The sequence below is a fragment of the Virgibacillus halodenitrificans JCM 12304 genome (assembly GCF_001310895.1).
GTDB classification, from domain to species: Bacteria; Bacillota; Bacilli; order Bacillales; family Amphibacillaceae; genus Virgibacillus_Q; species Virgibacillus_Q halodenitrificans.
The window spans coordinates 1-57,671 of sequence record NZ_BAZS01000006.1 but is presented as its reverse complement, the minus strand read 5'-3'; the positions used below and the strand labels follow the sequence as shown (position 1 = coordinate 57,671).

Here is a 57,671-nt window from a genome sequence, read left to right as displayed (position 1 = left end):
AAATGATTACATCTGCTTCATCAATAGCTATTTCTGCTTGGTGACGCATTTGGACAAGAAGCGGTTCATCACCTATTTCAATACCACCTGTATCAATCAGACTAAAGGTAGTTGTCAGCCACTCAGCTTGGGCATATATACGATCTCTAGTCACTCCAGGTATATCTTCTACAATAGAAATTCTTTCACCAACTAATCTATTAAAAATGGTTGATTTACCTACATTCGGTCTACCTACAATTGCTACTACAGATTTCCTCATGAAAAGGAACATCCTTTCTCTATACGTTCTATTTGCCTAACTTTATACATTTTAGCAAATGTAGCACGTATTAACAATTCTTTTTAATGCTTAACAATAATAAATAAGTCATCACTAAGAGAATGTGCAATACCATCAGTTATTGCTTCAAGATTTGCAGCAAGAGCTTCCGATTCATTTCTATTATCACAAATAAAGATGGGGGCGCCTCCAGATATTCTTGTTTTATCCGTTGTAACCACCGCTAAGATTGCTTTTTCAAGCTTCATTCAAATTCCTCCTTAGCAATCGGTTTTGATTCAGAAGGCATTCGTATGGCACTTTCAAGCACAGGTACAGAACCGATCACTTTTATTGCTTTTTCAACATCTCTTAATTGAGGAAGAATAAACACACCGATTCTTCCGTCATCCAAATCTCTTTTTATTAAAGGAGTTAATGCAGGGGTTCCAGAATCTCTAAATACTCCGAGGGATACTGCTGTATCATGCAAGATAGCTTGGCGTTGTCCTAAATTACCGATTGTTGTAATCACATTCATATTTTTTGGTGTTAGAATAAAGCCCATACCATATTTTAATATCTCTTCTTGTCTTTCTTTTAAACCGATATTCATGATGTAGATAGTATCTACATAAAGACCAGCACCATCGAAATGAAGGTCATGCTGCTTGATGTCGACAATATCCTTAATTATAGAGCCACTCATCAAACCTTTCCCTAAAACTAGCGCAACAACTCCGCCCAAAATTGCCAAATACGGATTAAAAACTATATATAACAAGGTACCTATTAAGGCGGTAAAAATAACAAGATAATTTCTACCTTCAAAAGATATAGCGATTCCTTCAATATAAGTTTTTCCACGGGGTACCAATTCTAACTGATCTAATTCATTTAATGTATTTCTTTCCATGTTTCTTACTTCTCTGAATTGAGTAGCTGCAAGAGTCAAAAAAGTAACGGCAGTAAACTCAAGTTCCATAATTGCTGGGACAGCGACTGCACCAAGTGATGCTGCAATAAAACCTAACGAAATATGTATAATTTTCCCATGCAAATAAGTGGGATATTGGCGATAATCCGTTCGTAACATAATCATTCTTGCTATTACCCCAAGCATAATCCCAAAAACAATTGGATAGGTATATTCATTCATTTTGCCACCTCGTTAAATGATGATTAAATATTATTGAAACTATCTTATTTCTAATCCTTACTAGTATGTGTAATAAAGATATTAATACTATAGTTAAAAGCAATTCGTCCAAAAACTCCATTCCACCAATATCAACAGACAAGCCATACCCATATAAAATATATTGAAAAAGAATATCCCCGAACGTCATACCGATAATACCTATTATTAGTTGACCTTGTATCTGTTTAGTTAGAAAAAAAATTATTATCACTAGAACAAATGGTGTAATTTTAAATATTGGATTTATATATAGAATCGGTAAATTTGCTTCCCATAGTTGCGCAGATGCAAAAGCAATCATTACAACGAAAGAATACAAAGAATGAGCAAAGGTTCTTTTTAATTTTACCATCCAAATGCCTCCACCCATCAATAAAACAAATACAACCACTGTTAACGTTATACCTGAAAAGCTAAAGTATAAGTTGGAAGTTATAATTATTAGCAAAAGCCAGCAAGAGAGTTCCGTTCGATATTCATTCTTTGGCATAATGAACGTTAAAATCACCCAAGCCATCCAACTAAACCAAAAAAATAATAGTCCACTCATCACGACCTCCTCCCAGTAGCAGTATAACTATTCTTATTTCTTAATATACCTCTAGGTGTTCAGATCTCACTACTTCTAAAAGTTGCTCTTTTGCTTCCATAACAACCTATAGAATGAATTACAAAATAAAAAGACCGTCGAGAATATCGACAGTCTTTTGACCACACAACTCAAGAACTTGAGTCAAATGGTTTATTTATACTTATTTAATTTATCACCGATGAAGTCACCAAGTTGGAAACCTGATTGGTCTTCATCTTTTTCATATTGTTTATATTCTTTTGTTTCTTGCTCCTGTTCTAATTCTTTAATACTTAAAGAAATACGTTCTTCTTTTGCATTAACATCAAGAACTTTCACTTTAACTTGTTGCCCTGACTCTAATACTTCTTGAGGTGTACCAATATGACGATTGGCAATTTGGGAAATGTGTACAAGCCCCTCAACTCCAGGTTGTATTTCAACAAACGCACCAAAGTTTACAAGACGGCGTACAACTCCATCTACTACATCCCCACGCTGGATACGATCTTCGATGTCAGACCATGGCCCAGGAATTGTATTTTTATGGGATAAAGAAATACGTTCATTATCACGATCAACCGACAACACTTCTACACTTATTTTATCTCCTTCTGAGACAACATCAGATGCATTATCCACGTGCTCATGAGCTAATTGGGAAATGTGTACAAGACCATCAACTCCACCAAGATCAACAAATACACCAAAGCTTGTAATGCGTTGCACAGTACCTTCCAAAACTTGACCTTCTTCTAAATTATTTAAGATTTCATTTTTCTTCTCTTCTTTCTCTTCTTCAGCAATAGCCCGATGAGAAAGAATCACACGATTTTGTTCTCTATCCAGATCTGCAACTTTAACTTCCAGTGTTTTATTTAGGTAATCAGAAAAATCTTCTACGAAATAGGTTTCAACTAAAGAAGCTGGAATGAAGCCACGAACTCCTACATCAACAACTAAGCCGCCTTTAACAACTTCTTTTACCTCTGTTTCAAATTTTTCCTTATTGTCATATTTGCGTTCAAGCTCTTCCCAAGCTTTATCAGCTTCAACTGCTTTCTTTGATAAAACAACTTCATCATCTTCTTCGTTTACCTTTTTCACCATAAGTGTAAGTTGATCACCTTCTTGAACAACATCCCCTGCAGTTTCCACATGTAGGTTTGAAAGTTCACTAATTGGAACAATTCCTTCGGTTTTATAACCTATGTCAACAAGCACCTGCTTGTCCTCCACTTTTATAACAGTTCCCGTCAATGTTTCTCCTTCTCTTACTTCTGTTAATTCATTCTTTTGTTCACTCATATTCTTAGCCCTCCTAATTACAATTAAAACTGCATAACTACAATAACAACCTGAAAATTCATCCTATAAATCCAGGTAACTGTTGTTATCGCCTTTTTTATAATTTCTAATAATTATAATTAATTGTCAAGTAAAGCAAATCATTTTTGGTGAGTTTCTATCAGTTTGCTGATTTCTTCCATTATTCCATCAGCAGCTTCCTTTGCAGATGCCTTTGATTGCCTATAATGCTCCATGTCTACAGGGGAGCCATACACTACTTTTAGTCTTTTAAAAGGTTTATATGGGCCGATAATTGCACATGGAATAATTACTGCTTGCGATCTTAATGCAAAAAAGCCTGCTCCAGCTAGAGGCTTACCCAACTCTCCTGATTTACTTCTTGTACCTTCGGGAAATAAGCCTAAAGTTTCTTGATTATCGAGAATTTTTAAACCCTTCCTAAGCGCATTTCGGTCACTTAGACCCCTTTTCACCGGAAATGCATGTATCCCTAATAATAATTTCCCTAAAATGGGTTTTTCAAACAATTCTCCTTTAGCCATAAAGTAAATATCCCTTGGAGAAGTAATCCCTACCACAGGCGGATCTAAATTAGATATGTGATTGGAACATATTATTACAGGCCCTTGCTTTGGTACATTTTCTTTTCCAATAACTTTAATTCTATAAAGTGGGAAAAGAATTATAGCAACTATCGTTCTTGCAAATTTGTATAAATTCATATAAAAACTCCTCGTAACCCATTATAACAAGTTATATGCTATTAGTTTCCGTTATTGCTTTTTGGAAACCTCTTCCATTATTTTATTGGCAACGTCTTTAATAGACAATGATGTTGTATCTATTTCTATTGCATCATCGGCTTTTATAAGTGGTGCCGCTTCCCGTTTTGAATCAATTTCATCTCTTTTTTCAATTTCTTTTTTTAATTCTTCCATGGAAGGAGTATGGCCTTTTAAAACATTTTCTTCGTAACGACGTTTTGCTCTTTCTTCCACCGTTGCAATTAAAAATATTTTAATCTCTGCTTCGGGCAAAACATGCGTACCAATATCTCTACCGTCCATAACTACACTTCGCTTTTCAGCTAACTGTCTTTGTCTATTTACCATTTCATGTCTAATTGCAGGATGTTTGGCGACATAGGATACAGAATTCGTGACCTTTTGACTACGAATAGCATCCGTGACATCCTGACCATTTAAATAAACTAGTTGGCCTTGTTCACTTTGCAACAATTCAATCTCCGTATGAAGTAACAGATTTAACAGACTTTTTTCATCATTGATATCCGTATTATTTTCAATTGCATTTAATGTTAACGCTCGATACATCGCTCCTGTGTCAACATAAATACAAGAAAGTTTTTCTGCTACTATTTTTGCCACTGTACTTTTCCCTGCTGCCGCTGGTCCGTCAATGGCAATTGCTAACGATTTTTTTAACATGATTCTACCTCATTTCCTCATTAACCATAGTGTCTTTTGGAAGTAATTTAAAATAGTCAAACCTCTCCCAACTTAGTCCAATATAAATAATAACATAGCAACAGAAAAATGGTCTATTTGAATGAAGAGAAGATTAAACGGATATTTCTTTCTTTCTGCGTTCTCTTTGCTTTTCAAAACAATAACGAATAATATGCTGCTGATCATGTTTTGTAATAGTGGTAAACTGAAACGAGCCTATCTTTACTGTGCTTTTCTCTTTTTTTACAAATACTGTTTTTGCTTTCATGTTAAGATATCGCATTTTTCCTGTATGCTCACCAAAAGCCAACCACACATCTACCTCTTTATCCTCACCCCATGTAATATGATCCGGCAGAATAATTGAAATACCCCCACCACTTATGTCCCGCGTCACAGTAGTAAATGGTATAAAAGAGTTGTCTAATGGATGAATAGCAACATCTATTGCTGTTTCAATTCGCACAAATTGCCTGCGTTGTATTTTTTCGTGACTTTTGTCCGGTTTTCTAATTGCCAAAGCAGGTACATTCATTTTCACTCTATCAATAAGCTCAGATTTAAAGTGATAAATTGTTTCATCTTTAGTCATATATGTAATAGAGAAAATTGCACCGATTGGCAAAAAAGCAGTCTTATTTGTCTTTTTATTTACCGGATAATCAATATATATAAACTCTTCGTTATCTTCTATTACTTTACTATAATATTCAGTAGGCTGCCTTTCACCAGGTCGGGTATGTTCTATATTTAGTAATGTTCCGATAATCATAATTAACCCCCATTTCTTACGGCTAATCGCTTACAATTTAATTATTACAGAAAAGTCTAAAAAGGGAAAGACATTTGTCCTTCCCTAAAAGCTTCCTGCGTAGTTTATTTCTGTCCCATCTAATTTTTCTATCTTCTCTTCCTTCCCATCCATTGCATTAATAAAAATACGGTAGGTCTCCTGTCCCATCACACCTAAAAATTCATACGTTAATACCTCTTCTCCCAGATCGTTATCGATAATTGAAAGGAAATCTTCTTGAATTTTCACATTCGGATTCACCATTTCTTTTGCCTCGGATTTAGTAATAGACGGCTTAGGAATATTTCTTTCTTGATGATTCATAAAATAATTTCTTGCCGTTAATCCTAAGATGTCTCCATTATCCAATCCTATTTTTACTTCTATAGCATCAGAGAATACACGCACTCCATTATCGGTATACAAGAAGGAGTAAAACCCAATATTATTATATTCACTACTTTGGTAGAGCTGCATATCATCAAAACCAGCGTTTTCCAAGTACTTTTCAGCCTTATTCAATCCTTCATTTAGGCTTATTTTTTTATCATCTATTGGTCTTTCTACCAAGAGGGTTAATGGATGTCCACCTTGTACTGACATATCCATATAAGCATTAGTATTTCCCTTTTCGTAAGAGATACTGTAGAAAGGTATATCAGCACCTTTTCCGCTTTTTGTTATTTTCATATCTTCTGTATTATTTACATTAAAATAATCCTTACTCTTCAATAATGCTTTTTGTTCATTAAGCTTATCTCCCTGCAAATTTTGATATTGATGTTCTTTAGATGAAGTACCAATTATCGAAGAATCTACATTACTTTCTGAGTAACCTTTCACCGTTTTTTCTACTGTCTTAAAACCATCAATTATTGTGTTATCTGCCTGTTCATCTGCATTTACTAATGCCAGTTGCACATCCATCCAACGAAGGTTATTATCCAGTGCTACATGTTGTACTTGTCGAAGTTCATCACGTATGTCACCCGATTGCTTATATAAATTTTGTAATGCTTTGGTTTCCTTTTCAGATAACGGATCTTTTTCAAGATTCCTAACAGCTGTCTTGTAGGTGAAATCACCTATATCAGCTAAAAATTCCTCTGTTTTGTTAAATGGTAATAACCCAAGTGGTAGCTGACCTACGTTCGATAGAGCTTCTGAGGATAGCCGCCAAATTTCAACTAGTTGTGGGGATAAGCTCTTATTAGAATTCATTGCCAGTGCCGTTCCTATTTTATCATTCAAAAGATCCATATGATAGGATAGTTCATGAAAAGAACGTTGATATGTGTTCTCCGCTTGAATTAGTATGGCGTTTTTTTCCTGATGCTCCTGATATCCCCAAAAAGCAGTTCCAGCTATCCCCAATGTGAGTACAGTAATAATTATCCAGCGAATCATCAAATCACACCTTTCTATTTACAGAATATATGTTTCCCAATTTGCTTAATTTGTGGCCGAGACCATATCCATGCAGAAGTAGCTGTATCCGGATTGAAATAATATTGGGCACTGCCCGTCGGGTCCCACCCATTTATAGCATCCAAAACTGCCTGTCTTGCAGTGTCATTTGGGGTCAGCCATATTTGTCCATCAGCAACTGCTGTAAAGGCTCGAGGTTCAAAAATTACACCTGAGGCAGTATTAGGAAAAGTAGGGCTTTCTATTCGGTTCAATATTACTGCAGCTACAGCGACCTGCCCTACATACGGTTCACCCCTTGCTTCTCCATAAACAGCATTCGCCATTAATTGAATATCGTTTTGAGAGTACCCTTGGGGCACATTAACAGCTGTATTAGCTGTGTTTGCCGGTTTACCATCTTTGTCTTTTTGAGGGGCAGATTGTTTATCTTTATCAACACCACCGTAATGAGTAAATTTTTTACCTTGATTTAATTGGCTTTTTACATATTTCTCATCGTATTCACTTGCTTTTGCTAATTTTTGCTTGGTTGTTTGCCCAGCTAGCCCGTCTATTTCCATACCAAATTCATATTGAAAATTTCTAAGTGCCCAGTACGTACCCCATCCAAAAACACCATCAATCTTTCCGTTATAAAAACCTAAATATTGTAATCTTGCTTGCAATTCAATCACATCATCCCCAACTGCTCCCTGCTGAATTACCTGGGAACTGAAGGCATCTGTTGTTTTTACAGGTAGTATCGTTACAACACCTATAAACACCAAGACTATTAACAAAAATATTGGGGAAAGTTTTTTATATGCCATGTTTTTTTCCTCCTGATGAAACCTTGTATTATATGAGCTATTTTTTGAGTAAATCTTTCTTTTTATTCATCAAGAATTAAATCATGGACAAAACAGCATTTGAAGATTAATAAAGTAAAACAAAAAATCCTTTGTATTTTAAATACAAAGGATTTTACACTTGTTGTTTCTTAGTATGCAAGATAGTATGAGGTATAGAGGCATTTGCAGACTTAACACGACGCATTCCAATTATCCACAATGCAATCATAAAAGGGATAAGTAGTAACAGCCAGTCACTTGCTATTGTTTTTAATATATAATTATATATTCCGTGTAAAAGAAATGGAATTAAAAATGCAAATAAGATATTTCTTTTTTTATTGGTAGTGTGAACCTTAGCTTTACCAAAATAATAACCCATTATCACTCCAAATAAAGCATGGGATGAGACAGGAAACAAAGCCCTGCTAACTGCATATCCTATCCCGTTAGTAAGCAAAAACAAGATATTTTCAACTGTCGCAAATCCTAAACTAACGGCAACTGCGTATACAATTCCATCATAGTGAGCGTCGAATTCCGAATGATGATAAATGGTATACATGATGATAAACCATTTAAAAAATTCTTCTATTAATGCAATAGCGAAGAAAGACTGAAGAAATGCATCATTACTAATACCCTCCGAGCTAAGTATGTGTTGGATAAACATGATTGGAAATACAAGTAATGCGCCAAGGATGAAGGTTCTGATTATTAAACCCATCGGCTCAGCGAAGCGATCTTTTAAGTAAAAAAAGGACATTAATGCCAAAGCAGGAGCCACTCCGGCAGAGAGAACAGCAAACATAACCAAAACCTCTTTTCAATCCCGATAACATCATCCTATCATTAAGTTAACTTATTGGGAATAACAAATTTCAAAGTAGGTGAGTATATGAAAAAAATACTAATAATACATACTGGTGGAACAATCTCTATGTTAGAGAACAAAGAAACAGGAGAAGTTGCGGAAACAAATACACATCCCTTAACTGACCTTTCCTATCATTTTAGCAAATATGCACAAACAGAAGAGATGGTAATATTTTCGTTACCATCTCCCCATATTACACCTGAGCATATGTTAAAGCTATCTGAAGAAATAAAGAAGAAGTTATCTGATTATGATGGAATTGTGGTAACTCATGGCACTGATACATTGGAAGAAACAGCTTACTTCCTTGACTTGGTAATCCAGTCCTCCAAGCCAGTCATATTAACGGGTGCCATGCGATCTAGTAATGAAATAGGATCAGATGCTTTATATAATTTAATTAGTTCAATAAGGGTGACTGTTGAAGAGCATGCTAGAAATAAGGGCGTCCTTGTTGTGATGAACGATGAAATACACACGGCAAAGAATGTAACAAAGACTTCAACAAGTAATGTTGCAACATTTCAAAGCCCCCAATATGGTCCTTTAGGAATTATAACTAAAGATGCAATTATATTTCATCACACACCAATTGCGCATTACTCTTATCCTATAGATAAAATAGATAAAAAGGTCTTTTTATTAAAAGCTTATGCAGGTATGGACCTATCCTTGTTGGAAGCGATCATACAAGCAAAACCAGATGGCTTGGTAATCGAAGCATTAGGCCAAGGAAATTTACCAAAAGAAACGATAACTCCATTACGCGATCTAATTCAAAATCAAATTCCAGTTATTCTTGTTTCCAGATGTTATCAGGGGATAGTGCAGGCAACCTATGGATATGAAGCTGGTGGAAAACAATTGAAAGAAATGGGAGTTATTTTCGCCAATGGACTAACAGGTCCTAAAGCAAGAATAAAATTACTTATTGCTCTGCAAAATGAATATAATCTCGAATCACTTCAGAAGATGTTTGAACGTGAATTTTAATTTTTTAAAAAAACTTGTAGAAAGTCATTAGATTTTCTACAAGTTTTTTATTGCTATATTTATCTATAGTTCAAAGAAATATGGTTTGCGATAGCCTCTCCGTGAAAACGACCATTTTCAATGAAAATCTCATTATTATTATAACCTGAAGCAACTACCCCAGCAATATAGATACCGGGAATATTTGTTTCATAAGTATTTTCATTATAGTTAGGGCGACCATTATCTTTGTTGATTTCAACACCAGACTGTCTTAAAAAAGAAAGATCAGGATGATACCCAGTCATTGCAAACACATAATCATTTTCAATTGAGTAATCTTTGTCATCTACTGAATAGTGGACCTTTTCTTCTGTAATCTCCGTCACGCATGCATTAAAATACATGCTTATTTTTTTATTTCTCACCAAAGAATCAAATTCCGGAAGAATCCATGGCTTTATACTTTTTGAATATTCGCTTCCACGGTATAAAACAGTGACGCGCGCGCCTGCTTTGTGAAGTTCAAGAGTTGCATCTACGGCGGAATTCTTTCCGCCTATTACTAAGACATTCGCATCAAAGTAAGGATGAGCCTCTTTAAAATAATGCATTACTTTTGCCTTATCTTCACCAGGTATTCCCATATAATTGTTGATCATAATAACCAGAAGCTATAATTACGTGGTCAGCGAGATATTTATTTTCTCCACCAGCTTTGTATTCTGTATTAACTTCGAACAACTTATTCTTTTTATTTATTGATACCACTTTTTCAAATGGTTGGATTCGAAGGTTTTCACGTTCGGCTACTGTTCTATAGTAGGCTAAAGCTTGATTGCGGACAGGTTTTTGTTTTTCCGTAATAAAAGGAATCCCTCCAATTTCCAACTTTTCACTGGAACTAAAGAAGGTTTGATGTGTTGGGAAATTATAAATTGTATTTACTATATTTTCTTTTTCAATGATGAGCGAGCTTATACCTTTTCGTTGTAATTCTATAGCACAAGACATCCCACATGGCCCACCGCCAATAATTATTACCTTTTCTCTATTCAATTCTATGCACTTCCTTTAATTAAACGATAACTTAACTAATGAAAAAACTCTTATCCAACTATACATGATAAGAGTTTTTTCGTCATATGATTTGTTTTATACCCAACCGCGGAATCTGGATGCTTCTGCCATTTTTCTAACTCCAACCATGTATGCTGCCAAGCGCATATCTACACGTCTTGTTTCAGCTACATTATAAATGGAATTAAATCCTTTAATCATAATTTCATGAAGCTTTTCCTCAATCTCTTCTTCAGACCAATAATAGCCTTGATTATTTTGAACCCACTCAAAATAAGAGACTGTTACACCACCAGCTGAGGCAAGCACATCTGGAACAAGTAAAATACCTCTATCAGTTAAAATCTTTGTTCCTTCAATGGTTGTTGGACCATTTGCCGCTTCTACTACAATACTGGCTTTAATATTATGAGCATTCTCTTCTGTAATTTGGTTTTCAACTGCAGCTGGAACTAATATATCACAATCTAACTCTAACAATTCTTTATTTGAAATTGTGTTATTAAAAAGTTTTGTAACAGTTCCAAAACTATCTCTTCTGTCAAGTAGATAATCAATATCCAGTCCTTCAGGATCATGCAAGGCCCCATAAGCGTCGGATATGCCTACAACTTTTGCCCCTGCATCATGTAAAAACTTAGATAAGAAGCTACCAGCATTACCAAATCCTTGCACTACAACTCTAGCGCCTTTTACATCAATGCCCTTTTTCTTAGCAGCTTCATTAATGCAAATTGTAACACCTTTTGCAGTTGCAGATTCTCTTCCATGGGAGCCACCGAGTACAATCGGTTTACCTGTAATAAAACCTGGACTATTAAATTCATCAATGCGACTGTATTCATCCATCATCCATGCCATAATTTGTGAGTTTGTAAAGACATCCGGTGCCGGAATATCTTTAGTTGGCCCAACAATTTGACTAATAGCACGAACATAACCTCTACTTAAGCCTTCAAGTTCACGGAATGACATTTCGCGGGGGTCACAAATAATCCCGCCTTTACCACCGCCATAAGGCAAGTCAACAATACCAGCTTTCAGACTCATCCAGATTGAGAGCGCTTTAACTTCTTTCTCAGTTACATCCGGATGGAATCTCACGCCTCCCTTTGTTGGTCCAACCGCATCATTATGCTGTGCACGATACCCAGTAAATATTTTAATTGACCCGTCATCCATGCGTACTGGAATTCTGACAGTCATCATACGGATTGGTTCTTTTAGTAATTCAAAAACCTCGTCTGGGTAACCCAGTTTTTCCAATGCTGTTTTAACAACAGTTCGTGTTGAACTTAATACATCCATTTTATTACTTCCCTTGGTAGAATCTGCTGCTTTATCGGCTACCATTAATTTACCTCCTAGAATATCTATAAATATTTTATAAATAGCTGTACTCAGAGATTAGTATACACTTTCATCATAATTATGCAATAAAATAAAATGATTTTATACAATTATTTTATTTTTGATTCTATAAGTAGTGTTTCTATTCCTGGTACTGCGGAATAGTTAGTTAAAAATCATCAATTTTTATTATGTGGAGATAAACAATTCACATATCCTATTACTTATCATCCTTGCTCATTAAAAAATACTGTACTACCTGTTGAATAGCTTGGGAAGAGAATATTATCTTTCCATATTCTTTTAAGCGTATGGACGTAATAATACTAGGAAAAGCATATTCTGACATAATAGCAATGATATCTTCTTTATGTTGACCGTTTAGATCTTCCTCATTTAACAACACATAATATGAATCGCTCATATAATATATCTCTCCACCATTAACTCCTAATGGAGATAAATAGGAACAAACTTGGATAATATTCTCAAAATCGTTAAATGAGAAAATCAATTCATTGCTTTCATCAAGAGTGACCTTCATTTCAATAAAATCCTCATCGTACTCCATCTCTTCTTTCTGTGTCACAATAACATGCATCCCTTGAGCTTGCATTAATTGTACTTGTACAAGTAGCATTCCTTCCAATTCAAAGCCAAGCTCTGAACTTGCCTCATACATCATATCACTAAAAAGCGTCCGGACACTTGATGCATCATGCCACAAATCTTCTTTCGTAAAACCACGTTCGATCAAATCATCAAACGTTAAGAAAATCGTAAACTGATCGTCAGACATTCTTTCAATGCGCATACAGTATCCTCCTTTGTATTGCAAAATACAGAATCCTTATTTCTTTAAATGTGCTGTAAAATACAGCGTTAATTTAATCCTTTATATACTATATGCAAATTTTAAGATTGTTGAACACGGCAACTTCTTTAGATTAGCATTAATTTCTCTTCAATTGAAGAATATGGCACTCTGCGTTTGTTCCCAGACGCAAAGGAAAGGTAGTATAACCGTATCCCTCACTAATTAACACATTCGTATCTCTGATCTTTCTAAGCTTACCTCTTTCATATGGCCCTTTGCCAAAAATCCGTATTTGCCCACCGTGTGTATGTCCAGCTAATACAATATGAAACATATCTTTTTCGTTGTTATTTAACTCCATGTAAGTGCTTGGATCATGTGTGATAAGTAGTTTATATCTACCCTTGGATTCGTTCATAGCTGCTTCAAGATTGACGCTTCCATACCTATAACAATCAAGTCCTACTAAGCTAATAATATGATCTCCTCTTTTTAAATCTTTACTAGCATTCAACAGTATATTGACATCTTCCTGTTCAAGCATACGTTTTATTTTTTCAGGAGAGGCTTCATAGTCATTGTTCCCCCAAACAAAATAAATGGGTGCGTGCATGTTTTGTAATTTCTTAATGTTATTTCTAATCCTATCAAGCGGAACTCCTTTCTCCGTTAAATCTCCTCCAATAACGATAATATCAATTTGGCTCAATATGGTTTTCAGTGTTGTTGTCCTAATCGACCTTCTATGTATATCAGAAATAAAGAAAATCTTAAAGCCATTAAATTTAGCGGGTAACCTTTCATCTCTGATTGTCTGATATCGTACATGATCATGATGTGCCAAAAATAACATATAGCAAAAAAGTATAGCACCAATACCAAACAGTGTAGCTATGAATAACAATACTTTTCCTCCTATCCATATCACCAGAATGTTATATATTTTAGATCAATACCACAGGTAATATGCTATGAGGACAAGAAAAGTCAGAGCAAGAAATACAATGATAAATCGGATGAATGCACTACTGACTTTAACCTTGGTTGATTTTTTTGTCGTATGTACTTGTTTTCTGGGTGGCAAATTTAATAAATCTATTTTAGTAGTTTCATCATCCTCAATGTTTCCTTCTTCTGCTATATCTATGCTTTTTTCATCATCTGTAACTAATTTTCTTAGTTCGGCTGCTTGATCTTTAGATTGATTAGAATCCATTGTTTACACCTCTTTTTTTAAGCGGATGAGTAACGCAAGTACAAAGTCTGTTATAAAATGAGCTGTGATGGTTACAACTAAATTTCCAGTCAGCTCAAATATGTACCCTATCAAAAAACTGACAAACAAAACAGAGATCAATAAGACTGGTTTCTTCAAATAACGAAGGTGTACCAAAGCAAATGTTATACTTGCAACTATATACCCGAAAGAACTCTGTATTACTCCTCTAAATAGCATCTCTTCCGCAATAGCAACAAACATCGTAATTAACAATAAAGATGAAAAAGTTATGTTATTAAATAAGCGCTTATTTACCCCACCATCATCATAATATTCTGGTGGAAAAATTAACATTATAAGCAAGTCTATCAGCACAATAATTAAAGCTGTTCCTATACCAAACCAAACTATTTCTCCAGGGTCTATCTCGAATAAGTCGAACCACCTCGAGGGTGGATCAAACAAGAAGAAACTCAAAAGTAAACTTCCCACAAAAAATACAGTCTGGGTTAATACTACTTGTTGTCTTAATTCTTTATCAGTTAGTCGTTTAATTAATTCAGATTGTTTCATCGGGTGCCTCTATCAAAAGTAATTTTCTTAATTTTGTCTTCCAAGTATCATCCATCCCTTTTTTTTCTATATTAGTTTGTGGGGGATTCCATTGAGACCATTGGAAGTCACAATTACTACAGCATTGAAAAAGGGGTGATTTAACAGTGTTTTGAAATGCACTATACAGCCTCTTTCTCAGGCAACTTTTCTCCTCTGTCCATCTTAGAATTTCGGTAAGATTTTTTTCTTTTAAGCCAGACCTCTGATTCCTTAGTTTTATTATTTCTTCCTGTGCAGTTTTCCATTTCACCGGCTCGAAATAAATTGCTCTTCTTTTAATTATCCCTCTCTTTTCAAATTGAAAGAGTAAGAACCTCCACTGAATTTCACTTAATTGAAAGTAATTCTCTATTTCAATGTTATCAGTTGGCAGGGATTGATTCGCTATAACTAATTTTTCAAGTTGATGAAAAGTATATTCGATCTGATTATTAGTAGGGAGTTCTCCTTGAATCATAGATTGGGGAATATAAATATCACCAGGAGAAGACAAAAGTAAACTAACACATGTGTCTCCATCCCTTCCTCCCCTTCCCACTTCTTGAATAAAGCTTTCCAAATTCGGAGGCATATGAAAATGTATAATTAGCCGAATATTACTTTTGTTAATTCCCATCCCGAATGCACTTGTGCAACATATTACATCCAACTGATCATTCATAAACTGTTGTTGGATTGTAACACGGTCATATTGATCCATACCACCATGATAAAAAGCAATTCGAGCTTCTGTATTGCTTTTTAACTGTTCGGAAACCTTTTCTGTAGCTTCTCTGCTAGAAAAGTAAATAATGGTAGGTACCCTGTATTTATTAAGTAAGGGCGTTATTACCTGTAATTTTTCATTTTCGTCTACTACTTGCTGCACACTAAAAGTGATATTGTCTTTGTCCATGGGGTGTACATGGCGTGCGAATTCTTTTCTTCCAAGCGTTTTCACAATATCTGATTGTACCTGCAACGTCGCTGTTGCTGTCAACGCTAGTATTGGTGGATTATTTAATAATTCTATAGTAGATGCAAGTCTAAGATAATCTGGACGAAATTCATGCCCCCATTGAGAGATACAATGTGCTTCATCAATTACAAACAAACTGACGTGAAGTTCTTTTAGTAACCTCTGCAATCTATCCTGCTGTAAAATTTCTGGAGAAACATATACTAATTTATAGTAGTGTATATTTTTGTAGATGTGGTTTCTCTCTGATCTGGAAATAAAGCTATTAATTGCAGCTACTTTCTTGAAATGCGAGGCCTTCAATTGCCGCACTTGATCAACCATCAGTGAGATCAATGGGGATACAACAATGGTTACTCCTTCCAGAAGCTTTGCAGGTAACTGATAGCATATGGACTTACCTGAACCGGTAGGTAAAATGCCTAATACATCTTTCCCTTTCATTACATCCAGGATTATTTCTTCCTGACCTGTACGAAAAGCAGAATAGCCAAAATGTTTTTGTAAATTTTCTCTTAATATACGTTTATTTATCACGTTTATCACCTGAATGGGTTGTGTTCTTAATTAATGACAATACTAACCTGATCTCAAAGTAGCTTACTTCGTGATTAATATTCTCTTTAATATCTTTTAACATATACGATTTTGTTTGTTGGATCGCTTGCATTATGGATTGTTGAGTTTCTTTATTAACATACTTTTCAATTGGGAATGTTCGATCATGGATGGCGATTTCTACAATATGATCATATATTGTATTATATTTTAATTTTCTAATCTGGGCAATTGCAGGAATATCATGTCCCTTTTGTAAAAGTCGGTTTGTGATTAAAGCTGAATTCGTTAATAGAGTATTTTCGGTTTGGAGGTCAGCTGCAATAAAGGTGAGAAAAGGGAATCGCTTTTTATTTGTAATTACAACCTGCAACATATTTTGTGTCATTGCTGTAATTAATAATTGTACTTCCAAATATGACTTACCATATTTATTTGCCAGCTGATCTAAGCTTAATCCATATTGGTCAAAACCAGTTAAACGGTCAATAAATAGATGAGCTTCTTCATCGGTAAAATAAAGAAATAATTTTTTAAGTTCCTCATACAATTGGTTGAGTATTTCTCTGGGTTGATAAACAGAGCTGCTATAAATTTTCTTCACCCACCTTTCTGTCTCTGGATCATTGACGATCGGTAGAAAAGAGTAATTATTCAATGATGTATTCGTAAATGTTTGAATGAGGAGTACTAATCGCGAGTAAAACTTTAGTGAAGTGTTAGCATATGTTAGACCATTAAAGTAATGAATGGAGGAGCTACCAATATTTTTGCCCAACCATTCATTTCCTAATTCTGTCAACAAATAGGTCGCTATTTTTGGTTCTACATCTGTTTTTTTTATTAAATTTTGTCTAAGTAATTTCTGCATTTCTTTATTAAAATCAGCTTTTCTAATATCTTTAGCGCTATAATAAAATTCTGTAAGTCGATACATATGAATATCCTGTATGGTTTGTATCGAGCGCTTTCCTTTAAGAATATGAAAGATAGCTGAGCTGGAACGTTCCCCATTTAGTCTCTTTATACTTGTGAGTAGCAGTGCTTCTAATATCAATCTATTTCTTCCTTTACTTATAAAATTATTGAATTACGGCACGATCAGATTTAAACTATAGTAAAGGTTTTGAACAAAAACGAAAATGCCTTAAAATAAAAGGTACAAGATAAAATCAAACACTTGTGACTTTACTATTAAGGTCTGTCTGTCGGAAGTTAGACATAGCCAGAAAGAAAATCAAAACCTTTATACTTTTTTTAAAAAGCTCCCTTTAGACGAAGGAGGTTCTAAAATGTCTAAATTCACAGCTGTTGATCAAGAAACATGTATAGCCTGCGGTGCCTGTGGCATTAACGCTCCTGATATATTTGATTATGATGATGAAGGAATAGCATTTTCCTTACTTGATAGTAATTCGGGCACAGTGATCGTTCCGGAACATTTGGAAGAGGATCTAATAGATGCTTGGCAAGGCTGTCCGACTGACTCCGTAAAAGTGTCAGAAGCTCCATTTAAAAATAATCTTAAATGTGTTAAGTAAATATTTAAATACCAGTTTTATTGTAAACTGGTATTTAAATAAATAACACTTACCTATATTTACTTAGAAGAATGAAAATCAAATACAATTTTATCCCCAGGCTTTAGCTCGTAATTCTTTGGGTTTTCAGTAGTTGCCTCTCCGTTAACAGTATAGTACCACTGCTTTCCCTTATTCTCTTCTATTGACAATCGTTCAATCGAGGTAATTTCATCATTGTGGGAATTTGTTTCTACATAAAAATTATTCATCATTACATCAAGTAGATTATTCCCTTTTACTACTGATATTTCTTTTTCATGTAGATATTCACTCCCATTGTCCTTTGAAATTGTAATTAATACAGTATTTTCTTTCTTACTCATTTCATCTCCGCATCCAGCCAGCAAACAAATTATAATTAATATTATTCCCAGCTGAAGTGGTTTTTTAATCATCTCCAAACCCTCCACAATTTCACAAGTAGGTTACTTGATAACGAAAAAAATCAGCTTAGATTTTGATCAAGATGGTGTAGCTTAAACATAAAAGTAGTTCCTTGATCCAGCTTACTTTTTACCGTAATCAACCCATTATGAGTATCAATAATATTCTTTGCTATAGATAAACCCAGGCCTGTACCTTTTTGTTTATGAACTCTTGTCCTAGATTTGTCTGCCTTATAAAACCTTTCAAAAACAAACGGCAGATCTTCCTCAGAAATTCCACTGCCATTGTCAACTACCTTAACTTGAAGGGCTTCACTATCAGAAAAAACTTCAACATTTACATAGCCATTTTCTGCCGTATGACGGATAGCGTTATCAATTAAATTTGTAAAAACCTGATCAATTCGGTCAGGATCAAAATAAGCTGTAGGAACTTCAAGTTTTTTGGAAAGAGTTAGAGATACATTATTATCGTTTGCCAGTCCACTGAATTTCTTCATTATACGATCTACATATGGACCTATCTCAACTTCTTCGATATTTAATTGAATATTTCCTGCTTCCATTCTAGCAAGATCTAATAATTCATTTACTAATCTTCCAAGCCGGAGTGATTCATCATGAATAATTTGTGCCAATTCATTTTTTTCCTCTTTAGAATCTGCAATATCATCTACAATTGCCTCACTATAGCCTTGAAGCATAGAGATAGGTGTTCTTAGCTCATGTGACACATTTGCTATGAAATCCTTCCTGAGCTTATCCAAGCGTCGCTCGTCTGTCATATCCCGAACCACAGCAACCGCTCCGCGCACGTAGGATTGGTCATATAAAGGTGTCATAAGCATTACCCAGTTTCTTCCTTGTAGACTGAATTCATGTAAGACTTCTGGTTTCCCTTCAATGACTTCCCTTAACAACTCTTTTAACTCATCAGGAATTTTTCTTTCTTCATTGTTGACAGTTATGTTATTTTCAAAATACCAATCTTCAATAAACTGCTTTGCAGGTCCATTCGTTACAATCATATCGCCATTCCGATTCATTGTAATTACACCATCAGCCATTGAGCTAACGATGCTTGAAAGCTGTTCCTTTTCTTGTCTTAATGCGTTTATATGAAACTTTAACTGTCTTCCCATACGATTAAATGCCAAAGCCAATTCCCCTATTTCATCATGAGTTAATATCGGCACTTTCGTATTAAATTCTCCACGAGTTAGATCAAAAGCAGCTTCACGCATTTTAATTAAAGGCGAAGTTATTCTTGTTGATAGGAAAAAAGCAAATATTGTTGTAAGTACAATAGCAATTCCAGCAGCTAAAAAAATTATTTTAGTAGTTTCTGCTTTAGTTTGTTCTATAACATCCAAGGATTGGTAGACAAATATCGCACCATTTCCAGGAATAGGCATTCCAACAATCATTACTTCGGTTTCTTCATTTGGCAGTGTAATTTGTTTCCTAATTTCTCTCTTTTCAGTCAGTACATTTCTTAAATCAGGTTCATGATTGATTAGTTGTCTGTTTAGTTCCATTAACTCTTTATTTTTACTATCAGAAACCCAGCTTTCTCCATCTCCAAAGAAAATTGCAATTCTACTGGCGGGGTTTTTCACTCGTTCAGTAGTTTCCTCAATTAACGATGCATTTTGATGCTGTTCCACAAGGACTGAAACCTTTGTAGCTGTTTGTATCATTGCTTTTTCAGCCTCTTGGATGTGGAAGTTTTCGAAAAACTGGAGCAACAAGATTGTTAAAATAAAAAGTACAAATGAAACAAGTAGCAAGATTGTAATTGCCAGCTTCCCTACTACACTACGCCAGAACATTAAACATCATCAACTTCGAATTTATAACCTACACCCCATACAGTCACAATCATTTTTGCAGCATCCTTGGAAACATTATTAAGCTTTTCTCTAAGACGTTTCACATGGGTATCTACTGTACGTAAATCACCAAAAAATTCATACTGCCAAACTTCTTTCAATAAATGTTCACGATTGAAAACCTTGTCTGGTGACTTTGCTAGAAAGCATAATAATTCGTATTCTTTTGGCGTTAAGCTAACTTCCGCGCCATCTGCTGTAACCCGATGTGCATCATGGTCAATTGTGATATGTGGGAAAACGAGGATATTGGTAGAAGTTGATTCAGTCTGATTAAAAGCACCTGTGGTTACTCTTTTAAGTATAGCCTTAATCCGTAAAACAACTTCGCGAGGGCTAAAGGGCTTGACAATGTAGTCATCCGCACCAATTTCAAAACCCTGTACTCGGTTGGCCTCTTCTCCTTTAGCAGTGAGCATAATTACCGGTGTTGATTTTTCTTTTCTTAGCTCTTTACAGACTTCTATCCCATCCATTTCCGGCATCATAATATCAAGTAAGATAACATCATAATCATTATTTAACGAAAGTTCTAAAGCGTCTGTACCATTATCTGCCTCTTCTACTGTGAAATCTTCACGTTCCAAATACATTCGAATCAGTCTTCTTATTCTTTCTTCATCGTCTACAACTAAGATTTTCGGTGATGTTTCCATCAGTGTTCCCCCTTTGCAATTACGGAAAAATAAAAAATATTAAACAATTAACTAATAATGACTCGCCTTATCTAACATAGTAATAGTAGGCTAATAATATTATCTCTTTACATAGAGTATAAACTATAAACTATAAAAAGTATAAGAAAAAACAAGGCATCTCTTTTTCAAAAGATGCCTTGTTGGAAGAATTAAGCGTATGAATGTAAACCTGCCAACACAAGATTTACTGCAACTAGATTAAACATAATTATAGCGAAACCTACAGTTGCGAGCCAGGCAGATTTTTCTCCATGCCATCCTCTGGAAAGTCTTAGGTGAAGAAAAGCAGCATAGAAGAACCAAGTAATTAGCGCCCATACTTCTTTCGGATCCCAGCCCCAGAAACGTCCCCACGCTTCCTGTGCCCAAATTGCAGCGAATATTAAACCACCTAAAGTAAATACAGGGAAACCAATTGCTACAGCTCTATACGTGATTTCATCAAGTAAATCAGGTTTAGTATTTTTCAACAATGGTTGAATAACTGCACCAATTCGTTTACGAAGTACAACTCGTAAAAGTACGTATAATACAGTTCCGGTTATAAACGACCAGATTAGTGTATTAAACTTTCTGCCTGCATCTGCCCCGTGCATCCAAGCAGGAGTTTCAAATAAAGGTTGATTTGCATCTTTCGTTAGCAATTCCCCATCATTTGGACCTGCTATAGGAGGTAAATGATAATTAGACTCCAAAGTTTGTCCGCCTGTTGGATAAGTAAAGGTAGCATTATAATTCATCATATTAAAGGTTACTGTAATAACAATAAAACCAACAAACACGATTAATGAGTACAATACTACTTCTAGCCATGCTGTGCGTTTACTGCTCTTCGTCTGGTCAATTTGTCTTATTAAATAGATCAATCCCGATACAAAGCTAAAGGCCAAAATACCTTCTGCAAGTGATACGGTTGTGACGTGAATATATAGCCAGTGACTTTGCAACGATGGAACCAATGGCGATATATCAGTAGGGAACATGCTGGCATATGCAATAATAATTAATGCAACTGGTAATGCAAATAATCCTAAAACCTGCAAATCATAGATAAAGTAAATGATGATAAATGCCAGTACCAGAGACATCCCGAAAAAGGTCATAAACTCAAACAAATTACTAACAGGTACATGACCACTAGCTATCCATCTGGTCACAAAATATGTGAGTTGGGATAAAAAACCAATAATAGTAATAGTAATTCCTATTTTACCAGCATTTCCCTTCTTTGAACTTGTGCGTTTGTCCTTTATCGTAGCAGCAAAAAAAATGGTTGCTATTAAGTACAGTATAAAAGTTATATATAACATCGTACTACTGATCGTTGTTAAATCTCCCATGTATATCCTCCTAATATAAACATTGGTTAATCATCAAGTTCCTGCTGATCATTCACCATATTAACTTGTGTACCAGCTATCACTTTTTCAATGTCTTTTTTGACACCAAACCAGTTTTTATTTGTATGTGCAGCCATTAATAAACCACCATTTGATGGTTGTATCCAAATTCTTCTATGCTGCCAATACATCCCCTGTATTACACCAATCATGAAGATCAACGCCCCTAGACCGAAGAAAGGTAAGGAGTAGTCACGCTTTACAGCTAAACCACTAACATCATGCATTTCAAAGTCGGTAATTCCTAACTTATAATCATTTTCACCAGTAGCATCAATATTCTTACCTATGCCTAAAAAGCTAACTTCTGCTTCTTCGCTATCTGGTGGATATACTAAGAGTACAAATGCAGGATTTCTGGGAAAGTTAGTTTTTGAAGCAGGAATATTATTATCGTTTAAGTAATAGTCAGGATAATATTTACTTATCTCCACTTTAAAACCGTTATCTAAAATGTATTCCGGTTTAGGCGAATTTAAATCAATTGTAAACGATCCCAGCGCTTTTTCTTCTGCATCCTCAACTTCATGCAATTTAAATGTCATGTTGGTAAACTCATTTAATTGGTAGCCAGATTGGTAAATCGAATAACCATCGAATTGGATCGGTTGATTCATACGAATACTATCTTCAATAATTTTTGTTAGGTCAGGGTCTGCTCCTGGTACGGAAGATTCCTCTGCTTTATATATAATAGCATTTGTCTGAAAATTGCTTGGGATCTCTCCACCTTCTTTAACAATTGCTTCCTGGAATTTTTTGTCATTTTTATCATATGTTTCAATGATAAAATCTTTGTTTTCTATATAATACTCTCCGTCTGTTCCAGGAATCACTAATTGCTGTCCTTCTCTTACCCATACGTATTCATTGGTATAAAACAGCGGGGTTAAGCGCAAAATCGCTGCAAGTAAAATAATAATTAAACCAATATGATTGACATATGGTCCCCACCTTGAAAAACGGCCTTTTTCAGCTAGGATATGACCATTCTCTTCTTGAAGCTTATACTTTTGATTTTTTAACTGTTGTTTAATTAATTGTATCTCTTCATCGGTCACCGCATTCGTTTCACTGAACAATCGTTGTCTTCTCAAAAAAGTTTCATGACGCTTGGCTTTTTGTTTCTTTAATGCTTTGTATAGCGGTACGAAACGGTCCAAACTACATATAACTAGAGAAATACCGATTAAAGCGATTAATACCATATACCACCAAGAACTATATAAATTATGGAATCCAAGCTGATAAAAAATTAAACCAAAAATACCATATTGAGCCTCGTAGAAAACAGCTGGATCCCGGGATGGTGCATCGGCAGGTATGTACATTTCTTGAGGAAATATGGACCCAATTGCTGAAGCGATCAAAGCAAGAACAATCAGCCATACCCCTACTTTAACAGATGAGAAAAAACTCCAAATTTTATCAATGATGGATTTATTGTATGTTTGAGATCTTCTTGCTGTACCGTCATAACGCATGTTTAATAGCTTTTTTTTATCATTTCCGTCAATATGCTGGTTTCCTTCAATCGGCTTTCCACATGATTCACAGAGCACTGTCCCTTCCGGATTAACATGCCCGCATTCACACTTTATTTTATTCATTTAAATCCCTCGCAATAAGTTAAAATGATATTAGCTTTTCGGCTTAATATCCTGCAAATAACTTTCCAATCTGTCTAACGTCAAGGCCCCTTCCACAACTTCAACTATTTCGCCTTCGGGGTTAATAAATAATGTGCTTGGAATCGGCCCTATTTTATACAAATCCTTCACTTCACCTGATTTATCAAACGGAACAGGAAATGTAAGACCATATTCATCGATGAAACGTTTAACCACTAATTGAGTGGCATCAAGACTTACAGCTACAATCTCAACTCCTTGTTCTTTGTATTTTGGATAAAGCTTTTGCATATAAGGCATTTCAACTTTACAAGGCTCACACCATGTGCCCCAAAAGTTAAGCATGACTCCTTTTCCCTTTAAGTCGCTAAGTTGAATTGTTTCTAGCTCATTATTCTCATTAATCTGTTGGAGCTGAAAATCCGGTGCTTTGTCACCCGCTTTATAAATAGCATTATCTTTCTGAAAATGGGAAACAAGTGCAAAAATGACTGCACCAACTAAAATTGCTAATATAATCGAACGAAAAATCAGGCGATTACGTTTCTTTACTTTCTTATTTTCTCTAATTTTGTCTAAGCTCAAGCCGATCACTCCCTCAGCTATTATACCATTTAAGCTTACTTCTAATTTTGACTATTGTTTAACAATTTTCTAATGCAAGATTTCTCATTTGCTTTACTTCTTTTGGAGTAAGCGGTCGATACTTCCCTGGTTGCAAACCTTCCAATGTTAACATGCCATACTTTTCTCTTTTAAGCTTAATAACAGGATAGCCAAGCTTGTCCATCATTCTACGTACATGTTTATTTTTTCCTTCCTGCAAGGTTAACTGAATAATACTAGTATTTTTATTTTTGTCCGTAGAAAGGATATCGTAACGTACAGCCTTCAATAAGTCTCCCTCGTCGCGAACTCCTTTTCGCAGTAAGCCCAATTCTTTTTTTGTTGGGAGGCCTTTAACCTTAGTAACATATACTTTTTCAATTTGATATTTAGGATGCATTAGCAAATTAGCGAACTCACCATCATTCGTAAGAAGAAGAAGTCCAGACGTATCATAATCTAATCTTCCTACAGGAAAAACTCTCTCTTGTATATCTCCAAGTATTTCTGTTACGACTTTTCTCCCCTTGTCATCCTTCACACTAGAGATAACCCCTCTAGGTTTGTAAAGCATATAATATACAGGCTCTTCTTTTTCTAAAGGAACTCCATCTATTTCTATCTGGTCTCCTTGAGTTACCTTTGTACCTAATTCCGTAATTGTTTTTCCATTTACTTTTACTTTTCCATCTATAATAAGTTGTTCCGCTTTTCTTCTCGAAGTAACTCCACTTTGTGCTATTACTTTCTGAAGTCTTTCTAAAGAGTTTGTCATCTTTTTATCACCATTTCCACAAAATTTTCTTACACAATAATAGCGTTAACTTTATGTTAACGCTACTAAGTCATTATTTATTATCCAAACACCAATTTTACTACAATTACTGATGCTATTATACCAAGAAGGTCTGCTAATAGTCCAACTTTTAAAGCATACCCCATTTTCCGAATACCAACTGCCCCAAAGTATACCGTTAAAATGTACAATGTCGTATCAGTACTTCCTTGCATCGTGGAAGCAAGTCTGCCAATAAACGAATCAGGGCCATGTGTGCTAATTAGCTCTGTAGTCATTCCCAAAGCAGCGGTTCCTGATATAGGCCGGACAATTGCTAAAGGAATAATATCAGGCGGAACGCCCATATAGGATAGGGCCGGTGCTAGTAAGCCAATAAAAGCTTCCAAAACCCCAGAGCTTCTTAAAATTGAAATGGATACAATCATACCTACTAAAAAAGGAAGTAAGGAAAATGCCATCTTGACACCATCCTTTCCTCCTTCCACAAATGATTCATAAGCTGGTACTCTTTTCATTGTAGCGGTTATCAAAACCAGAAGTAAAAAGCACGGTATAAGCCATGTGCTTATAGAGGTTATTAACTGCATGATCTATCCCCCCACATTTAATATAAACTTTTCGCCTATTTACTTATTCTAAAGAAGATTACTTCAATTATTTTTAACATAGCATAAAGCATGGTTATTTTTTGTTTTCTCTATAGGCGAAAAAGCGATCAATTAGTATAGCTCCAGTGGAAGAGATGACAGTAGCAATAATTGTTGTACCAACTATTTCTGTTGGTGAGACAGAATCATATTGCATTCGTATAGCTATGACGGTTGTTGGTATGATCGTGAGACTAGAGGTGTTTAATGCCAGAAATGTAATCATAGAACGGGATGCAGTTTCGCTACCGCTTAATTGCTTCATTTGTTCCATTGCTTTTATGCCTAGTGGTGTTGCTGCATTTCCTAACCCAAATATATTTGCAGTAAAATTACTTAAAATATACCCCATGGCCGGGTGATCCTTTGGCACTTCGGGAAATAATCGAGTTACAAAGGGGCGAAATAATTTAGCAGGAATTTTAATATTCCAGCTTCTTCAGCTACCTTCATAATCCCAAGCCAGAACACAAGAACACTAATGAGACCAATCGATAGTGTTACTGCTTCCTGAGCGCTTGCAAATAATGCTTTATTTACTTCTTCCATTGTTCCATTAAACATTGCATAAATAATACCTATGATCGCCATAGAAGCCCAAATTATATTTACCATATAGAATTCATACCCATAACTTTTTCTATCATGTATTTTAGATCTGCGGATAAGTCCCTACGTTTCGGATGATCATATACAGAAGCTTGCAGTATAGGTTGGTTGTTAAGGTAAAATACCGACTTACCTATCGGATTATTAGCTGATTGCTTGGTTTTAGCAAGCAACACGTTTTTCTGCACTATCCTGTCCGTTTCATCTTCAGTTAGTGGGTATTCTACATCATCCCTGATATAACCTGAAGTCAGATTGTTTATGTCATCAAGTTTATATAATTTTTCTCCCTTTTTTTCCACTGTCTTCATTTTATAATTTTTAAAACCCCATTCAAATAATTGAATATGGTCATTCCAATCGTCTGGTGCATCTAAGGTAACGGCAATTAACTTCATCCCATCTTTTTCAGCAGTTGTGACAAGTGTTCTTCCAGTCTTTTTGGTATAACCTGTCTTTCCTCCTGTACAATATTTATAATACTGAGTAAGTAATTTATTTTTATTTCTCCAGCTGTAGGTTCTTGCATCAGATAAGTAAGTCTCTGCTCCACTAATTGCTCTAAATTTTTTATTATCCATTGCATATTTTGTAAGCAATGCCATGTCGTAAGCTGAAGAATAATGCTCCTTTGCATCAAGACCGTGTGGGTTCATAAAATGAGAATCATTCATACCTAACCATTTAGCCTTTTCATTCATTAAAAAAGTAAAACCTTCCTCACTACCGCCTACGTGCTCACTAATGGCCACCGCGGCATCGTTTCCAGAGCGAAGCATCAAGCCATATAAAAGGTCTTCCAGAGTCATTTTTTCCCCTTGTTCTAAATATATTGAAGAACCCTCTGTATAAACTGCTTTACGGCTTGCAGTTACTTTCTTGTCTAAATTTCCAGATTCAATTGCTATAATCGCAGTCATTATTTTTGTAATACTGGCGATGGATTGTCTATCGTAAGCTCTTTTTTCAAATAAAACTCTTCCTGATGAAGCTTCCATTAATATAGCATTATTAGCTGAGACTGCAGGGGATGCTTGTCCAATCCTTGGGAAAGCAATAATTAACAAAATAGTCATCGTAAGTATGATATAACGCATAATAGTTCTCCTCCACCGTAGTAGTGTCTTTATATAATATGCTTGTATATATCGAGTATGAGTAAATTTTACATTCTACCATCGTCAAAGATCGAGAAGTACTGTTCGCTAATGAAACTGAGAGTACATGCTCTCCAAAAATAAACAAAAAAGTTGACGTTAAGTAACTTTTTTTTAAGTAATATTGTATTATGCCTGGTTATGTACTTAGATGAAATTCGCTTGAATGGACAATTAATTTCACTGGTAATTTCATTATCAGCAATTATATGGCTATTCCTATTAGCGCCGGGCTTACATACCCAGCTCTGCATTCACCTATCATTCACTTAATTTTTCATTGAATTGTTTAAAGAAAAGATCTGCATCTTCCTCTACATTGCTTGGATCTGAGACCTCTGGAAGTGGGGGAAGTTCTTCTAGAGAAGTTAATCCGAAGAACGTTAAAAACTCTTTTGTTGTTGCAAAAAGAACTGGTCGACCAATTCCTTCTCTTCTTCCTACCTCTTCAATTAGCATACGAGCAATCAATGTTTGTACTGGACGATCACTTTTAACTCCTCTTATTTCCTCAATCTCAGTTCTGGTGATCGGTTGTCGATATGCAATAATAGCAAGTGTTTCCAAAGCTGCCTGGGAAAGCTTCGTAAGCATTGGTGTTTCCAACATCTTTTTATAATAGGAACTGTGCTCAGGTTTAGTTGTCATATAGTACTGTTGATTTGACTCCAAAATAGTTACTCCTCTGTGTTCACTTTCGTAGTCAAAACGTAATTCTTCCAATATGTGAACAACATAATCCTCGGGCACTTCTATAATTTTTGAAATTTGTTTGCAAGTAATTCCTTCGTCCCCGCTTGCAAAAAGGAGACCTTCTAAGATCGCTTTGTGTTCCGTAATTTCCACGTTTATTCCTCCATATGATAAACATATAAAGCTTCAAAATGTTTCTCTTGATTACAATAGACTTTATTATCTTTCATTAGTTCCAGTAATGCCATAAAGGTAACTACAATCGCACTATTTGATGGAACGCTGAATAATTCATAAAATAGCAAGCCCTCTTTAGCTCTGCTAACTTGTTCAAATATCTCGTCCATCCGCTTTTCTATAGATATTTCCGCCTTACTTATTCTTGTCTCCAGTGGTTCTTTCCATTTTTTTCTTTCCATCATCTTTCCAAGCGCGTGCAACATATCATACACAGAAATATTTCCTCTAGTCAAGGTAGGTGGTTCATTTAACAATTCTTCAAACGAAGAAGGGGGACGTGTGTGAACTTGATTTAAGTCTTCTTCTCTCTCCCTTAATTTTTCTGCAGCCTCTTTATATTTTCTATATTCAATTAGCCGCTCCATAAGTTCAGTCCTTGGGTCTTCCATATACTCCTCTGTATCTTCCACTATATCAGGCTTCGGCAAGAGCATTTCGCTTTTAATGGCAACCAATGTTGCAGCCATTACCAAGTATTCACTTGCAACGTTCAATTCAAGTCGTTGCATTGTATGTATATAGTTCATATATTGTTCAGTAATTACAGCAACTGGAATATCATATATATCTATCTCATATTGGTTAATTAGATGTAAAAGTAAATCAAGTGGCCCCTCGAACTTATCTAGTTTCACCTCATATGCCTGATTCATTTTTAACAACATCCTTTCTAATTTTTGTTGCATGAGTTTGGCATAAACGCCTATACAAACAACAGGGTCCCTACATAATTTACTAATGTAAGATAAATAATAACACAATTTATTTGTCTTAAGAAGAAAAAGGAGGAGTACTATTATGAGCAATAGTTATGGATATGGCGGCGGTTTTGCGCTAATTGTAGTTCTATTTATTCTGTTAATAATCGTTGGGGCAGCTTGGTTCTAAACCAAAACTGTATAACAATGCCGTAAAATAAAAAAATAAAAAGCCAGCCCTTCATATAAGAGGGCTGGCTTTTTATTTAACTAGGGCACTATAGATTTAAAACTTTGGATACTTTATTACTGGATTAGCCATGTCCAGATTTTTAATTAACCATTATGTTCATCTACATCATCACATTTTGTATAGAACTGTTGCACTTCATCACTTGCACAGACAGCGTATTTCTCCTGATATAGATTACTCACTTCAATAACCATTTTTTTACCTATTCCATTATTTCGGTGAGATGGATTGACAGATACGTGTTGAATAACAGCATTAATTTCATCTTCAATCTTTAAACCTACAGCACCTAATATATCATCATCTTCTTTCCACAAAAAAAGATGCCAATCTGGATTAGTTTCATATTCTTTTATCGTCTGCTGTAATTTTTTCACGTCTTTTTTTTCCTCAGGCATAAAAGATAATAAACCCATGGCGATTTTTTCTAAGTTCTTCTTATAGCGAATTAACATAGATACCCCTCATTAACAAAATAACTTAAATAACAGGTTATCCTGTTGTTTATTAAAATTAAACTAACATTTGAATAAGTAAGATTTGATTCGTATCTTTTTGCTTGTTATTATATATATTTATACATTATTATTATTATTTGTCAACTCTCGCATAGCTATTATTAATAAGGATGAACAAAAATCTCCCAAATAATACCTTTTTCAACTATATGTATGTCTAAATTCTTCTGATAATCTCCTTAAAAATGGTATAACCATCCGTTTGCTTTTCCTTTATCTTAAAAGGAATTAAATTTACAACCGCTAGCCAAATATTAAATAAAAGAAATAAAGAAGTATAATTGTTAGGTATCCAATCATAAAGTAAATAAACAATAAATGCTATTATAGCATTCATAATAGGACCGGATAAGCTGATCCATATAATCTCTCTCAATTTATATGGATGTTTCTTTTCATGCTCTACTACGCCGCCTAAAAAGTAAAGGCTATAGATGGAGAGCTGAAATCCTTTCCGGGAAATTCCCCCCAGTTTTTTTCCAGCTCCGATTGAAACTTCCACCTTATGTGCTTTTAACACAATAGCCATTAATGCATGACCGAGTTCATGCATTGCAATACTAATTGGCGCTACAATTAATATCAGATAAAACAGTAAAGGTATACTCATTCTATTTTATCCTTACACCTACTACTCAGAAAAAACTTTCATTTCTTTCATTTGATCTCCATTTTTCATTGCTTTGGCATGCTCAATGCCTGAGGTTACTTTACCAAATACCGTGTGCACCCCGTCGAGATGCGGCTGAGCTTCATGCACAATAAAGAATTGACAGCTACCTGTATCTTTTCCTGCATGCGCCATAGATAAAGAACCTTCTTCATGCTTATGAGGATTTCCTTCAGTTTCACATTTTATAGTGTAGCCAGCAGAGCCCGTTCCATTTCCAACTGGACAACCACCCTGGCTAACAAATCCGTCAATTACTCTATGAAAAGTCAACCCATCATAAAAGTTATCGTTGGCAAGTTTTTCAAAGTTAGCAACAGTGTTTGGAGCTTCATTTGGGTATAATTCAAATTCTATTTTATTACCATTTTCCATCAAGATATAACCATGTTTAGACATAGGTCACAACCCCTTTACTATTTTTCAACCAGTGTTATTTTACCACTTAATTTATTTTATGAAAAGAAATGCTTACTTTAAACATAATGTAAATCATTTTTTGTAACATCCATATAGCTTTCTCGACGTACAACTAATTTTTCAGTTCCATTCTCTACAAACACTACAGCTGCCTTAGGCAAGCGATTATAATGATTTGCCATTGAATAGCCATAAGCCCCTGTTGAAAATACGGCAAGCACGTCACCATTGTTAACTTCTGGAACAGGCAAGTCCCAGATTAACATATCGCCGGATTCGCAACATTTACCTGCAACGGAAACATCCCTCACAGGAGGGTGTGACGCTTTATTCGCAATAACTCCTTCATACTTGGCCTGATATAACGCTGGTCGCATATTATCTGTCATTCCTCCATTAATGGAAATATAATCTCTCGTACCCGGTATATGCTTTTGGGAGCCAATCGTATACAAGGTGATCCCTGCATTTCCAACTATTGCTCTGCCTGGTTCAAGCCAAATTTCAGGCATCGGTATGCCCATTTTACGGGAGTGGTTACGGACCGCTTTGACTAATTCCTCTATATAAAATTCATAAGGAATAGGGTTATCCTTTTCCGTATATCTAATTCCAAAACCGCCCCCCAAATTCAATACTTCTGGAGTATAACCATGTTTTTCCTTCCAAGTATTCAACTCCTGAAATAATAGCTCTACAGCAATTAAAAAACGATCAGTTTCAAAAATTTGTGAACCTATGTGGCAATGCAACCCTTTAAATTGGATCCTGCTGTGTTCATGTAATAAACAGAACGCTTTTTCAGCCTGTCCATTATTTAAATTAAAACCGAATTTAGAATCTTCATTTCCAGTCATAATATATTGATGTGTTTTGGATTCAATTCCTGGAGTTACCCGAAGAAGAACATCCATTTGTTTTTCATGCTTTTCAAGCAAGCTTTCCAGTAAATGTATTTCATTAAAGTTATCTATAACAATACAACCAATGTTATTTTCGATAGCCATCGTAAGTTCTTCTTCACTTTTATTATTGCCGTGCATATGGATTTTCTCTGTAGGGAAATCGGCTTGGATCGCAGTATATAATTCACCTTCCGAGACAACATCCAAGCAAAGGTTTTCCTGTTTTATTACTTGGAGCATAGCAATTGATGAAAAAGCTTTGCTCGCATATGCTACTTTAGCATTTACATTTAAATTATTAAATGTTTGAACAAAAGACCTACAATTTTTACGAATTAATTCTACATCATATACATACAATGGTGTCCCATATTTGCTTGCTAAATAAGTAGTATCTATCCCTCCAACTTCTAAATGACCTAATTCATTTACTTTAAAGGGATGATTGTCAATAATCATGCTTAAGTTCCTCCGTTCCCCAACACCTAAATATAATTACAAACTTTATCATAATAATGAAAATTTTAAAAGAGCTAACATCATACTTAGCTCTTTTTAATTGGTTGACTATAGTTGTTTTTCGGATGCACAATACTCGGTCTACTATTACTGTATGGTTTAGGGACCCGAAAAATAATTTGTAACATTGCTCGTGGGTTAAATGGAATAAATGGCCATAAGTAAGGTGTTTTTATGGAACGTAAATGGATTAAAAAGAGTAGGTGTGACAATACACCGATAGTTAATCCGTAAACCCCAAAGAAACCCACTGCCAAAACTAATCCTAAATTTATTAACTTATTTGCCACGCTCAATTCATAACTTGGTGTAACATAAGAGCCTATTGCGCTTACTGAGATATACAGAATTACTTCCGGACCAAACATCCCAACATCAATTGCAATTTGTCCAATCAGAACGGCTGCTATCAGACCCATTGCTGTTGCTAAAGGTGTGGGAGTATGAATTGCTGCCATTCGCAAAAACTCTAAGCCGATTATACCTAATATGATTTGATAGGTGATAGGGATATTCCCCTCATCATTTGGTCCAATAAAAGCCAGTTCTTTCGGTAAAAACGTTGGTTCAATAACAAATAACAACCAGACGGGCAAGAGATATAAAGATATAAAAACAGCAATAAACCGAATGAGACGAATAAAAGTTCCTGTTAGAGGTGCTTCCCTGTATTCCTCAGCGTGCTGCATATGATGAAAAAAAGTAGTTGGTAAAATAATGGCACTTGGGGAAGTATCTACAAAAACAATAACATGTCCTTCTAACAAATGAGAAGCCGCTACGTCTGGTCTTTCTGTATACCTTACTAGGGGGTAAGGACTCCATTTTCTATCGATAATAAACTCTTCCAACGTTTTGTCGGCCATTGTAATCCCATCAACTTCAATTTTTTCAATCTTATCTTTAATAGTTTTTACTAATCCATCATCAGCTACGTCTTCCAAGTAAGTAACACACACATCCGTTTTGGAACGTTCTCCCACTTTCAACATTTCATTACGTAAACGAGCGTCTCGAATTCTCCTTCTCGTTAGAGCTGTGCTTTCTACAATGTTTTCGGTGTAGCCATCACGTGATCCACGAATCACTCTTTCTGTATCTGGTTCTTCAGGGGTTCGACCAGGATAATTACGTACATCAATGACAAAGGCAATTTTTTCACCATTTACAAAGACGATAATTAATCCGGAAAGCAAATTATCCACGACTTCATCCATCGTTTCTACTTCTTCTACCTGTTGATGCACTAACCGATTATTGACAATTTCTTTTAACTTCTTGGAATTTGCTTCATTATCATTTATTTGAATAAGAGTTTCTAAAATTTCTTGAATAATAACAGAATCACATAAACCTGTCACATAATATAACTGAACCTTTTTTCTTAATAATGTAATTTCGCGGAACCCCAAATCAAAGGAGACATCTAGTCCAATTCTTTTTTTCATATATGTTTGGTTATCCATTATATTAGATGAGACCGCTATTTTATTATCTCGGCGTTTCATTGCTTTCACCCCTAAATCAGTTATTTAACAAAATACAGCCATTGAAATAATGAACCGGCAATCTTACCAAACACAAAAGCCATTAAAAGGAATAATAAATAATCATCCATTCCAATCCTTTTTGATAATACTGGAAATACGTTCAAAACCTCAGTTAAAGCCGCAGCAAGCATGCCATTAAAGATACCATGAAGCAATCCCCATACAATTAGCATAATAGTTGGCTGATCCCAGCTAATATTAGCAAAGGAAATAAATGTACCAAAGATAGATGCAATCAGCACACACGCACCGTATACTTTCACTAATTTTTTTCTTTTTGTCAGTTGTACCATTCGCGGAATAACCCCAAGAACAGTCAGAAATGCTACAAAGCCAGCTCCGACCGCTATCCCTCCGGAAAATCCAATAAGTGCTTGAAAAAAATTAACGATTATTTCTTTCATCGTCCAACATATTTTCATTTTGGATTAAATAATCATCTAAATTTTGCTGGTAATTATTAATCTCGATTTCCAGGGGGCTTGGTTCCTCATTAAATTTTTTGCTAAACCAATGATTAAAGAACAGTAACATACCTATCCCAAGTCCAATTGAGTAAGGGACCTGAATCCATAATGGAAACTCATTCTCTTGTCCTGTCAATAAAAAGTGGAGCTTTTGCTGAACTTCCTGCATACTGACATCATAATGAAAATTCATGATCGTCATTGCGGTGCCTATGAATAAAATTAGCCATACGATTACTACCAGAAGAAAGGATAATGGCTTTTTCTTTTCATGAATCCGAATAATACATTGAGCTGGGCCTATAACTTGCAGTTCCAACTCAGGGAATTTTTTATTTAAATAATCAATGATTAAAAAACTGTCAATTACTACAATATTTTTATCCTTTTTTGTTATGTGATAAATAGTTGTATTATCCAGCTCTTCTTTGTAAGAAGAATCTATGGAGATATGTGCAATATTTTTTAAGGTAACTTCTTGATATTTAGGTAATTCAACACTTTTTTTCATTCTAAGATAAACAATAGACACAGGATCTCTCCTCTAAATGATAATCTACCTGTATTGTTTACCAAAAAAGGAATTATTATTAGATTCAATTGCAAATGTTGCGTACAAATAAGTTTGTTCATTCATAGTTGGAGGGAAATGCGACGTAACTTGTGGTGGACGGAGTAATTCATTTTACAGAGGAAGCACCCATTGATTTGCGTTTCAGGCGGAAGCTTTCACACCTCCGGGTACAAGCGCGACATCTGCTCGTGCCCTCACAGTGTCTTCTTTGCCGCCAGCATGGCCTCGGCCGCTTCCTTCGCTAAGGTCCGTGCAGAGTCTTCAGCTCATGCTATTCCGGTAAGAATCACCCCCTTCCGCTCCAATCAATTTGTACGAGCTTTAAAAGAGTGGTTTTTTTCACTTGTCCTTGAGGATGTTAAGCTAGCTTTTTACACCTGATACTAAAGTCACTTATAGCTTATAAAGTAAAACTAAGCGGAGGAAAATACGGAGACTTCTGGGGGAGATGAGGCATAGGTGAGACCCCGGAATGCGTTAGCATGAGGAGGCTCATCAGCCGCCCCCGAAAAGCGTAGTTTTTTCCGTAGCGGTGGTGTAATCAGATTCAATATTTCAGTGAACTTTCCAGCAACACAGTTATTTTTCTTACGCTTAAGACGAAAAGTTACTTCGCATTTTATCCATTTTGCGAATCATTGGATAACTACATTATTTGTAGTATTATCCAAATAGGTGGTAATGATGAATATACTTCTTGTCATGTAAAAAGATCACCATCAGTATGGTGATCTTCTTTGTTATGTACCATCTATGTTGACTTTCATATCCTGCAGGATTTTTTTCTCAAGTCTGGAAACTTGTACCTGCGATATTCCCAGTCTCTGGGCAACTTCAGATTGTGTTTGATCTTTGTAGTATCTTAAATAGACAATCAATCTTTCTCGCTCATTTAAACCTCGAATCGCTTCCTGCAAAGTGATTTTTTCGAACCAGTGGGAGTCTTGCTCAGCAATTTGATCAAGTAAAGTGATAGGATCCCCATCGTTCTCGTAAACTGTTTCATGAATGGAATGCGGTGACTTTGAAGCCTCCTGTGCATGTACTACTTCTTCAGAAGAAATTTCTAATGCGTTGGCTATCTCATTAACAGTAGGAGACCTACCAAGTTCTTTAGTCAATTCATCCTTTTTTCTTCTAATTTTGTTTCCCATTTCTTTTAAAGAACGACTAACTTTTAAACTGCCATCATCTCGAAGAAAACGTTGGATCTCTCCAATAATCATAGGTACGGCATATGTTGAAAATCGAACATCATAGGATAAATCAAATTTATCAATCGATTTTATTAAACCAATACTTCCAATTTGAAAAAGATCTTCTTGTTCGTAGCCTCTATTCATGAAACGCTGAACAACTGACCAGACAAGACGGACATTTTTTTCCACCAACAAGTCCCTTGCACTCATATCACCTTGTTGACTTCTGCGAATATACTCTTTTACCTGTTCATCAGTTAGTGTCTTGTTTTCTTTTTTAACGTTTACATTCATAGACATCCCTACTTACAAACAGTCTTACTGTTTATTAGTTGTTTTGTCATGTGAACTGTTGTTCCTTCACCTGGATTAGAAATAACCTCAATAGTATCCATGAAATTTTCAATTATTGTAAACCCCATTCCAGACCTTTCCAAATCTGGCTTTGAAGTGTATAAAGGTTGTCTTGCTTCTTCCACGTCACCTATACCTACACCGTTATCCTTAATAACTAGTTCAATCTCACCTTCGTGAATAATGCACTTAATGAAAACCTGATGGTTAGGTTCATTATTGTAACCATGAATAATAGAATTAGTTACTGCTTCAGAAACAACTGTTTTAATTTCCGTTAGTTCATCCATAGTAGGGTCCAATTGGGAGATAAAAGCACCAACGGTCACCCTTGCAAAAGACTCGTTCTCACTTACACTTAAAAACTCTACTGCCATCTCATTTTTCATGAAGCCACCCCCAACGTTTCTAAGGCAAATTGCTCACTTTCTTCCAGTCTGATTATTTTAAATAACCCCGACATCTCAAATAGTCTTCTTATTGGCGGAGAAATAGAACACACTACCATTTCCCCACCGAGTTGTAGTACTTCTTTATATCTGCCTAAGACCACTCCAAGTCCGGAACTATCCATAAAGCTTACAGCTTCCAGATTTAAGATCACATGTTTTATCCCATGTTTATAAATTTCTTCTTTCCATTTATCACGAAGCTCTTCTGCTTCGTGATGATCTAACTCACCGGAGAGCCTAACGATCAATACTTCATCTTTCACTTGAAATTCTGCACTAAGACCCATCTTCTTTTCCTCCTTACATAACTTCATATGACTCTCTTTCTATATTGATTGATTGAAATCCTGCTAAGTGACAAAAGAAGAAGTATTTCATTGAAATTAGAAGATATCACCTAGAATTCGCTAATTTTTGCACAGATCTTTTAAATAAGGTTAAATAAGATGCCTTTTCGATATCTTCTTTCACTGTAAGTGGTGTCTTAGATAACGTTTTGTCTCCGTCCTTTACATATAACATTCCTACTTTAGCTCCCTTTTTCAAAGGTAAAGTAAATTCAGAGTCTAGTGTAATGACAGTTTCAACATTCTTTGTGTCTTCGCCTTTTCGGTGAACGGTACTTATAGACTCTGAAGTAATTATTTCAATATTTTTTCTTTCTGCCTTTAAAAGATTTAATGAAGTTATTCGCTCACCTTTATCAAATATATGCTTTGTTTCATAATGATTAAATGCATAATCCAGCATACCCGATATTGTTGCATTCCTCTCTTTAATCGTCCCTGCGCCCATCACAACAGCTATAACTCTCATGTCATCTTTCTTGGCAGTAGCAGTTAAGCAATACTTTGCTTCATTGGTATAACCTGTTTTCAACCCATCTACGCCAGGGTAAAACTTTACAAGTTTATTTGTGTTAACAAGCCAAAATTCATTTTCTTTCCCTTTTCTCAAATAATCTTCATAAATGGAGGTATACTTTGTGATTTCTTCATATTTCAAGAGTTCTTTCGCTATCATAGCCATATCATAGGCTGTGCTATAGTGATCTTCTGCCGGTAAACCAGTTGTATTTTGAAACTTTGTGTTTTCTAAACCTAGTTTCTTTACTTTTTGATTCATCTTTTTTACAAACGCTTTTTCACTGCCAGCAATTCTTTCTGCTAAAGCAACGCTTGCATCATTGCCAGAGGCAACTGCAATCCCTTTAAGCAAATCTTTTACAGTCATTTCTTCGCCTGCCTCCAGAAAAATCTGAGAACCTCCCATAGAAGCAGCACGCTCACTCACCCTAACTTTTTCTTCGTACTTTAAGTCACCTTGTTCCAATGCTTCCATAATTAATAATAATGTCATAATTTTAGTCATACTAGCAGGGGGTAATTTTACGTGTGCATCTTTATCATAGAATACTTGACCAGTATCTCTTTCTAATAAAATTGCAGATTTCGCATTATCTGCAAGGTTAATTGAATTGGTTTGATCTCCTTTACTTTCTTCCGCATATACTGACATTCCAAATAAGCTATAAACAATTACCATCATACTGGTTATGAGTAACTTTTTCTTCATCGTACTACCTCCAACTCATTTTATATAAGTATAGGATTCCCATTAGTAAATATATTTATACTGCTTTATAAGTCAGTTTAGCGATGTAAATAAACTCATTTGAAATGTTAAGTGCCGTAACAAATACTTTAAAGCCATAAAGAAAAATCCGAACTATGATTCATATTAAAAGAATCAGTTCGGATTTCCCATAATTAAAAATATATTTTCTTAAACATTAATCTGTATAAACCTCATAGATTAATGTTGGTGCTTTAATTTCTGACGAAGCTATGGTGATGTTCTTATATAATAATTGTTTTACTTCTTCAATGTCTTCTTTGTTGGAATGGACAGTCAGTAAGGTCTCTCCTTTTTCAACTGAATCTCCGATCTTTTTATGCAAAACAATACCAACACCTAGATCAATCTCTGATTCTTTAGTTGCTCTTCCTGCTCCTAGCATCATTGCTGCAGTACCAATTTCATTTGCAACAATTTCAGAAACTGTGCCTGCTTCTTTAGCAGGTACATCTATCTTATATTTTGCTTGTGGCAAAAGTTCTGGTTGATCAGCGACGGAAGGGTCTCCACCTTGAGATTCAAGGAATTCTTTAAACTTTTCAAATGCTTTACCGTTTCGCAAATTTTCTTCTAATTTGTTTCTGGCTTCATCTAGATTTTCCGCTTGTTTAGCCAGAACTACCATTTGACTACCTAATGTTAAACATAACTCAGTCAAATCTTCTGGGCCTTTACCTTTTAAGGTCTCAATTGCTTCTTTCACTTCCAGCGCATTACCAATGGCATAACCCAAAGGCTGACTCATATCGGAAATAACCGCCATTGTGTTTCTTCCCACTTTATTTCCGATGGATACCATCGCCTTAGCCAGTGACTGAGCATCTTTCAAATCCTTCATGAAAGCACCGGAACCTGTTTTAACATCAAGCACGATAGCATCCGCTCCAGAGGCTATTTTTTTACTCATTATAGAACTCGCTATCAATGGGATAGAGCTAACTGTTGCTGTGACATCACGTAAGCCATAAATTTTCTTGTCAGCTGGAGTTAAATTGCCTGACTGACCAATAACAGCTACTTTATTCCTGTTTACAAGATTTATAAATTCATCATTTGATATCTCCACATGGAAACCTGGAACAGATTCTAGTTTATCAATTGTACCTCCTGTATGTCCCAAGCCACGACCGCTCATCTTGGCTACCGGGACACCGACAGAGGCTACCAAAGGCGCAAGTATTAAAGTAGTTGTATCTCCTACTCCACCGGTGGAGTGTTTATCTACTTTTACTCCGTTTATATCGGAAAGATTAATTTGATCGCCGGATTCAACCATAGCTAACGTCAGGTTTGCTCTCTCTTCTTCCGTCATATCTTGAAAATAGATAGCCATTAAAAGTGCGCTGGTTTGGTAATCCGGGATATCTCCGTTCGTATAACCCTCGATAAAATAGTTAATTTCTTCAGAAGTTAATTCTTCTCCATCTCTTTTTTTCTCAATAATGTCATACATTCTCATCTTTATCGCCCCTAATAGGTATTATGGTAAAGTACTGATTATTTTTTTAATAAACCTTAAAAAGTCATCACGGACTCTTTGAGTTGTTTCAATAACTTCCTCATGCGTTAAAGGTTGATCCAGTATACCAGCTGCCATATTTGAAATACAAGAAACACCTAACACACGTAATCCTGCATGTCCTGCTACTGTTACTTCAGGGACTGTAGACATTCCTACTGCATCCCCTCCCCATGAACGTAACATTCTAATTTCTGCAGGAGTCTCATATGTTGGACCAGTGTTACCTACATATACTCCTTCTTGTACTTGCAAATCTAAATCTTCGGCACATTCCTTCGCTAAACGTATATACGATTTGTCGTAGACCTGAGACATATCTGGAAAACGAGGCCCCAACTGCTCTTCATTTTTTCCAATTAAAGGATTATCACCCATGTTATTAATATGGTCAGTAATTACCATTAGATCTCCAGGTTGAAACTTTTCGTTTATTCCACCAGCTGCATTTGTAACAATAATAGTTTCTATTCCAAGTTGTTTCATTACTCTTACAGGGAATGTAACCTGCTGCATAGAGTAACCTTCATAGTAATGAAAACGCCCTTGCATAGCTAGTACCTCTTTACCTTGAAGTTTACCTATAACTAATTGGCCTTTATGCCTTCCACAGTGGATACAGGAAAACCTGGAATATCTTCATATGAAATATCAATAGCTTCTTCAATTTCTTCAGCTAACACTCCTAAGCCCGAACCTAGAATCAACCCGATTTTAGGAGTAGTATCTAATTTCCCTGAAATATAAGCACTCGCTTCTTTAATTGATGATGGAATCATTAAGCATCTTCCCTTCCTAATTGGTTTAACAAGCTTTTACCGTAAGATGGCAGCTTCACGTTAAAATTATCAGAGATTGTTGCCCCAATATCAGCAAAAGTTTTACTAATAGGCAATTCTTTCCCTTCTTCTATACCTGTATGATAAGCAATTAAAGGAACGTATTCTCGTGTATGATCCGTACCGTGATGAATTGGGTCATTACCATGGTCTGCAGTAATAAGCAGTAAATCATCCTCTTGCAATCTTTCTAACACTTCAGGTAAGCGGGCATCAAATGCTTCTAATGCATCACCATATCCCTTGGGATCACGTCGATGGCCGTACTTCGCATCAAAATCCACTAAATTCAAAAAGCTGATTCCTTTAAAATCTTTTGACATTGTATCTACAAGCTTAGTCATACCATCCTCGTTATCAATGGTTCTAATAGCTTCAGTAACCCCTTCCCCATCATAAATATCGGAAATTTTTCCTAGGGCAATTACATCATAGTTTTCATCCTTTAATTCATTCATTACCGTTCTTCCAAACGGCTTTAAAGCATAGTCATGACGATTAGCTGTCCGTTGAAAAGAACCAGGATCACCAACAAATGGACGTGCGATTACACGACCAACCATATATTTTTCATCGAGAGTTAACTCACGCGCCATTTCACATATACGATATTGTTCCTCAATAGGAACAATGTCTTCATGTGCAGCTATTTGCAGTACAGAGTCGGCAGAAGTGTAAACAATTAAGGCTCCGGTTTCCATATGCTCCTGGCCAAGTTCTTCAATAATTTCCGTACCGGAAGCAGGTTTATTTCCAATTATTTTCCGTCCGGATTTTTTTTCTAACTCTTGGATTAACTCATCTGGAAAGCCATCAGGAAATGTACGAAATGGCTGTTCTATATATAAACCCATTATTTCCCAATGACCTGTCATCGTATCCTTGCCATTTGAAGCCTCTTGCATTTTTGTATAATACGCCAACGGTCTTTCTGCCTTTTTTATTCCTTGAATTTCTCGAATATTACTTAATCCAAGCTTCCCCATATTAGGCATTTTAAGTCCTTTCATATGTTCTGCAATATGTCCTAATGTATCTGCACCTAAATCGTTGAATTCAGCCGCATCCGGTGCTTCACCAATTCCAACAGAATCCATAACAATTAAAAATACACGATTAAATTTTTTCATACCTAAAACCTCCCATAAATTGTATTCCCATTTCCTAGATATAATATGTCCAGTATTCTAAGACTACTGAACGAAACAACAACTTGTAGGATGTCAGACAACTATAATTAAAAGATTATGCCCTAGGATGATAGGCTGTATAAATATCTTTTAATCTATCTTGGTGACATGTGTATAAATTTGAGTAGTTGAAATGTCAACATGGCCTAGCATTTCCTGAACAACTCTCAGATCGGCTCCATTCTCTAATAAATGTGTCGCAAAGGAATGTCGCAAAGTATGTGGCGTAATCTTTTTTTGGATACCAGCACGATTAGCATTTGCTTTAAGTATCTTCCAAAAACCCTGTCGTGTGAGAGGTCTGCCATGCTGATTAAGGAACAACACATTCCCATCCTTATTATTTTTCCCTAATATTGATCTTCCCTTTCTAATGTATTCTTCAAGGGACTTTATGGCTATATCGCCTAGTGGGACGATCCTTTCTTTATTTCCCTTTCCAACACACTGAACAAAGCCCATAGTTAAATGCAGGTCACTTACTTTTAAATTAATCATCTCGCTAACACGCAAACCCGTTGCGTATAATAACTCAAGCATTGCTTTATTTCTGAGTTCCAAGGGTTTTTCACCAGAAATAGACAACAGTGAATCTATGTCTTTTTCGCTCAGCACATCCGGCAGTTTTCTTTCTTTTCTTGGTGATTCAATATGTAAACTCGCATCTTGCTGTACAAGTTGTTCGCGGATTAAAAACTGATGAAAGGATCTAATTGATGAAGTGTACCTTGCAATACTCGCCGCTGATTTACCTGCATCTTTTAACATTTGAAGGAACGCAATAATATCATTGCGGTGAACTGTTGCCCAATCAGATTTTAACTCTACCTTGCTAAGATAGTTTATATACTGAGTAAGATCACGTTTATATGAAATTAACGTATTCTCAGACAAGCCTCTTTCAATTTGCAGATAATGAAGAAAATCTGAAACAGTATCCTTAAGCATAGTCTATTCTCCTAAACGAAAGAAAATATTCAAACGGTCGATAAACCGATCCTCTGTGTTTGACACCTTTACAGCTGGACCTTCTGGTGGATCATACCGATGAATTTGTTCATATTCATCGTGCATATAACGTAAACCAAAATAAAATAAAAAAGTGCAGGCAGTAAAAATGATAAAAACTTTTAGTATCTCACTAATGATCTGTTTCATGTCATATCTCCTTATTCAGAATTTAAATCCTACTAAAAGATATGCCAGAAATGGATCATATTATACATATAACTAGTTATTCAGTACACTTTAAATGTAACCTTTTTCTATTGATTTGTAAATTATTATGAAGAAAAGGATTTTTGTAATTTATATTTTAAGCAATGGGTATATAAAACTAACTTTATGTAAAAATAAAAAAACCTTTTTTCAGCTGAAAAAGGTTAGTCTATGTTAAGATTTTATGGTTATCTTTTGGCATTGTTTGCACACTCCGTGAAAAGTAAGCTATGATCTTTAACTTGAAACTGCCAATCATTTTCTACAATTTTTTCTACATCTTTCAGCAAATCTTCCACTATTTCTTCAACTGAACCACATTCTATACATACAAGGTGATGATGAAAATGTTCAGCACCTTCTTTTCTCAGATCATATCGAGAGACGCCATCACCGAAATTTATTTTATCCACGATTTTTAACTCAGATAATAATTCCAGTGTACGGTATACTGTTGCTAACCCTATTTCAGGTGCCTTTTCTTTTACCAATAAAAAAATATCTTCAGCACTTAAATGATCTTCTTCACGTTCTAGCAGCACTCTAACAGTTGCTTCTCTCTGAGGCGTAAGTTTATAACTCTGTGCGTGGAGCTGCTTCTTTATATTATCTATTCGATGTTCCATGGCATTTACCTCCCTCGTGTGCCCATCTTCATTATATGCATGAATGAAAAAAGTGTCAAAACAAAATACTACTTTGTATTTATAATAATTATAATATAATAACTGTTATTAGTAAAATGATTTTATTAGAAGCTCCATTGTTTCATTAGCCACAAAAGCTTCCAGTAATGCAGCTATAAAAGAAAATAATAAAAGAAAAGCAAATGTTATGAAATATCTTCCGAATGGTTGAAAAACAGGCTGAGAAATCTTACGTGCAAATAACTTGTTTAACAATTTGAGCGAGAATATCATCGCCAAACTGCCTGCAGTAATATATATTGGAATAATTATAATGTTTTGAGGAGCAATTGACAAAGAAGCTAATAAGAGTCCTTTAAATCCTAGTTGGTTAACAATAAAGCCAATCGAAAACCCCACTACCAGTCCTTTAATAAACAGTAATACCCAAACAATTGGTAATCCGATAACAGATAAACCCAATATAAATAGTAATAATAAGTACTTACTGTGATATAAAAAGCTGCTTTTTAATATATCTACATTTTTAATATCTTGTTGACCTATTATTTGGCCAAAAAACCTCTCTAAATAAAAAAACAATTCCTGTTTTTGAATGAAATTCATACTATTAACCAGGATAGCTCCAAAAACGATTCCGGTAAGAAACAAAATGATCATAAATAGATAAACAGTGGCATTTTCTTTGACATGATCGACTACTATGAGAGATTTATTTTTGTACATCGGAATCCTCCATTCAATAAATACGACTATAGTAGAAATCTATGAAGGATCCCGAAGTAAAATACCAAGTTCTCTATCTTTTTCCTATCTTTTCATATAAATTTATTCTGAACCCATCGCAACACGGCGCAAAGAAGATACTGCAATAGCAAACGAGCAGATGCTCCACCTGTTACCGAAAATATGAAAAAGGATCTATTTATTAGTAAGTTGAGTTCTATACCACGGCTATTTGGATTTTACACTTCCGTATTTGCCTCCGCCCCCAGCTTCTATTTCCAACTTACCTTCGCGCATCTGTATAATATAGTGTGCAAGCTTTTCAGGAACTATCTTCACCAATTCTTCAAATGAAACATGGTGGATAATATTCATTTCGGTTGCAAACTGATCTAAAAGTTTCTCAAACGTCCTTTTTCCTAAAGCAGGCAGATATTCTAATGGCACTTGGTATAAATAAGGTGGCCGCTCCCTTTTAAAATTACTATCTTGTTTTAGTTCCTGAATCCGATCAAACACGCCTTTAATAATCTTTTTAGAACCACAAACCGGGCACTCTATGGTATCAGAAGGTAATTTCGAAAAGCATTTGTTGCAAACTGTAGTATGATATTTTCCCAACTGTGGTTCATACCAAAATTTTTAGTAACCTTCCTACCTTCTAATTGGTGTAAAGCCCACAGAAATTCTTTAAATGACGGTTTGTCCATTTTAATCTCCTGATATTCTCTAGCTATTTTTGCTAGAGAGTGTGCATCCGAATTAGTTAAAAATGTATAAGCATGTAGTTCCTTAATTTGATCAGCCATTTCTGTATCAGAGCTTAACCCCAACTCAACACCATCAATTAAATCTGGATCGAGTACTTCCTCCAACGATTCTCTTACCCCTTTACCATATAAACTTTTAAACGGAGTAAATATGTGGGCGGGGATAAATATACCTTCCAGTTCTTTTACTTTATACTGTAATTCCTTGGCTGTTCCGTAATATCTTTGAGAGCTTAATGTAATGTTCTTCATTTTGGTTGTAAGCCATTCAGAAAAAAGGCTGATTTTTTCCAAAGTAGGAAGGAAACAAAGAACATGAATTGGCCCTAAACAATTATCATCATACACCTCTATTTCTGAACCAAGTAATAAAGTAACTTCTTCAAATTGGATACCACCATCTGTCAATTCATATGCTTTTCCTTCACTTATCAGGTTTTTAATTTCCTGCTGTACAGCAGGAGCATGGCTATCAATTACTCCTACCATGTCAATACCCTTATTACGGCTTGATTCTTTTAATATATTTGTAAGTGTAAGATTTTTGGACCCTGTTATTTTCACTGGCTTCCCATATATATCTCTACCTACGTGAATGTGCATATCTGCAAAATAAGGTGTAAGCATCAAAATCTCCCCAAAGCATGCAAATATAAAATTGCATAGTTTGTTTTTGCATCATGGATACGCTCTTCTTCTACATATTTCTTTGCTTCATCTAAGCTAAGCTCAAGTATTTCCACAAATTCATCTTCATCTCCTGCTGGAGGATTTTCTATTTTTTTTATTTCATCAGTTATATAAATATACATCAATTCATCCGCAAAGCCGGGAGAAGTATAAAATGATGTAACAAGTGAGAGATTATTTGTTGTATATCCTGTTTCTTCTTCCAATTCACGAATGCCAGTAAGCTCTGGCTTTTCGCCTTTTTCAAGTTTTCCTGCCGGAAGTTCAATAAGTGATTTTTCCAAGGGTTTACGATACTGCTCTACAAAAACTATCTTATTTTCCTCAGTAATTGCGATTACTGCAACGGCTCCTGTGTGATTAATAATTTCTCTTTTAGCCGTTTTTCCATTAGGTAAAGTAACGTCATCCACCTTCAAGTGAACAACCTTCCCATCATAAATTGTTTTGGATTCTATCGTGTTTTCAGTAAATTTATCCATCTCAATCATCCTTTTATATCTCTTTTTATTTCATTCTAGCATACTTATATATACCCAATAAAAAATAGTTGTATTTCTTTATATTAATTCCTACAATAATAGTTAGGATTGGAGGTATTTATTATGCAAAAAAACCGGTTAGGCAATTCCGAATTGCATGTATCAGAACTAACACTCGGCTGTATGTCACTTGGTAAGGATCAGAAACAAGCAGGGAATATTATTGACTATGCACTGGAACATAATATTAACCATTTAGATACTGCTGACTTATATGATTTTGGAAAAAATGAAGAAGTAGTAGGTAAAGCTATTAAAGAAAAACGTGAGCAGATCATTCTGACATCAAAAGTTGGGAATAATTTTAATAAGGAAGACAAGAACTGGTATTGGGACCCTTCAAAAAAGCATATTACTGAAGGATTGAAAGATAGTCTGAAGCGATTGCAAACAGATTACATTGATTTTTATATGCTCCATGGAGGTACAATTGAGGATCCAATTGATGAAACAATCGAAGCCTTTGAGATTTTAAAAAGAGAAGGGTTGATTAGAGCTTATGGTATATCATCCATACGTCCTAATGTTATAAAAGAATACGTAAAACATTCCAATATAGATGCTGTTATGATGCAGTATAACATTCTCGACCGAAGGCCAGAGGAAGAAATACTCGACCTGCTCCACTCCAACAACATTAGTGTTTTGGCAAGAGGCCCACTTGCCAAGGGAATGCTAAGTAATCATTCAGCTAATGTGATCGCCCGAAAAGGCAAAGAAGGCTTTCTTGATTATAGCTTTAAAGAACTTACAGATATAAATAAAAACTTGGCTACACTTTGTGATGAGGATTTCACTTTAAACGAAATGGCACTAAAATATACACTAAAAAACCCTGCCATAGCAAGCGCAGTATTTGGTGCAAGCTCAGTTGAGCAAGTTAAAGAGAATATTGCGAACTATAATAAAGAGCCATTATCTGATGAGTTATACTCAAAGATTAGGCAAATAAGCAAGCCAATTCAATATAACGCTCATAGATAAAGCAACGAAGGGGATCCCCCTTCATTGCTTAGCCATTAAAAACCCTTCTATCCGGCAAAAAAGGATTCAATATACCTTCCGGACTAGATAATCGAAACATCCCATTCACAACAGTTAATTTCATCTCATCAGAAAAAAATGTTGCTTGCTGCTCTTCCATTACAGTCTTGTATTCTTCATTTTCTACTACAATATAATTATTGGGGAGACGATCAACAAAGCGAATCATCGGAATCCCATTAACTCCGCAACCGCAACCTTCCGTATCATACCATAGCAGTAAATAAGGAAAATTCATTGTATTTATTTCCTTTAGTTTCTTCTTAGCTACTGGACTAATTTCTAGTTTCAACCTCATGGCCCTCCCAGTACTTTATTTTCTTACTTTTTATTAAACTGCTTTTTTAATAGTCTTTCCATAAGCCCTGGAAATAATTGATATAGTTTACTCCCCATCTCCATCCATACTGGTAGGTTTATTTCCCGTTTACGTTTAAATAAAACACCAACGACCCTGCCTGCTACATAATCCGGATCTAGCATGTACTTTTCTACACTCTTCTGATAATTCCCTTCCGGATCAGCCTTCCTAAAAAAATTCGTCTTAACAGGGCCTAAGTTAATAGATGTTACATAGACATGGTGAGCTTTTGTTTCTAATCGCAGACCATTGGTATATCCGATTACAGCATGTTTTGTTGCTGCATAAACTGCAGATTTAGGTGTGGCAATTTTTCCTGCCTGGGATGCGATATTAATAATATGTCCTTGACCATATTCAATAAAGTGAGGTAAAAATAGTTGAGTAAGCTTGATAACCGAATTAACATTTAAAAATAGCATTTCCTCTGTTTCCTGCCAACTAGTATCTATAATATATTTAAAGTATCCTAAGCCTGCGTTATTAATTAAACCATGTACTTGTTCTTGCTCTTTAATAATTCTGTCCGCAAGCTTTTTTACTTCTTGGACGTCAATTAAATTAATTTGATATACAGGACTATTAATATGGTAATCCCTCTTAATAGAGTGCTGTAAATTATCCAGTTTCTCCTTAGACCTTGCCAACAAAATAGGAATCCCACCATTTAAAGCAACATGTCTGGCAATTTGTTCTCCGATTCCGCTTGAAGCGCCTGTGACAATAATTTTTTTATTTGTTAATTTATTTTGTTTCATATACATATTGTCCATTGACTAAGTCTTTTTCAATTAAACCTTCATTTTCTAAATAATCAAGCTGCCCGATAGTTTCTGACATAGTTAAACCAATCTGCTTTTCATATTGTTTTGGGAATAGCTGCTTACATATTTGATAGGGAGAAGCGGACTCCTTTTTTAGATATTGGTAAACTTTATCTGCTCGCTGTTCCTGCCTCGATAATTGATGTTCTACTACTTCATCTACATTAGAAAATACAGGACCATGGCCTGGCAAAACAGTTCGAATACTTGCCTCTTTGCATTTAATTAAATTCGACCTAAACTGCAGTAAAGATTTAGAACGGTCGTTTTGCCCTTCATATGGTGGTTCAATGAGTGGATTAGGAGAGATACGCTGTAAAAGATGGTCTCCCCCTATAAACATGCCGTCTTGTTCTCTTAGAAAAGATAAATGACTCTGTGCGTGTCCCTTTGTTTCAATAACACTCCAATCTTCATGTCCTGGTAGATTTTGTCCTTCATCAATAAATTCAGTTAACTGCCCTCGACCAAAATACTCAAAGGCTATCCGCTCCTTCTCCATTTCAGATTGAAAAGAGTCGGGAACCCCATTCACATGAAAACAAGTTTTAAAGAATTCAATATAATTGTCAATAAAACCTTCGTCCCTAATTAAAAAGGGATTTATATATCTGTGTCCTACAATACTTCTCACCCGTGGAAATTCTTCAATTAGCCCTATATGGTCAGGATGGTGATGAGTTAATATAATTTGCTCTATATCATTTGGTGAATAGTTTAATTGCTTTAACTGACTCGTCAGTGCTTCCCACGCTTCCTTTGTTTTTACACCAGCATCTACTAATGACAATGTATCTCCCTTCAAAAGATATACATGTGTATCCCCCACTGCAAAAGGAGTGGGAAGGGTGATTTGACTAATATCCTTATTAATAACTTTCATTTAGAATCCCCCAAAACTGAACATCCATTCATTTTTATATTAATCTTACATCTTTTTAAAGAGATTGTCACAGTATTATGCTACTTTTTTAATAATTGTTTTATTGCCTCCGACACAATTTCCGGTAATACTTCAAAGCTGTACGATAATTCTAGCCGTTCTGTCCACTGATGCGCGTCCTTTCCAAGAGGACCAATATTTAAAATAGGCATCGTTAGTTTTTCCATAATATCACTTGGAAAAGTGAACCCATGATTTTGCAATGGCATATTGACTGTTAACTGATCCAACTTCCCTTTGGAGGATACCGGGCCAATAAAACTCAAATCGGACAAACCAGTAAAAAATTCGGACACAGTCAAGGACAGGCCATACTTGTCAGCTACGTATTCCTTCACATAATCCATAACCCGACTAATATACTTATCTTGATGGGAAGATACCGCTGGATAAAATGGAGGGCTGTAAAATAAAACTATTAACGGTGTGAGATCTTTACACATTGCTGCCAACTCTTGAACAAGTAATGTAGAAAAATCCCTGTCGCCTTGTTCTCTCTGATTTACCAATAAATTTTGTATTCTATCAATTTCATCTTGGCCAAACCGCTTAACCGCTTCATTGTATAGTTCTTCATACATCATTACATGCACTTTTGAGTAAGACATGGTAAAATCAGATGCCATATCAGCATACTTTTCAGCTTTTTCATTAACATGTGTTTCTATATTTTTCGCAGCTTTTTTTGCGCTTTCAAGTAATTTTTCATTTATATCGTTAAAAGATTGCTGAAGGTACAAAACATTATACATAGAAACAGCAGCTTGCGGAGTTTGCACAGAATATTCCTCTTTCAAATCTCGCTGCATAAGACTTACAGGTGGTGGAGTTACTTCATCTCCTGCTTTCTCAATAAATGATTCGTTTAATTCAAGCTGCTGGGATAGAAAGCTATTCATAAGATTCGGATTTATTCCGGAGAAAGGCTCTCCTACATGGGACTCTTTGCCATAACAATAAAAACCGGGAAGCACCTTACCGATTGAACCAGTATACACATAATAAGATGGATCACCAGGATACTTACTAAACATCGGCTCTCCGTTTAGGCAGGCATTAAATTCAAGGTTTTCCCTTTCTTTTAACTGATTTAAAACTGGTAATGCAGTTAACATACCTTTTGAGTTCACTTCCTCATCGGGAACAGTAAGAAGTAAAATGTTGCCATTAAACTCACCATTCATAGCCCTTTCAAGCATAGATAAATGAATGGATAATCCTGCTTTCATATCCATTGTCCCTCTGCCAAACAGCCATTCTCCCTGTTTAAGATCTTTTTGTACTTGTAAAGGTAATTGATCGTAAATCTTATTCATTTCCTTCGTAAGTTCCTTTGGACGGAATGCTAAATTTTCTAACGATCCATAATCCTCTGTTCCAACGACATCGAAATGGCTTAGCAAAATTATTGTTTCTTTTGTATTAGAAGCTCCTTTAACAAGAGCAGTTAACAAATGCCTGCCATCGTCCAAAGGGTGTAGATTTAAGTGATCGGAGTTTTTTTGGAAATAAGTCTTTTCCGCTAATAAATGATGGAGATATTCTGCCAAAGCTATTTCCGCATTTGTACCTGTTACACTTTGGTAGTGAGCAAGTGAAGAAAGTAATTCAGTTAATTGTTCCTTTGATTGCCAACTATTCATCATAATCCTCCTGTACAAATTGACTTTTATAACTAAATAAAACACAATCATAAGAGAGGTGAATTCATTGAAAACAGAAATTTATGCTCATCGTGGCTCAAGTCTTTTGGCACCTGAAAATACAATGGCTGCGTTTCAATTAGCCTTTCAACAAGGTGCTCAAGGCATAGAAACAGATGTTCAGCTCACAAAAGATAACATCCCCGTCCTTATTCACGATGAACGCGTTAATCGTACAACGAATGGAAAGGGTTATGTTAAGGACTATACATTTCAACAGCTGAAACAACTGGATGCCGGTGCTTGGTTCAATACAGAGTTTGCAGGTGCCACCGTCCCCTCTCTAGAAGAGTTCCTCAAATGGTTCGGTGGAAAGCCTCTTACTTTAAATATAGAATTAAAAAACAATAAAATAGATTATAAGAATATGGAGTCCATTGTGTATGATTTGCTCTATTCCTATGATTTACTTGATCGTACCATACTATCTACCTTTAATCCAAACAGTGTAGAACGCTTAAGGAAGATCTCTCAACATCTAAATTGTGCATTATTACGTTCCAGGAGAAAAAAGCAGCTTATCACCTATGCTAAAGAACTCGGTGCAAACGCCATTCATATAAAATACCGGTTATTATCAAACTCACTTGTTCAACAATGTAAACGGCAAGGGTTACAAGTTAGAGTTTATACTGTAAATCATCCTAGACAAATAAAGCGTTGTTTGGACCTTGAGGTTAATGGAGTTATTACGGATGTACCGAACATTGCACTAAGCCATTTATAAAAAGCATAAATACTGCTTATAAGTTACTTAAAGATTTAAGATTTACTTAGAAAAATTTACTACTAACTATCTAACAGGAGGAATGAATAATGACAAAGTTATTCTCACCAATTAATTTTAAAAAAATCAGTCTAAAGAACCGAATTGTTATGTCTCCCATGTGCATGTATTCCTGCTTCAATGAAGACGGTATGATTACACCCTTTCATGTCACTCATTATGTCTCAAGAGCGATGGGTCAAGTGGGTTTAGTAATGACAGAAGCTGCTGCTGTGTTACCAGAAGGGCGTATTTCTCCTCAAGACCTAGGGATCTGGAATAATGAGCAAGTTGCAGGTTTAACCGATTTAAATAATCAAATTCACCAAGCAGGAAGTAAATCTGCTATCCAGCTTGCGCATGCTGGCAGGAAAGCACAAGTAGATACTCCCATATATTCAGCCTCGACGCTTGCTTTTGATGAGTCATATAAAAAGCCACAGCAAATGACATGGCAAAATATTAATGAAGTGGTATCTGCATTTCGCGATGCTGCGATTAGAGCTGATAAAGCTAATTTTGATATTATAGAAATACATGCAGCCCATGGCTATTTAATTAATCAGTTTCTATCCCCCCTAACAAATAAAAGAACAGACAATTATGGTGGCACTAGAGCGAACAGATATCGACTATTAAGAGAAATTGTCACAGCTATAAAAGAAGTTTGGGAAGGTCCTATCTTTGTCAGGCTTTCTACAGACGAATATAATGAGGAGGGAAACTCACTTGCTGACATTATATATTTTTCAAATATGTTAAAGGAGCAAGGTGTTGATCTAATCGATTGTAGTTCAGGTGGTGTAATTCCTGCTAAAATCCATACATACCCAGGCTACCAATTAAAACGCTGTGAATTTATTAAACAAAAAGCTAATATAAAAACAGGGGCTGTTGGACTGATTACAACTGGCTTACAGGCAGAAGAAATTCTTCAAAACGAACGTGCAAATCTTATCTTTATCGGTAGAGCTTTACTTCGCAATCCATATTGGGCAAAAACAGCTGCTGATGAAATCAATTATGAGATAGAAGCACCGCAACAATATAAACGCGGTTGGTTTTAAGTAAAACGGAGGTTCAATTTATGGAATTAATCTTTCTTGGAACAGGTGCAGGGCTTCCCTCTAAAGAACGCAACGTCTCTTCAGTTGCACTTACTTTATTACAGGAACAAAATAATATTTGGCTTTTTGATTGTGGTGAGGCTACACAGCACCAAATTCTGCGCACCTCAATAAAACTTAAGAAAATAAATAAAATTTTCATTACACATTTACATGGGGACCATATTTTTGGTTTACCTGGCTTACTAAGTAGCAGATCCTTTCAAGGCGGTGAAGAATTACTCACTATCTATGGACCTCATGGTATTAAAGAGTATGTCAACACATCTTTACAACTTAGCGGCACACATCTTACTTATCCAATTAATATCGTAGAGCTGTCGGAGGGCAAGCTATTTGAGAATGATCAATTTGTTGTGGAAACAAAACATCTTGATCATGGTCTTCCTAGCTTTGGATTCCGAATTATAGAAAAAGATAAACCCGGGGAATTGTTAGTGTCCAAATTAAAAGAGATAGGTATTAAGCCTGGCCCTATTTACAAACAAATTAAGGAAAATACTAAAATAAAGCTATCCAATGGCCAATATATTTATCGCAAGGACTTTCTAGGTGAAGATAAAAAAGGAAGAGTTATTAGCATTCTTGGGGACACTCGTTTTACACACGTTAATAGTAATTTTGTAAAGAATTCAGATGTTTTAGTGCATGAAGCTACTTTTGGTGGGGCATTAGAAGATCTTGCAGAAAAATACTATCACACTACTACCGAACAAGCGGCAAGGCTTGCTAAAGCCAGTAATTGTTCAAAATTAATATTGACTCACATTTCCTCTCGGTACCAATCAGAAGATATAGAGAATTTGATTGATGAAGCCAGGAGAATATTCCCTAATACGGAAATAGCTAATGATTTTACTCATATAAATTTATAGATAAATAAAAAAGGGAGAGCTTTTAATGGAACAATATTCATCTATGATAGCTAACCAACGTACTTTTTTTAAAAACGGTAACACACTGGAATTTAATTTCCGTAAAAAACAACTGCAAGAATTGAAGGACATGCTTAAAAACTATGAAGGTGCCATTTACCAAGCTTTAAAGGAAGACTTAAATAAATCCGAACATGAAGTTCTTACAACGGAACTTGGTATTCTTTATACAGAAATTGACTTTGCTATAAAGCATTTGAAAGAATGGATGGAGCCTATTAGCGTAAATGCTCCAATGACGCATAAAGGGACCAAAAATCTTATTATGAAGGAACCGTTTGGTGTAATATTAATTATGGCTCCATGGAATTACCCTTTACAACTAGCTCTAGCACCAGTAATAGGTGCAATTGCTGCTGGTAATTGTGTCGTTATTAAACCATCAGAATATGCTACCGCGACATCTGCGTTGCTGGAGGAGATGATTCGCGACACATTCGATCCTTCGTTCATTAGGGTCATTCAGGGAGATAAAGATATTAGTGAGAAATTATTAGAGCAGCGTTTTGATTATATATTTTTTACTGGTAGTTCTTCTGTGGGGAAGATTGTTATGAGAAAAGCAAGTGAGCACCTAACTCCTGTTACGTTAGAACTTGGAGGTAAAAGCCCGGTAATCGTCGATAAAGATGCGAATATTAATCTTGCTGCAAAAAGAATTGTCTGGGGAAAATACACTAATGCCGGGCAAACGTGTGTTGCACCAGATTATTTATATGTTCATGAAAAAGTTAAATTTAAATTAATGAAAGCAATGAAGAAACAGATTAAAGAATTGTTTGGAAAACAGCCATTACGAAATGATGAATACACTCGAATCATTAACCAATTTCACTTTGAACGGCTAAAAAAGTTACTAACTAATGGCAGTATACTTCATGGAGGTATTTCAGACAGTGATACACTCACTATCGAACCAACCATTTTAGATAAAGTTACATGGGAAGATCCGATCATGCAAGAAGAAATTTTCGGCCCTATTCTTCCTGTATTGACCTTTAGTTCAATTGAGAATGCAGTAGAGATAATTAAAAATAACCATAAGCCACTAGCACTTTATTATTTTGGGGAAAATGATAAAATGGCCCATCAGGTTATCCAGTATCTATCCTTCGGGGGAGGAAGTATTAACGATACGTTTTATCACCTAGGAAATCCTTATTTACCTTTCGGTGGGGTTGGAAATAGCGGAATGGGATCATACCATGGGAAATACAGCTTTGAAACTTTTTCCCATAAAAAGAGTATTATGAAGCAGACAACGAAGTTCGATCTGCCATTTCGCTATCCTGGCAGCAAAATTTCCCACTCTATTGTAAAGAAGTTTATGAGCTGAGAGCCATTGGCGGTCTGGTAAACAAAACACTAAGAAACCCACACGTTATCTTTATGTGTGGTTTCTTAGTGTTTATAGTCATCCAGAAAATCCTTTTGAAAGCTAGTAGTTGGATTTTCTTTTTCTTTTCTAATAGAATTTTCCCATCTCTTGAAAACATCTTTACCGTATTTCTGAGATAACTGATCAATAGCTGTATACAACTTTTTCGTTTTGTGCTTCTTTTTCATATGTGAATAGATCTAATTGCTTTGCTATTCTCTGTTTTTCTTGTATATCCTGTACAGTAATTCCAAGGAGACGAATGGGCTCCTCATTCCAATGAAGTTCAAGGAGTTCTTTGGCAAAATATAAGATGTCTTCTTTATCTTCTATAAACATTTGTAATTTTTTACTTCTTGTTATCGTTTTTCGATCTGCATATCGAATCATTAATTGAATACTTTGCCCTACTGCTTGCTTTCTTTTTAATCTTCTTTCAACATTTGTTGCCAAAATAACCATTAATTTTTTAATTTCTTCTTCTTCTATCGTATCATGAGGTAATGTTTGCGAACTGCCAATACTCTTAAAATCGTAAATGGCGTCTGGATCCACACTCCTCTTGTCATTACCATTAGCTCTGTTGTTGAGTCGCTCACCATTAATTCCAAGAACCTGTTTTAACTCATAAACATCTTTTTTTGCCAGATCCCCAATTGTATGTATCTCCATTTTCTTTAATTTTTCAGCGGTTTTATTTCCAACCCCATACATTTCTTCAATTGGAAGTGGCCAAAGAGTAGTACTTAACTCTCTTTTTCTAAGAACAGTAATCCCCATAGGCTTTTTCATATCAGAAGCCATTTTAGCTAAAAACTTATTTGGTGCGATTCCTATACTACAAGGAAGGTCTAACTCATGTAATATGCGATTTTGAATATTTTCCGCAAGTTCAATAGCCTTTTCAGGTGGACCACAATCCGTTACATCCATATAGCCTTCATCAATGGAGACTGGTTGTACTATCGGGGTTATCTCTGAAAGGATTTTAAACATTGCTTTGGATGCAGATCGATAACGATCAAAGTTTGGCCTTAACACTACAAGTTCTGGACATAACCTTCTTGCCTGCCAAAGTGGCATTGTAGTTTTTACACCTTTAGCTCTGGCTTCATAGCTGCTCGTCACAATAATCCCTTTTCTTTCTTCAGGGTTTCCGGCAATCGCTAAAGCCTTTCCTTTTAAATCACTGTCATAAGCCATTTCTACTGATGCATAAAAACAATTCATATCAATATGGAATATTACTCTTCTTTTATTCTGATGTTCAACTACCATACGTATACATCCCTTTTACCCTTCATTACTCTCTATTGTACCAGAATAAAAGTGGCTGCGTCTTGTTGTAAAACTATGTGCATAATAAGGACACAGATATCTTTAACTCTTGCAAAACATTATACCGCAATTGTTGAGGTCCAAACGTATTTTGTTTATTCATAGTTGGAGGAAACTGCGACGTAACTTTATTGATGAAAAGCTCAGTAAAATATTTGAGGAGAAGTGCCCCATTGATTTCCGTTTCAGGCGGACGCTTTCCGCCGGCATGGCCTCAGCCGCTTCCTCCGCTACGCTAC

The 57,671-nt window shown here is 35.5% G+C and carries 56 protein-coding genes and 8 pseudogenes (1 of these 64 running past the window's edge); 8 read left to right on the top strand and 56 right to left on the bottom strand.

Translation table 11 applies throughout. The features are described from left to right. The 11 genes and pseudogenes from der to prsW all read right to left on the bottom strand — a co-directional run. Positions 1-262, bottom strand: a pseudogene (der, locus tag JCM12304_RS05255) (ribosome biogenesis GTPase Der); it reaches 1,048 nt to the left of the window's first position. A gap of 83 nt (positions 263-345) precedes the next feature. Beyond that, entirely contained in the window at positions 346-531 is a 186-nt protein-coding gene (locus JCM12304_RS05250; protein WP_019378362.1) for a capping complex subunit for YIEGIA, read from the bottom strand. Beyond that, the gene (locus tag JCM12304_RS05245; RefSeq protein ID WP_019378361.1) at positions 528-1,421 is read right to left on the bottom strand and encodes a YIEGIA family protein; all 894 of its coding nucleotides are present in this window, start codon (positions 1,419-1,421) and stop codon (positions 528-530) included. The genes JCM12304_RS05250 and JCM12304_RS05245 overlap by 4 nt, the downstream gene beginning before the upstream one ends. Further along, positions 1,414-2,013, bottom strand: coding sequence for a YphA family membrane protein (locus tag JCM12304_RS05240; protein ID WP_060678878.1), 600 nt, complete (start codon positions 2,011-2,013; stop codon positions 1,414-1,416). Before JCM12304_RS05240 ends, JCM12304_RS05245 begins: the two co-directional genes overlap by 8 nt. 192 nt (positions 2,014-2,205) lie before the next feature. Next, complete coding sequence (rpsA, locus tag JCM12304_RS05235; protein WP_019378359.1) at positions 2,206-3,342, bottom strand: 30S ribosomal protein S1; 1,137 nt, start codon at positions 3,340-3,342, stop codon at positions 2,206-2,208. Between the two features lie 140 nt (positions 3,343-3,482). Beyond that, positions 3,483-4,067, bottom strand: a complete 585-nt coding sequence (locus JCM12304_RS05230; protein WP_060678876.1) for a lysophospholipid acyltransferase family protein — start codon at positions 4,065-4,067, stop codon at positions 3,483-3,485. 51 nt (positions 4,068-4,118) lie between these two features. Further along, positions 4,119-4,793 (bottom strand): (d)CMP kinase, encoded by a 675-nt coding sequence (gene cmk / locus JCM12304_RS05225; RefSeq protein ID WP_060678874.1) that lies wholly within the window; start codon positions 4,791-4,793, stop codon positions 4,119-4,121. A 133-nt stretch (positions 4,794-4,926) separates the two neighbouring features. Then, entirely contained in the window at positions 4,927-5,586 is a 660-nt protein-coding gene (locus JCM12304_RS05220; RefSeq protein WP_060678872.1) for a flagellar brake protein, read from the bottom strand. 84 nt (positions 5,587-5,670) lie between these two features. After that, entirely contained in the window at positions 5,671-7,014 is a 1,344-nt protein-coding gene (gene ypeB, locus JCM12304_RS05215) for a germination protein YpeB (protein WP_060678870.1), read from the bottom strand. Positions 7,015-7,028: 14 nt separating this feature from the next. Beyond that, complete coding sequence (gene sleB, locus JCM12304_RS05210; protein WP_060678869.1) at positions 7,029-7,847, bottom strand: spore cortex-lytic enzyme; 819 nt, start codon at positions 7,845-7,847, stop codon at positions 7,029-7,031. A 154-nt stretch (positions 7,848-8,001) separates the two neighbouring features. Next, positions 8,002-8,679: a glutamic-type intramembrane protease PrsW gene (prsW, locus tag JCM12304_RS05205; protein ID WP_060678867.1), complete on the bottom strand. Its 678-nt coding sequence runs from the start codon at positions 8,677-8,679 to the stop codon at positions 8,002-8,004. 87 nt (positions 8,680-8,766) lie between these two features. Here prsW and JCM12304_RS05200 point away from each other — a divergent pair, with 87 nt between their 5' ends. Beyond that, complete coding sequence (locus JCM12304_RS05200) at positions 8,767-9,738, top strand: asparaginase (RefSeq protein ID WP_026041461.1); 972 nt, start codon at positions 8,767-8,769, stop codon at positions 9,736-9,738. Between the two features lie 59 nt (positions 9,739-9,797). Here JCM12304_RS05200 and JCM12304_RS05195 read toward each other — a convergent pair. From JCM12304_RS05195 to JCM12304_RS05160, 8 genes and pseudogenes are all read right to left on the bottom strand, one after another. Then, a pseudogene (locus JCM12304_RS05195) lies at positions 9,798-10,776 on the bottom strand (YpdA family putative bacillithiol disulfide reductase). A gap of 96 nt (positions 10,777-10,872) precedes the next feature. Next, complete coding sequence (locus tag JCM12304_RS05190) at positions 10,873-12,150, bottom strand: Glu/Leu/Phe/Val family dehydrogenase (protein WP_019378350.1); 1,278 nt, start codon at positions 12,148-12,150, stop codon at positions 10,873-10,875. 217 nt (positions 12,151-12,367) lie between these two features. Beyond that, positions 12,368-12,961 carry a genetic competence negative regulator gene (locus tag JCM12304_RS05185; protein WP_060678865.1) on the bottom strand — a complete coding sequence of 198 codons (594 nt, stop codon included), beginning with the start codon at positions 12,959-12,961 and terminating at the stop codon, positions 12,368-12,370. A gap of 139 nt (positions 12,962-13,100) precedes the next feature. After that, entirely contained in the window at positions 13,101-13,868 is a 768-nt protein-coding gene (locus JCM12304_RS05180; protein ID WP_060678863.1) for a metallophosphoesterase, read from the bottom strand. Between the two features lie 45 nt (positions 13,869-13,913). Continuing rightward, positions 13,914-14,180, bottom strand: a complete 267-nt coding sequence (locus JCM12304_RS05175; protein WP_060678861.1) for a hypothetical protein — start codon at positions 14,178-14,180, stop codon at positions 13,914-13,916. 3 nt (positions 14,181-14,183) lie between these two features. Continuing rightward, entirely contained in the window at positions 14,184-14,756 is a 573-nt protein-coding gene (locus JCM12304_RS05170; protein ID WP_060678860.1) for a CPBP family intramembrane glutamic endopeptidase, read from the bottom strand. Beyond that, positions 14,743-16,293 (bottom strand): RecQ family ATP-dependent DNA helicase, encoded by a 1,551-nt coding sequence (locus tag JCM12304_RS05165; protein ID WP_060678858.1) that lies wholly within the window; start codon positions 16,291-16,293, stop codon positions 14,743-14,745. Before JCM12304_RS05165 ends, JCM12304_RS05170 begins: the two co-directional genes overlap by 14 nt. Continuing rightward, complete coding sequence (locus JCM12304_RS05160) at positions 16,283-17,371, bottom strand: YpbB family protein (RefSeq protein ID WP_060678856.1); 1,089 nt, start codon at positions 17,369-17,371, stop codon at positions 16,283-16,285. Before JCM12304_RS05160 ends, JCM12304_RS05165 begins: the two co-directional genes overlap by 11 nt. Before the next feature lie 235 nt (positions 17,372-17,606). On the opposite strand from JCM12304_RS05160, the gene JCM12304_RS05155 reads away from it, so the two are divergent. Then, on the top strand, positions 17,607-17,855 hold the full coding sequence (locus JCM12304_RS05155; RefSeq protein WP_060678854.1) for a ferredoxin: 249 nt from the start codon (positions 17,607-17,609) through the stop codon (positions 17,853-17,855). 59 nt (positions 17,856-17,914) lie between these two features. Here JCM12304_RS05155 and JCM12304_RS05150 read toward each other — a convergent pair whose 3' ends face one another. From JCM12304_RS05150 to JCM12304_RS05095, 12 genes and pseudogenes are all read right to left on the bottom strand, one after another. Next, positions 17,915-18,292, bottom strand: coding sequence for a DUF4430 domain-containing protein (locus JCM12304_RS05150; protein WP_060678853.1), 378 nt, complete (start codon positions 18,290-18,292; stop codon positions 17,915-17,917). Positions 18,293-18,342: 50 nt separating this feature from the next. Next, complete coding sequence (locus JCM12304_RS05145) at positions 18,343-20,115, bottom strand: ATP-binding protein (protein ID WP_060678850.1); 1,773 nt, start codon at positions 20,113-20,115, stop codon at positions 18,343-18,345. Then, positions 20,115-20,831 (bottom strand): response regulator transcription factor, encoded by a 717-nt coding sequence (locus JCM12304_RS05140; RefSeq protein ID WP_060678848.1) that lies wholly within the window; start codon positions 20,829-20,831, stop codon positions 20,115-20,117. The genes JCM12304_RS05145 and JCM12304_RS05140 overlap by 1 nt, the downstream gene beginning before the upstream one ends. 191 nt (positions 20,832-21,022) lie before the next feature. Next, positions 21,023-22,213, bottom strand: a complete 1,191-nt coding sequence (gene ccsA, locus JCM12304_RS05135; protein ID WP_019378339.1) for a cytochrome c biogenesis protein CcsA — start codon at positions 22,211-22,213, stop codon at positions 21,023-21,025. Positions 22,214-22,239: 26 nt separating this feature from the next. Then, positions 22,240-23,883 carry a cytochrome c biogenesis protein ResB gene (gene resB / locus JCM12304_RS05130; protein WP_060678847.1) on the bottom strand — a complete coding sequence of 548 codons (1,644 nt, stop codon included), beginning with the start codon at positions 23,881-23,883 and terminating at the stop codon, positions 22,240-22,242. Positions 23,884-23,913: 30 nt separating this feature from the next. Beyond that, positions 23,914-24,489, bottom strand: coding sequence for a thiol-disulfide oxidoreductase ResA (gene resA / locus JCM12304_RS05125; protein ID WP_060678845.1), 576 nt, complete (start codon positions 24,487-24,489; stop codon positions 23,914-23,916). A 58-nt stretch (positions 24,490-24,547) separates the two neighbouring features. Continuing rightward, a complete protein-coding gene (locus JCM12304_RS05120; RefSeq protein WP_019378336.1) occupies positions 24,548-25,285 on the bottom strand; it encodes a pseudouridine synthase in 738 nt (245 codons plus the stop codon). 80 nt (positions 25,286-25,365) lie between these two features. After that, positions 25,366-25,896: a spore maturation protein gene (locus JCM12304_RS05115; protein WP_019378335.1), complete on the bottom strand. Its 531-nt coding sequence runs from the start codon at positions 25,894-25,896 to the stop codon at positions 25,366-25,368. Between the two features lie 94 nt (positions 25,897-25,990). Next, a pseudogene (locus JCM12304_RS05110) lies at positions 25,991-26,571 on the bottom strand (nucleoside recognition domain-containing protein). Then, positions 26,565-27,662: a D-alanyl-D-alanine carboxypeptidase family protein gene (locus tag JCM12304_RS05105; protein ID WP_060678842.1), complete on the bottom strand. Its 1,098-nt coding sequence runs from the start codon at positions 27,660-27,662 to the stop codon at positions 26,565-26,567. Before JCM12304_RS05105 ends, JCM12304_RS05110 begins: the two are co-directional and overlap by 7 nt. A 321-nt stretch (positions 27,663-27,983) precedes the next feature. Beyond that, the gene (gene scpB, locus JCM12304_RS05100) at positions 27,984-28,568 is read right to left on the bottom strand and encodes an SMC-Scp complex subunit ScpB (RefSeq protein WP_019378332.1); all 585 of its coding nucleotides are present in this window, start codon (positions 28,566-28,568) and stop codon (positions 27,984-27,986) included. Between the two features lie 2 nt (positions 28,569-28,570). Further along, entirely contained in the window at positions 28,571-29,308 is a 738-nt protein-coding gene (locus JCM12304_RS05095; protein WP_060678840.1) for a segregation/condensation protein A, read from the bottom strand. Between the two features lie 145 nt (positions 29,309-29,453). On the opposite strand from JCM12304_RS05095, the gene JCM12304_RS05090 reads away from it, so the two are divergent. Beyond that, positions 29,454-29,543, top strand: a complete 90-nt coding sequence (locus tag JCM12304_RS05090) for a YjcZ family sporulation protein (RefSeq protein ID WP_019378330.1) — start codon at positions 29,454-29,456, stop codon at positions 29,541-29,543. A 146-nt stretch (positions 29,544-29,689) separates the two neighbouring features. On the opposite strand, the gene JCM12304_RS05085 is transcribed toward JCM12304_RS05090, so the two are convergent. From JCM12304_RS05085 to JCM12304_RS04990, 20 genes and pseudogenes are all read right to left on the bottom strand, one after another. Continuing rightward, a complete protein-coding gene (locus JCM12304_RS05085; RefSeq protein ID WP_060678838.1) occupies positions 29,690-30,061 on the bottom strand; it encodes a GNAT family N-acetyltransferase in 372 nt (123 codons plus the stop codon). A 220-nt stretch (positions 30,062-30,281) separates the two neighbouring features. Further along, complete coding sequence (locus JCM12304_RS05080; protein ID WP_060678837.1) at positions 30,282-30,734, bottom strand: M50 family metallopeptidase; 453 nt, start codon at positions 30,732-30,734, stop codon at positions 30,282-30,284. Between the two features lie 21 nt (positions 30,735-30,755). Then, the gene (locus JCM12304_RS05075) at positions 30,756-31,193 is read right to left on the bottom strand and encodes a peptidylprolyl isomerase (RefSeq protein ID WP_019378327.1); all 438 of its coding nucleotides are present in this window, start codon (positions 31,191-31,193) and stop codon (positions 30,756-30,758) included. A 77-nt stretch (positions 31,194-31,270) separates the two neighbouring features. Beyond that, entirely contained in the window at positions 31,271-32,578 is a 1,308-nt protein-coding gene (gene lysA, locus JCM12304_RS05070; protein ID WP_060678834.1) for a diaminopimelate decarboxylase, read from the bottom strand. Between the two features lie 86 nt (positions 32,579-32,664). Next, positions 32,665-34,146 (bottom strand): spore germination protein, encoded by a 1,482-nt coding sequence (locus JCM12304_RS05065; RefSeq protein WP_019378325.1) that lies wholly within the window; start codon positions 34,144-34,146, stop codon positions 32,665-32,667. Between the two features lie 20 nt (positions 34,147-34,166). Then, a complete protein-coding gene (locus JCM12304_RS05060; RefSeq protein WP_060678833.1) occupies positions 34,167-34,592 on the bottom strand; it encodes a stage V sporulation protein AB in 426 nt (141 codons plus the stop codon). Beyond that, the gene (locus JCM12304_RS05055) at positions 34,573-35,187 is read right to left on the bottom strand and encodes a stage V sporulation protein AA (protein WP_019378323.1); all 615 of its coding nucleotides are present in this window, start codon (positions 35,185-35,187) and stop codon (positions 34,573-34,575) included. The genes JCM12304_RS05060 and JCM12304_RS05055 overlap by 20 nt, the downstream gene beginning before the upstream one ends. A gap of 782 nt (positions 35,188-35,969) precedes the next feature. Next, complete coding sequence (sigF, locus tag JCM12304_RS05050) at positions 35,970-36,722, bottom strand: RNA polymerase sporulation sigma factor SigF (RefSeq protein WP_019378322.1); 753 nt, start codon at positions 36,720-36,722, stop codon at positions 35,970-35,972. A gap of 8 nt (positions 36,723-36,730) precedes the next feature. Beyond that, positions 36,731-37,171 (bottom strand): anti-sigma F factor, encoded by a 441-nt coding sequence (spoIIAB, locus tag JCM12304_RS05045; protein ID WP_019378321.1) that lies wholly within the window; start codon positions 37,169-37,171, stop codon positions 36,731-36,733. After that, positions 37,168-37,521, bottom strand: coding sequence for an anti-sigma F factor antagonist (spoIIAA, locus tag JCM12304_RS05040; protein ID WP_019378320.1), 354 nt, complete (start codon positions 37,519-37,521; stop codon positions 37,168-37,170). The genes spoIIAB and spoIIAA overlap by 4 nt, the downstream gene beginning before the upstream one ends. 106 nt (positions 37,522-37,627) lie before the next feature. Further along, positions 37,628-38,809 carry a D-alanyl-D-alanine carboxypeptidase family protein gene (locus tag JCM12304_RS05035; protein WP_060678831.1) on the bottom strand — a complete coding sequence of 394 codons (1,182 nt, stop codon included), beginning with the start codon at positions 38,807-38,809 and terminating at the stop codon, positions 37,628-37,630. 217 nt (positions 38,810-39,026) lie between these two features. After that, positions 39,027-40,331, bottom strand: coding sequence for a pyrimidine-nucleoside phosphorylase (locus JCM12304_RS05030; protein ID WP_019378318.1), 1,305 nt, complete (start codon positions 40,329-40,331; stop codon positions 39,027-39,029). A 21-nt stretch (positions 40,332-40,352) separates the two neighbouring features. Next, positions 40,353-41,170 (bottom strand): annotated as a pseudogene (locus JCM12304_RS05025) (purine-nucleoside phosphorylase). Next, positions 41,170-42,360 (bottom strand): phosphopentomutase, encoded by a 1,191-nt coding sequence (gene deoB, locus JCM12304_RS05020; RefSeq protein ID WP_019378316.1) that lies wholly within the window; start codon positions 42,358-42,360, stop codon positions 41,170-41,172. Before deoB ends, JCM12304_RS05025 begins: the two are co-directional and overlap by 1 nt. A 115-nt stretch (positions 42,361-42,475) precedes the next feature. Then, positions 42,476-43,368, bottom strand: a pseudogene (xerD, locus tag JCM12304_RS05015) (site-specific tyrosine recombinase XerD). A 3-nt stretch (positions 43,369-43,371) separates the two neighbouring features. Beyond that, positions 43,372-43,578 (bottom strand): DUF4227 family protein, encoded by a 207-nt coding sequence (locus JCM12304_RS05010; RefSeq protein WP_019378314.1) that lies wholly within the window; start codon positions 43,576-43,578, stop codon positions 43,372-43,374. Positions 43,579-43,812: 234 nt separating this feature from the next. Further along, positions 43,813-44,264: pseudogene (fur, locus tag JCM12304_RS05005) on the bottom strand (ferric iron uptake transcriptional regulator). 108 nt (positions 44,265-44,372) lie between these two features. Beyond that, a complete protein-coding gene (gene spoIIM / locus JCM12304_RS05000) occupies positions 44,373-45,011 on the bottom strand; it encodes a stage II sporulation protein M (protein ID WP_060678829.1) in 639 nt (212 codons plus the stop codon). 228 nt (positions 45,012-45,239) lie between these two features. Beyond that, positions 45,240-46,408, bottom strand: a pseudogene (locus JCM12304_RS04995) (endonuclease Q family protein). After that, a complete protein-coding gene (locus tag JCM12304_RS04990) occupies positions 46,408-46,953 on the bottom strand; it encodes an NUDIX hydrolase (RefSeq protein ID WP_060678962.1) in 546 nt (181 codons plus the stop codon). Before JCM12304_RS04990 ends, JCM12304_RS04995 begins: the two are co-directional and overlap by 1 nt. Before the next feature lie 123 nt (positions 46,954-47,076). On the opposite strand from JCM12304_RS04990, the gene JCM12304_RS04985 reads away from it, so the two are divergent. Continuing rightward, positions 47,077-47,997: an aldo/keto reductase gene (locus JCM12304_RS04985; protein ID WP_019378309.1), complete on the top strand. Its 921-nt coding sequence runs from the start codon at positions 47,077-47,079 to the stop codon at positions 47,995-47,997. Between the two features lie 28 nt (positions 47,998-48,025). On the opposite strand, the gene JCM12304_RS04980 is transcribed toward JCM12304_RS04985, so the two are convergent. The 4 genes from JCM12304_RS04980 to JCM12304_RS04965 all read right to left on the bottom strand — a co-directional run bounded on the left by JCM12304_RS04980 (position 48,026) and on the right by JCM12304_RS04965 (position 51,828). After that, the gene (locus JCM12304_RS04980) at positions 48,026-48,355 is read right to left on the bottom strand and encodes an iron-sulfur cluster biosynthesis family protein (RefSeq protein WP_243601648.1); all 330 of its coding nucleotides are present in this window, start codon (positions 48,353-48,355) and stop codon (positions 48,026-48,028) included. 23 nt (positions 48,356-48,378) lie between these two features. Continuing rightward, positions 48,379-49,182 (bottom strand): SDR family NAD(P)-dependent oxidoreductase, encoded by an 804-nt coding sequence (locus JCM12304_RS04975; RefSeq protein WP_060678824.1) that lies wholly within the window; start codon positions 49,180-49,182, stop codon positions 48,379-48,381. Beyond that, positions 49,163-50,125, bottom strand: a complete 963-nt coding sequence (locus tag JCM12304_RS04970) for an MBL fold metallo-hydrolase (RefSeq protein ID WP_060678822.1) — start codon at positions 50,123-50,125, stop codon at positions 49,163-49,165. The genes JCM12304_RS04975 and JCM12304_RS04970 overlap by 20 nt, the downstream gene beginning before the upstream one ends. Before the next feature lie 80 nt (positions 50,126-50,205). Then, a complete protein-coding gene (locus tag JCM12304_RS04965) occupies positions 50,206-51,828 on the bottom strand; it encodes a M20/M25/M40 family metallo-hydrolase (RefSeq protein ID WP_019378305.1) in 1,623 nt (540 codons plus the stop codon). A 67-nt stretch (positions 51,829-51,895) separates the two neighbouring features. Between JCM12304_RS04965 and JCM12304_RS04960 the strand changes: the two genes are divergently transcribed. The 4 genes from JCM12304_RS04960 to JCM12304_RS04945 all read left to right on the top strand — a co-directional run bounded on the left by JCM12304_RS04960 (position 51,896) and on the right by JCM12304_RS04945 (position 56,052). Continuing rightward, positions 51,896-52,615 (top strand): glycerophosphodiester phosphodiesterase, encoded by a 720-nt coding sequence (locus JCM12304_RS04960; protein WP_060678821.1) that lies wholly within the window; start codon positions 51,896-51,898, stop codon positions 52,613-52,615. 89 nt (positions 52,616-52,704) lie between these two features. Beyond that, positions 52,705-53,721, top strand: coding sequence for an NADPH dehydrogenase NamA (gene namA, locus JCM12304_RS04955; RefSeq protein ID WP_369813136.1), 1,017 nt, complete (start codon positions 52,705-52,707; stop codon positions 53,719-53,721). Positions 53,722-53,741: 20 nt separating this feature from the next. After that, entirely contained in the window at positions 53,742-54,656 is a 915-nt protein-coding gene (gene rnz / locus JCM12304_RS04950) for a ribonuclease Z (protein ID WP_060678817.1), read from the top strand. 25 nt (positions 54,657-54,681) lie between these two features. After that, a complete protein-coding gene (locus JCM12304_RS04945) occupies positions 54,682-56,052 on the top strand; it encodes an aldehyde dehydrogenase (protein ID WP_060678815.1) in 1,371 nt (456 codons plus the stop codon). 65 nt (positions 56,053-56,117) lie between these two features. Here JCM12304_RS04945 and JCM12304_RS04940 read toward each other — a convergent pair. Then, positions 56,118-57,372: pseudogene (locus tag JCM12304_RS04940) on the bottom strand (DNA polymerase IV). Positions 57,373-57,671 lie beyond the last annotated feature (299 nt).

Coding starts and splice junctions, on each gene's coding strand:
- cmk (WP_060678874.1), bottom strand. CDS start 4,793: ATGTTAAAAAAATCGTTAGCAATTGCCATTGACGGACCAGCGGCAGCA.
- JCM12304_RS05080 (WP_060678837.1), bottom strand. CDS start 30,734: ATGAGTATACCTTTACTGTTTTATCTGATATTAATTGTAGCGCCAATT.
- namA (WP_369813136.1), top strand. CDS start 52,705: ATGACAAAGTTATTCTCACCAATTAATTTTAAAAAAATCAGTCTAAAG.
- JCM12304_RS05060 (WP_060678833.1), bottom strand. CDS start 34,592: ATGAAAGAAATAATCGTTAATTTTTTTCAAGCACTTATTGGATTTTCC.
- JCM12304_RS04990 (WP_060678962.1), bottom strand. CDS start 46,953: ATGGATAAATTTACTGAAAACACGATAGAATCCAAAACAATTTATGAT.
- JCM12304_RS05145 (WP_060678850.1), bottom strand. CDS start 20,115: ATGTTCTGGCGTAGTGTAGTAGGGAAGCTGGCAATTACAATCTTGCTA.
- JCM12304_RS05090 (WP_019378330.1), top strand. CDS start 29,454: ATGAGCAATAGTTATGGATATGGCGGCGGTTTTGCGCTAATTGTAGTT.
- JCM12304_RS05250 (WP_019378362.1), bottom strand. CDS start 531: ATGAAGCTTGAAAAAGCAATCTTAGCGGTGGTTACAACGGATAAAACA.
- JCM12304_RS05245 (WP_019378361.1), bottom strand. CDS start 1,421: ATGAATGAATATACCTATCCAATTGTTTTTGGGATTATGCTTGGGGTA.
- JCM12304_RS04975 (WP_060678824.1), bottom strand. CDS start 49,182: ATGTATATGAAACAAAATAAATTAACAAATAAAAAAATTATTGTCACA.
- ccsA (WP_019378339.1), bottom strand. CDS start 22,213: ATGGGAGATTTAACAACGATCAGTAGTACGATGTTATATATAACTTTT.
- JCM12304_RS05155 (WP_060678854.1), top strand. CDS start 17,607: ATGTCTAAATTCACAGCTGTTGATCAAGAAACATGTATAGCCTGCGGT.
- JCM12304_RS05035 (WP_060678831.1), bottom strand. CDS start 38,809: ATGAAGAAAAAGTTACTCATAACCAGTATGATGGTAATTGTTTATAGC.
- prsW (WP_060678867.1), bottom strand. CDS start 8,679: ATGTTTGCTGTTCTCTCTGCCGGAGTGGCTCCTGCTTTGGCATTAATG.
- ypeB (WP_060678870.1), bottom strand. CDS start 7,014: ATGATTCGCTGGATAATTATTACTGTACTCACATTGGGGATAGCTGGA.
- JCM12304_RS05105 (WP_060678842.1), bottom strand. CDS start 27,662: ATGCGTTATATCATACTTACGATGACTATTTTGTTAATTATTGCTTTC.
- JCM12304_RS05030 (WP_019378318.1), bottom strand. CDS start 40,331: ATGAGAATGTATGACATTATTGAGAAAAAAAGAGATGGAGAAGAATTA.
- JCM12304_RS05170 (WP_060678860.1), bottom strand. CDS start 14,756: ATGAAACAATCTGAATTAATTAAACGACTAACTGATAAAGAATTAAGA.
- JCM12304_RS05010 (WP_019378314.1), bottom strand. CDS start 43,578: ATGAAACAGATCATTAGTGAGATACTAAAAGTTTTTATCATTTTTACT.
- spoIIM (WP_060678829.1), bottom strand. CDS start 45,011: ATGTACAAAAATAAATCTCTCATAGTAGTCGATCATGTCAAAGAAAAT.
- JCM12304_RS05095 (WP_060678840.1), bottom strand. CDS start 29,308: ATGAATCAGGCATATGAGGTGAAACTAGATAAGTTCGAGGGGCCACTT.
- JCM12304_RS05085 (WP_060678838.1), bottom strand. CDS start 30,061: ATGTTAATTCGCTATAAGAAGAACTTAGAAAAAATCGCCATGGGTTTA.
- JCM12304_RS05115 (WP_019378335.1), bottom strand. CDS start 25,896: ATGCAGTTAATAACCTCTATAAGCACATGGCTTATACCGTGCTTTTTA.
- sigF (WP_019378322.1), bottom strand. CDS start 36,722: ATGAATGTAAACGTTAAAAAAGAAAACAAGACACTAACTGATGAACAG.
- sleB (WP_060678869.1), bottom strand. CDS start 7,847: ATGGCATATAAAAAACTTTCCCCAATATTTTTGTTAATAGTCTTGGTG.
- JCM12304_RS04980 (WP_243601648.1), bottom strand. CDS start 48,355: ATGAGGTTGAAACTAGAAATTAGTCCAGTAGCTAAGAAGAAACTAAAG.
- JCM12304_RS04965 (WP_019378305.1), bottom strand. CDS start 51,828: ATGAATAGTTGGCAATCAAAGGAACAATTAACTGAATTACTTTCTTCA.
- JCM12304_RS05120 (WP_019378336.1), bottom strand. CDS start 25,285: ATGACAAACTCTTTAGAAAGACTTCAGAAAGTAATAGCACAAAGTGGA.
- deoB (WP_019378316.1), bottom strand. CDS start 42,360: ATGAAAAAATTTAATCGTGTATTTTTAATTGTTATGGATTCTGTTGGA.
- rnz (WP_060678817.1), top strand. CDS start 53,742: ATGGAATTAATCTTTCTTGGAACAGGTGCAGGGCTTCCCTCTAAAGAA.
- JCM12304_RS04945 (WP_060678815.1), top strand. CDS start 54,682: ATGGAACAATATTCATCTATGATAGCTAACCAACGTACTTTTTTTAAA.
- JCM12304_RS05230 (WP_060678876.1), bottom strand. CDS start 4,067: ATGAATTTATACAAATTTGCAAGAACGATAGTTGCTATAATTCTTTTC.
- rpsA (WP_019378359.1), bottom strand. CDS start 3,342: ATGAGTGAACAAAAGAATGAATTAACAGAAGTAAGAGAAGGAGAAACA.
- JCM12304_RS05200 (WP_026041461.1), top strand. CDS start 8,767: ATGAAAAAAATACTAATAATACATACTGGTGGAACAATCTCTATGTTA.
- resB (WP_060678847.1), bottom strand. CDS start 23,883: ATGAATAAAATAAAGTGTGAATGCGGGCATGTTAATCCGGAAGGGACA.
- JCM12304_RS05220 (WP_060678872.1), bottom strand. CDS start 5,586: ATGATTATCGGAACATTACTAAATATAGAACATACCCGACCTGGTGAA.
- JCM12304_RS05175 (WP_060678861.1), bottom strand. CDS start 14,180: ATGGATTCTAATCAATCTAAAGATCAAGCAGCCGAACTAAGAAAATTA.
- JCM12304_RS05075 (WP_019378327.1), bottom strand. CDS start 31,193: ATGTCTAAACATGGTTATATCTTGATGGAAAATGGTAATAAAATAGAA.
- spoIIAA (WP_019378320.1), bottom strand. CDS start 37,521: ATGGGTCTTAGTGCAGAATTTCAAGTGAAAGATGAAGTATTGATCGTT.
- JCM12304_RS05150 (WP_060678853.1), bottom strand. CDS start 18,292: ATGATTAAAAAACCACTTCAGCTGGGAATAATATTAATTATAATTTGT.
- JCM12304_RS04985 (WP_019378309.1), top strand. CDS start 47,077: ATGCAAAAAAACCGGTTAGGCAATTCCGAATTGCATGTATCAGAACTA.
- JCM12304_RS05065 (WP_019378325.1), bottom strand. CDS start 34,146: ATGAAACGCCGAGATAATAAAATAGCGGTCTCATCTAATATAATGGAT.
- lysA (WP_060678834.1), bottom strand. CDS start 32,578: ATGATTATTGACAATCATCCCTTTAAAGTAAATGAATTAGGTCATTTA.
- JCM12304_RS05190 (WP_019378350.1), bottom strand. CDS start 12,150: ATGGTAGCCGATAAAGCAGCAGATTCTACCAAGGGAAGTAATAAAATG.
- spoIIAB (WP_019378321.1), bottom strand. CDS start 37,171: ATGAAAAATGAGATGGCAGTAGAGTTTTTAAGTGTAAGTGAGAACGAG.
- JCM12304_RS05240 (WP_060678878.1), bottom strand. CDS start 2,013: ATGAGTGGACTATTATTTTTTTGGTTTAGTTGGATGGCTTGGGTGATT.
- JCM12304_RS04970 (WP_060678822.1), bottom strand. CDS start 50,125: ATGAAAGTTATTAATAAGGATATTAGTCAAATCACCCTTCCCACTCCT.
- JCM12304_RS05185 (WP_060678865.1), bottom strand. CDS start 12,961: ATGCGCATTGAAAGAATGTCTGACGATCAGTTTACGATTTTCTTAACG.
- JCM12304_RS05140 (WP_060678848.1), bottom strand. CDS start 20,831: ATGGAAACATCACCGAAAATCTTAGTTGTAGACGATGAAGAAAGAATA.